This window comes from Mesorhizobium wenxiniae, from assembly GCF_002284535.1.
In the GTDB taxonomy this organism is placed as follows: domain Bacteria; phylum Pseudomonadota; class Alphaproteobacteria; order Rhizobiales; family Rhizobiaceae; genus Mesorhizobium; species Mesorhizobium wenxiniae.
On the sequence record NZ_NPKH01000035.1, the window covers coordinates 115,344 to 173,014 of the forward strand.

The 57,671-nt window shown below is 58.4% G+C and carries 40 protein-coding genes and 17 pseudogenes (2 of these 57 cut by a window edge); 44 read left to right on the forward strand and 13 right to left on the reverse strand.

Going from position 1 to position 57,671, the window contains the following annotated elements:
• Window positions 1–119, forward strand: the 3' end of a protein-coding gene (locus CIT31_RS27895; protein ID WP_029354753.1) for a hypothetical protein. Its footprint begins 382 nt before the window's first position; only the last 119 of its 501 coding nucleotides appear in the window; its start codon lies off the left edge, out of view; the stop codon is at window positions 117–119.
• A gap of 485 nt (window positions 120–604) precedes the next feature.
• Here CIT31_RS27895 and CIT31_RS27900 read toward each other — a convergent pair.
• Window positions 605–817 (reverse strand): annotated as a pseudogene (locus tag CIT31_RS27900) (twin-arginine translocation signal domain-containing protein); the annotation flags it as partial.
• 218 nt (window positions 818–1,035) lie between these two features.
• Between CIT31_RS27900 and CIT31_RS27905 the strand changes: the two are divergent.
• The 6 genes and pseudogenes from CIT31_RS27905 to CIT31_RS27935 form a co-directional block, all read left to right on the forward strand.
• A pseudogene (locus tag CIT31_RS27905) lies at window positions 1,036–1,317 on the forward strand (DDE-type integrase/transposase/recombinase); the annotation flags it as partial.
• A gap of 225 nt (window positions 1,318–1,542) precedes the next feature.
• Window positions 1,543–1,902 (forward strand): annotated as a pseudogene (locus CIT31_RS36180) (M48 metallopeptidase family protein); the annotation flags it as partial.
• Window positions 1,903–2,119: 217 nt separating this feature from the next.
• Window positions 2,120–2,760 (forward strand): annotated as a pseudogene (locus CIT31_RS27915) (restriction endonuclease); the annotation flags it as partial.
• A 93-nt stretch (window positions 2,761–2,853) separates the two neighbouring features.
• Window positions 2,854–3,584, forward strand: a pseudogene (locus tag CIT31_RS35445) (IS110 family RNA-guided transposase); the annotation flags it as partial.
• A gap of 224 nt (window positions 3,585–3,808) precedes the next feature.
• Window positions 3,809–4,079: pseudogene (locus CIT31_RS27930) on the forward strand (transposase); the annotation flags it as partial.
• Window positions 4,080–4,564: 485 nt separating this feature from the next.
• Window positions 4,565–5,782, forward strand: coding sequence for a D-arabinono-1,4-lactone oxidase (locus tag CIT31_RS27935; RefSeq protein WP_164747223.1), 1,218 nt, complete (start codon window positions 4,565–4,567; stop codon window positions 5,780–5,782).
• On the opposite strand, the gene CIT31_RS27940 is transcribed toward CIT31_RS27935, so the two are convergent.
• Window positions 5,779–6,606 (reverse strand): MurR/RpiR family transcriptional regulator, encoded by an 828-nt coding sequence (locus CIT31_RS27940; RefSeq protein WP_029354755.1) that lies wholly within the window; start codon window positions 6,604–6,606, stop codon window positions 5,779–5,781. The genes CIT31_RS27935 and CIT31_RS27940 overlap by 4 nt on opposite strands.
• Window positions 6,607–6,896: 290 nt before the next feature.
• Between CIT31_RS27940 and CIT31_RS27945 the strand changes: the two genes are divergently transcribed.
• The 23 genes and pseudogenes from CIT31_RS27945 to CIT31_RS28055 all read left to right on the forward strand — a co-directional run bounded on the left by CIT31_RS27945 (window position 6,897) and on the right by CIT31_RS28055 (window position 31,576).
• Window positions 6,897–7,841, forward strand: a complete 945-nt coding sequence (locus CIT31_RS27945) for an N-acetylglucosamine kinase (protein WP_095521231.1) — start codon at window positions 6,897–6,899, stop codon at window positions 7,839–7,841.
• Entirely contained in the window at window positions 7,838–8,851 is a 1,014-nt protein-coding gene (locus tag CIT31_RS27950) for an SIS domain-containing protein (protein WP_095521232.1), read from the forward strand. Before CIT31_RS27945 ends, CIT31_RS27950 begins: the two co-directional genes overlap by 4 nt.
• A 377-nt stretch (window positions 8,852–9,228) precedes the next feature.
• Entirely contained in the window at window positions 9,229–10,107 is an 879-nt protein-coding gene (locus CIT31_RS27955) for a carbohydrate ABC transporter permease (RefSeq protein ID WP_095521233.1), read from the forward strand.
• An 85-nt stretch (window positions 10,108–10,192) separates the two neighbouring features.
• Window positions 10,193–11,026, forward strand: a complete 834-nt coding sequence (locus CIT31_RS27960; RefSeq protein ID WP_165778578.1) for a carbohydrate ABC transporter permease — start codon at window positions 10,193–10,195, stop codon at window positions 11,024–11,026.
• A 16-nt stretch (window positions 11,027–11,042) separates the two neighbouring features.
• A complete protein-coding gene (locus CIT31_RS27965; protein WP_095521235.1) occupies window positions 11,043–12,344 on the forward strand; it encodes an ABC transporter substrate-binding protein in 1,302 nt (433 codons plus the stop codon).
• A 79-nt stretch (window positions 12,345–12,423) separates the two neighbouring features.
• Entirely contained in the window at window positions 12,424–13,902 is a 1,479-nt protein-coding gene (locus tag CIT31_RS27970; protein ID WP_095521236.1) for a sulfatase family protein, read from the forward strand.
• A 149-nt stretch (window positions 13,903–14,051) separates the two neighbouring features.
• Complete coding sequence (locus CIT31_RS27975) at window positions 14,052–14,876, forward strand: MurR/RpiR family transcriptional regulator (RefSeq protein WP_051695325.1); 825 nt, start codon at window positions 14,052–14,054, stop codon at window positions 14,874–14,876.
• Between the two features lie 72 nt (window positions 14,877–14,948).
• Window positions 14,949–16,097, forward strand: a complete 1,149-nt coding sequence (locus tag CIT31_RS27980; protein WP_095521237.1) for an ABC transporter ATP-binding protein — start codon at window positions 14,949–14,951, stop codon at window positions 16,095–16,097.
• 1 nt (window position 16,098) lies between these two features.
• On the forward strand, window positions 16,099–17,049 hold the full coding sequence (locus CIT31_RS27985) for a carbohydrate ABC transporter permease (RefSeq protein ID WP_095521238.1): 951 nt from the start codon (window positions 16,099–16,101) through the stop codon (window positions 17,047–17,049).
• Entirely contained in the window at window positions 17,049–17,882 is an 834-nt protein-coding gene (locus tag CIT31_RS27990) for a carbohydrate ABC transporter permease (protein WP_029354774.1), read from the forward strand. Before CIT31_RS27985 ends, CIT31_RS27990 begins: the two co-directional genes overlap by 1 nt.
• A gap of 43 nt (window positions 17,883–17,925) precedes the next feature.
• Window positions 17,926–19,176 (forward strand): ABC transporter substrate-binding protein, encoded by a 1,251-nt coding sequence (locus tag CIT31_RS27995; protein WP_029354776.1) that lies wholly within the window; start codon window positions 17,926–17,928, stop codon window positions 19,174–19,176.
• 61 nt (window positions 19,177–19,237) lie between these two features.
• Window positions 19,238–20,047: a phosphodiesterase gene (locus CIT31_RS28000; RefSeq protein WP_091597850.1), complete on the forward strand. Its 810-nt coding sequence runs from the start codon at window positions 19,238–19,240 to the stop codon at window positions 20,045–20,047.
• Complete coding sequence (locus CIT31_RS28005; protein ID WP_051695327.1) at window positions 20,044–20,775, forward strand: HAD family hydrolase; 732 nt, start codon at window positions 20,044–20,046, stop codon at window positions 20,773–20,775. The genes CIT31_RS28000 and CIT31_RS28005 overlap by 4 nt, the downstream gene beginning before the upstream one ends.
• A gap of 577 nt (window positions 20,776–21,352) precedes the next feature.
• Window positions 21,353–22,135 carry a metallophosphoesterase gene (locus tag CIT31_RS28010; RefSeq protein WP_029354781.1) on the forward strand — a complete coding sequence of 261 codons (783 nt, stop codon included), beginning with the start codon at window positions 21,353–21,355 and terminating at the stop codon, window positions 22,133–22,135.
• A complete protein-coding gene (locus tag CIT31_RS28015; protein ID WP_091597848.1) occupies window positions 22,132–22,827 on the forward strand; it encodes an HAD family hydrolase in 696 nt (231 codons plus the stop codon). Before CIT31_RS28010 ends, CIT31_RS28015 begins: the two co-directional genes overlap by 4 nt.
• 184 nt (window positions 22,828–23,011) lie before the next feature.
• Window positions 23,012–23,161, forward strand: a pseudogene (locus CIT31_RS36185) (hypothetical protein); the annotation flags it as partial.
• A gap of 1,153 nt (window positions 23,162–24,314) precedes the next feature.
• Window positions 24,315–25,505, forward strand: a pseudogene (locus CIT31_RS28025) (IS256 family transposase); the annotation flags it as partial.
• A gap of 225 nt (window positions 25,506–25,730) precedes the next feature.
• Window positions 25,731–26,450, forward strand: a complete 720-nt coding sequence (locus CIT31_RS28030) for a GntR family transcriptional regulator (protein ID WP_029354792.1) — start codon at window positions 25,731–25,733, stop codon at window positions 26,448–26,450.
• A gap of 1,025 nt (window positions 26,451–27,475) precedes the next feature.
• A complete protein-coding gene (locus CIT31_RS28035; protein WP_095521241.1) occupies window positions 27,476–28,762 on the forward strand; it encodes a DegT/DnrJ/EryC1/StrS family aminotransferase in 1,287 nt (428 codons plus the stop codon).
• An 87-nt stretch (window positions 28,763–28,849) separates the two neighbouring features.
• A complete protein-coding gene (locus tag CIT31_RS28040) occupies window positions 28,850–29,536 on the forward strand; it encodes an amino acid kinase family protein (protein WP_236370662.1) in 687 nt (228 codons plus the stop codon).
• Window positions 29,533–30,363: a nucleoside-diphosphate kinase gene (locus tag CIT31_RS28045; protein WP_236370659.1), complete on the forward strand. Its 831-nt coding sequence runs from the start codon at window positions 29,533–29,535 to the stop codon at window positions 30,361–30,363. The genes CIT31_RS28040 and CIT31_RS28045 overlap by 4 nt, the downstream gene beginning before the upstream one ends.
• Window positions 30,360–31,040 carry a methyltransferase gene (locus CIT31_RS28050; protein ID WP_029354798.1) on the forward strand — a complete coding sequence of 227 codons (681 nt, stop codon included), beginning with the start codon at window positions 30,360–30,362 and terminating at the stop codon, window positions 31,038–31,040. The genes CIT31_RS28045 and CIT31_RS28050 overlap by 4 nt, the downstream gene beginning before the upstream one ends.
• Window positions 31,037–31,576 (forward strand): hypothetical protein, encoded by a 540-nt coding sequence (locus CIT31_RS28055; protein WP_051695334.1) that lies wholly within the window; start codon window positions 31,037–31,039, stop codon window positions 31,574–31,576. The genes CIT31_RS28050 and CIT31_RS28055 overlap by 4 nt, the downstream gene beginning before the upstream one ends.
• A 578-nt stretch (window positions 31,577–32,154) precedes the next feature.
• On the opposite strand, the gene CIT31_RS28060 is transcribed toward CIT31_RS28055, so the two are convergent.
• Window positions 32,155–32,943, reverse strand: coding sequence for a MurR/RpiR family transcriptional regulator (locus tag CIT31_RS28060; protein WP_164746656.1), 789 nt, complete (start codon window positions 32,941–32,943; stop codon window positions 32,155–32,157).
• Window positions 32,944–33,671: 728 nt separating this feature from the next.
• Here CIT31_RS28060 and CIT31_RS33700 point away from each other — a divergent pair.
• Both CIT31_RS33700 and CIT31_RS28070 read left to right on the forward strand, forming a co-directional pair.
• Complete coding sequence (locus tag CIT31_RS33700) at window positions 33,672–34,538, forward strand: sulfotransferase domain-containing protein (RefSeq protein ID WP_108722861.1); 867 nt, start codon at window positions 33,672–33,674, stop codon at window positions 34,536–34,538.
• Between the two features lie 699 nt (window positions 34,539–35,237).
• Window positions 35,238–36,128, forward strand: coding sequence for a DsbA family protein (locus tag CIT31_RS28070; RefSeq protein WP_236370657.1), 891 nt, complete (start codon window positions 35,238–35,240; stop codon window positions 36,126–36,128).
• Between the two features lie 743 nt (window positions 36,129–36,871).
• On the opposite strand, the gene CIT31_RS28075 is transcribed toward CIT31_RS28070, so the two are convergent.
• Window positions 36,872–38,065, reverse strand: coding sequence for a TlpA disulfide reductase family protein (locus tag CIT31_RS28075; protein ID WP_236370655.1), 1,194 nt, complete (start codon window positions 38,063–38,065; stop codon window positions 36,872–36,874).
• A 715-nt stretch (window positions 38,066–38,780) separates the two neighbouring features.
• On the opposite strand from CIT31_RS28075, the pseudogene CIT31_RS28085 reads away from it, so the two are divergent.
• Window positions 38,781–39,102 (forward strand): annotated as a pseudogene (locus CIT31_RS28085) (hypothetical protein); the annotation flags it as partial.
• On the opposite strand, the pseudogene CIT31_RS28090 reads toward CIT31_RS28085, so the two are convergent.
• The 8 genes and pseudogenes from CIT31_RS28090 to CIT31_RS28120 form a co-directional block, all read right to left on the reverse strand.
• Window positions 39,099–40,507: pseudogene (locus CIT31_RS28090) on the reverse strand (NAD-dependent succinate-semialdehyde dehydrogenase). The pseudogenes CIT31_RS28085 and CIT31_RS28090 overlap by 4 nt on opposite strands.
• A 758-nt stretch (window positions 40,508–41,265) precedes the next feature.
• Window positions 41,266–41,763: a Fic family protein gene (locus tag CIT31_RS28095; protein WP_245316494.1), complete on the reverse strand. Its 498-nt coding sequence runs from the start codon at window positions 41,761–41,763 to the stop codon at window positions 41,266–41,268.
• Between the two features lie 19 nt (window positions 41,764–41,782).
• Window positions 41,783–41,839: pseudogene (locus tag CIT31_RS35935) on the reverse strand (hypothetical protein); the annotation flags it as partial.
• A 202-nt stretch (window positions 41,840–42,041) separates the two neighbouring features.
• Complete coding sequence (locus CIT31_RS28100) at window positions 42,042–43,880, reverse strand: type II toxin-antitoxin system HipA family toxin (protein WP_095521242.1); 1,839 nt, start codon at window positions 43,878–43,880, stop codon at window positions 42,042–42,044.
• A gap of 268 nt (window positions 43,881–44,148) precedes the next feature.
• Window positions 44,149–44,943 carry a M16 family metallopeptidase gene (locus CIT31_RS28105; protein ID WP_342586963.1) on the reverse strand — a complete coding sequence of 265 codons (795 nt, stop codon included), beginning with the start codon at window positions 44,941–44,943 and terminating at the stop codon, window positions 44,149–44,151.
• A gap of 82 nt (window positions 44,944–45,025) precedes the next feature.
• Window positions 45,026–45,357, reverse strand: a pseudogene (locus tag CIT31_RS28110) (M16 family metallopeptidase); the annotation flags it as partial.
• 60 nt (window positions 45,358–45,417) lie between these two features.
• Window positions 45,418–46,671 (reverse strand): annotated as a pseudogene (locus CIT31_RS28115) (IS256 family transposase).
• A 108-nt stretch (window positions 46,672–46,779) separates the two neighbouring features.
• Window positions 46,780–47,512 (reverse strand): annotated as a pseudogene (locus tag CIT31_RS28120) (KUP/HAK/KT family potassium transporter); the annotation flags it as partial.
• 40 nt (window positions 47,513–47,552) lie between these two features.
• On the opposite strand from CIT31_RS28120, the gene CIT31_RS28125 reads away from it, so the two are divergent.
• The 10 genes and pseudogenes from CIT31_RS28125 to CIT31_RS28170 all read left to right on the forward strand — a co-directional run bounded on the left by CIT31_RS28125 (window position 47,553) and on the right by CIT31_RS28170 (window position 55,881).
• On the forward strand, window positions 47,553–48,557 hold the full coding sequence (locus CIT31_RS28125; RefSeq protein ID WP_029354811.1) for a magnesium transporter CorA family protein: 1,005 nt from the start codon (window positions 47,553–47,555) through the stop codon (window positions 48,555–48,557).
• Between the two features lie 79 nt (window positions 48,558–48,636).
• Window positions 48,637–48,888, forward strand: coding sequence for a DsbA family protein (locus tag CIT31_RS28130; RefSeq protein WP_236370651.1), 252 nt, complete (start codon window positions 48,637–48,639; stop codon window positions 48,886–48,888).
• A gap of 136 nt (window positions 48,889–49,024) precedes the next feature.
• Window positions 49,025–49,555: a hypothetical protein gene (locus CIT31_RS35455; RefSeq protein WP_236370649.1), complete on the forward strand. Its 531-nt coding sequence runs from the start codon at window positions 49,025–49,027 to the stop codon at window positions 49,553–49,555.
• 102 nt (window positions 49,556–49,657) lie between these two features.
• Window positions 49,658–49,972: pseudogene (locus CIT31_RS35460) on the forward strand (omptin family outer membrane protease); the annotation flags it as partial.
• Between the two features lie 1,305 nt (window positions 49,973–51,277).
• Window positions 51,278–51,616, forward strand: a complete 339-nt coding sequence (locus CIT31_RS28145) for a helix-turn-helix transcriptional regulator (protein WP_029354813.1) — start codon at window positions 51,278–51,280, stop codon at window positions 51,614–51,616.
• Complete coding sequence (locus tag CIT31_RS28150; protein WP_095521246.1) at window positions 51,606–52,922, forward strand: type II toxin-antitoxin system HipA family toxin; 1,317 nt, start codon at window positions 51,606–51,608, stop codon at window positions 52,920–52,922. Before CIT31_RS28145 ends, CIT31_RS28150 begins: the two co-directional genes overlap by 11 nt.
• A gap of 237 nt (window positions 52,923–53,159) precedes the next feature.
• Window positions 53,160–53,555 (forward strand): IS66-like element accessory protein TnpA, encoded by a 396-nt coding sequence (gene tnpA, locus CIT31_RS28155; protein WP_164891872.1) that lies wholly within the window; start codon window positions 53,160–53,162, stop codon window positions 53,553–53,555.
• An 80-nt stretch (window positions 53,556–53,635) separates the two neighbouring features.
• Window positions 53,636–53,895: pseudogene (gene tnpB, locus CIT31_RS28160) on the forward strand (IS66 family insertion sequence element accessory protein TnpB).
• 45 nt (window positions 53,896–53,940) lie between these two features.
• Window positions 53,941–55,575, forward strand: coding sequence for an IS66 family transposase (gene tnpC, locus CIT31_RS28165; protein WP_095521248.1), 1,635 nt, complete (start codon window positions 53,941–53,943; stop codon window positions 55,573–55,575).
• 30 nt (window positions 55,576–55,605) lie between these two features.
• Entirely contained in the window at window positions 55,606–55,881 is a 276-nt protein-coding gene (locus CIT31_RS28170; protein ID WP_095521249.1) for a hypothetical protein, read from the forward strand.
• 218 nt (window positions 55,882–56,099) lie between these two features.
• On the opposite strand, the gene CIT31_RS28175 is transcribed toward CIT31_RS28170, so the two are convergent.
• Complete coding sequence (locus CIT31_RS28175) at window positions 56,100–56,702, reverse strand: site-specific integrase (RefSeq protein ID WP_164892053.1); 603 nt, start codon at window positions 56,700–56,702, stop codon at window positions 56,100–56,102.
• Between the two features lie 194 nt (window positions 56,703–56,896).
• On the opposite strand from CIT31_RS28175, the pseudogene istA reads away from it, so the two are divergent.
• Window positions 56,897–57,671 (forward strand): annotated as a pseudogene (istA, locus tag CIT31_RS28180) (IS21 family transposase) (it continues 778 nt past the right edge of the window).

Below are 57,671 nucleotides of genomic sequence, written 5' to 3' on the forward strand. Positions count from 1 at the left end.
CCATTGTGCATTTCGTTCCCCTCCCATTGGCTATTCTAATCCTCTACGCCAGAGCCCATTTTGTCTATAAAGACGTTTGGCAAAAGTGCAATTTGCTTAAGCAAGATGCACTCGCATAACAATTGGCTGCTCTAACACAGCGTCTCGCAAGGCGATCGGCCAAGGAAGCTTGCGAACCGCCCGACATCGCGGACGTAGTTGCGCTGCGCCTCCTGGCTGAACCGGCGCATGGTCATGTCGTCAATCAACCATTGGCGCGGCGGGCTGATCGGTGCATCGAGAACAGGGTGGGGGTGGTCAGGCTTCTTGTTGACGAAGCCTGTGATGCTCTGCCCCGCCGAACGACGCTCAATGCGGGCGCGGCAACCGGATCGTGACCTCTACCTTACCACGCGCGTCCATCCCGCGCAGCGGGTTGTTCTCCGACCTATTGCGGTGATTGTCGCTGTTCGGCCACAGCTCCGGTTCTTCCACTTAGGTGATGATCACGTTTCGCAGGAGCTAGTGTCGTTACGACGCGCTTGAAGTTCCTTCACTAACGTTCCTCGCAATAACGCTAAGCGCCTGATCATATCCACGATCTTGATATAATCTTCGAGGACGTCGCCGGATCGAGACTGTCGGTTGCCCCAGCACCACTAAGGCCGCCCCTGGTGATACCGCCGCGGACAGGCCCCTGCGCGCGCGCAGCGCTGGCGAGGATCGAATTGGCGAACGTCGCTGAAACGCCGAGCGCCGTCGCACGGCCGAGAAATTCACGTCGGCTCAGGCGGCCCGCAGCGACGTAACGGCTAAGATATTCGAGTTCTTGCGACATGAAATGTTCCTCCTCCCATTCATTGTTTCGTGCTAATGTCAGCGCTTTATCAAGCTCAGCGGAAGCGAGCGGCCAAAGAATCTCTATTTAAATGGTAGTGGTCAAATACCGATTGTCGTCCCACATCATCTCGTTTCAAGATCGTTCACACGCAGGGCGGATCTGGTTCCGAGATGCGCGACAATCGATACTGACGAAATGACGTGTGATCGAACTACCTGATCGAAATTGTGGCCCGTGCTATCTGGCTACTTCCGCTCCAATCTGAGTCTGCGCGATGTCAGGGAAATGCTGCTCGATCGCGGGATTGTCGTTCCCCACGAGACCATCCTCCGATGGTGCCGATGCACTGCCTGATTATGCCCGCCGCATACGCCGAAGGCGCAAACGAAAACGATATCTGGCACCTCGATGAAGTCGTGGTGCGCATCAACGGTCAGAAATCCTGGGTGTGGAGAGCGGTTGATCAGGACGGATATGTGCTCGACGAGATCGTCCAACGCGCCGCAACGCTGCGAAGTCGGTAGCTTCGGCCGAGATAGAAGATACTTTCGTTGCACTGCGCCTGAGCTCAAACCACTCACCGTCAAATCGTAACGGCGCACGCGCTTGTCCACGATCTCCGAAGGCTGCTCTACATTTTCAGCGATGGTTCATGGACGAAGGGGCTGCATGGCTCCGATCACGATCGGCCGAGCTTGAACGACTAAGCGGGCAGACAATCATCTAAGGTGATTGTGAGGGACCTTGGATTCCGCTGGGGTTCGTGCGGCAAGCATAGGACACTCTACTTTAACTGGCGACTTCTACAGCTGCCGGTACAGGTTATCGACTACGTGGTGCTACACGAACAGGTTCACCTGCTGCATCACAACCACTCCAAGCAATTCTGGAAAGCGATGGACAGCGTGCTTCCAGACTGGCTTGTTCGTAAGCAAGAATTGGAACGCGATTGGGTAGGTTTGCGCGTTTCGCTTTGGCGACTCCGTCGGAGGCCCCCGCTGGCGAAGGGATTGCCTCCACGAGTAAGGTGTCGCGGCGATGAGTTGCCGCAGGTCAAGCTCAGCGAAGCCGATCGACAGTAATGCCCCCGACAGTCGGGGATATTCCCACGTGTCAGCGCTCGCCGCCTCAACTGCATTCCGTGTATTCGAAGGCTGAAAGCACGATGCCGATCCCTGACTACCAATCGCTCATGCTCCCGGTTCTTGAGGTCTCTTCGAAGGACGAAACCTCCGCCCACTAGCCGAGGCCGAGATTGCTGCACGGTTTGGTCTCACCGCTGAAGAGCGTGAGCAGCTGTTGCCGAGCGGCAAGCAGCACGTGCTACACAACCGTATCCACTGGGCGAAATTCTACATGAGCAAAGCGGGACTGCTCGCCTCTCCCGCACGAGGGCGGTTCGTTGCCACCGAAGCAGGTCTGTCATTGCTCACCAGCGGCCCTGACCGCATCGACGTGAAGCTGCTATTGAAACACCCAGAGTTTAGGAAGTTTTACAAGGGCAACGGCTCCGATGATAGTGCAGGGGAGACGCCATCCGACGTCGCGACGGAGGCGACGCCGGAAGAGCAGATCGAAAGTGCCTATCAGGCGGTACTAACCGCTTTGCGGGCAGACATTTTGGACAGGATAGGCCAAAACAGCCCGGCCTTCTTTGAGCGGCTCATTGTCGATCTACTTGTCGCCATGGGTTATGGCGGATCGCATAAGAACGCAGCCGCCCAGCTTGGGCGCTCGGGCGACGGCGGGGTTGATGGCGTAATCAACGAGGATCGGCTCGGTCTCGATCGGTGTATGTTCAAGCGAAGCGTTATGCTGTCGCAAACGCTATTGGGCGACCTGATGTTCAAGGATTCGTCGGCAGTCTGGTAGGGCTAGGAGCGACGAAGGGTGTTTTCGTGACCACCTCGACATTCAGCCCACATGCCCACGAATTCGTGAAGCACCTGTCTCAACGCGTCATTCTGCTCGATGGGCGCCAACTTGCCGACTTGATGTTCGAGCATGGCGTCGGAGTGTCCGTCGAGCCATTGAGCTACCGGACGCGCCTTTTGCTGACGCACCGGCGCAATCTGAAGGCCGAAGTTCCTCGACCTGGAGAACGCCATCCGCCACTCGCTGAAGTCGTTCGGCATCCGCCTTAGGCAAGGTCGGACGTGGCGCCTTCGAACGCGCGGTACGCCAGGCGGTGGCGGACAATCCGTTGTCGGCCGAGCTGATGGACGCCATGCTGACGGCGCGCGCGGCGCTGTGGCGACAGTACTGCCGGCTGCATGATCTCGTCGTGAGGATCGTCGCGCACAGCGAGCCGTGCCGGCGCTTCATGGCTATTCCCGACGTGGTCGGGTGACGGCGCTCTCCTTCATGACGGCGATCGACGATCCCACGCGCTTTCACCGCTCGCGCGACGTCGCCGCTTACTTCGGGCTGACGTCGCGGCGCTGGCAGTCCGGTTCAACGATCGACATTCAGGGACGGATCTCCAAGGCCGGCGACGCGGACGTGCGGCGCGCGCTCTACGAGGCGGCGTCAGGACTGATGACGCGCTTCAAGGGCAGGGACAAGGTCAAGAGCTGGGGCCGGGACATCGCCAAACGCTCCTGCCACCGCAAGGCCTGCGTTGCGGTGGCGCGCAAGCTGGCGGTGATCATACACGCCATGTGGAGCGATGGACGTTTACGTCGGCGATGCGGCCGCGAGCGAGGCCGATGCCACGCGGCGCGCCCATGTCAAGGACCGCAAGCTGCTGGGAGCGCATCGATGAGCGGTGCGGCGGCAGATAAAACGCATGGCGCCGGCGCGCTGACGGACCCCATCTGAGCAAGGAGATCCGCTCCGGCGGATGAGCACCGATGCAAACCAGGAACGACTGAACCACGTTATCCTGCCTGCCGCCGCGCCGACAATGAGACAGCCGGACCGCGCTCGATTTCGATGCTCCGTCCGTCCGATGGAAGAGTGCGTCACGACGGTTCGAGCGCTGCGTTCCTCCCCGGCGTCGGTCCGGTGACGGCGCTTTCGTTCATGAACGGCGATGGACGATCCCACGCGGTTCCGCCGCTCGCGCGACGTCGCGGCCTACTTCGGGCTGAGGTCGCGACGCCGGCAGTCGGGCACCTCGATCGACGTTCAGGGCCGCATCTCGAAGGCAGGCGACGTCGACGTGCGGCGCGCGCTCTATGAGGCGGCGTCTGATGATGCGCTTCAAGGGCAAGGACAAGGTCAAGAGCTGGGGCCAGGACTCGCCAAACGCTCCTGCACTGCAAGGCCGCCGGGCCAAGAGCCAGAACTGTCCAACAGGCTGATTGACGTGCACAAGACAGCATACGCGTCCTTCGGCGAAAGCCTCGCACGAAATACGTGGTGAGGCCCGACGCAACCGGCCGGTGCCAGTCGTCGGCTCTTGTGGGGTGAAGGCTCTGAAACGATAATTTTCCGTTCGCATCGACGGGAGAAGCGAGTGTGGACCACCAGCGGTCACCGCTGCCCCGCGCCAATGGTCGGTCTGCCGGGGCACCGAGTTATAATGGAGATAATCTTCTTTTGTATCTAGGTCGATGATGATATCCGTCATGCCTGCCAAAATGAGTCGGCGCTGGGCACAGCGTGACGACCCTATTCTGGCGGGCCGAGGCGGCTGCCCCAGCACCTAGCAGCGAGAAAACACACGCAAGGAGAACTCCATTGCCTTCTTCAGAGACCAGAGCGCAGACACTCGGCCCTAGCATGATTTGGCGGAACTGGGTGAGCAATCAGGTTTGTCGGGTGAAGCATTTCGAAATGCCAAGTTCGGACGATGACGTCTGCAGAACGATCAAGACAGCAGCTTCAACCAATCTGCGCGTCCGCGTAGTGGGTACGGGGCACTCTTATACGCCGATTGTCCCCACGGACGGAGTTCTAATCTCCGCGGAGCGTCTAACAGGGATCGAAAATATCGACCCAACCAACGGCAGCGTAACCCTCCGCGGCGGAACGCGGATTTGTGACGTTGGCCTTGAACTGCGTTCTGCTGGTTGGGCATTGCCCAACCAGGGCGATATCGATCTGCAGACGATGAGCGGGGCCGTATCGACGGGTACGCATGGCAGCGGCGATAGTTTGCAATGCTTAGCGGGCCCGATAATTGGAATGCGGATAGCGATGGGCGATGGATCCATCGCCAATTTCGATGCTTCGCAAGACATCGATGTCCTCAACGCTGCGAAAGTTTGTCTCGGAATGCTTGGCGTGGTGCTTTCCGTCACGATGAAGCTTGTTCCTGCTTTTGATCTTCATGACAAAATATGGCGTGAGGATTTTGAAGAATGCATGAATCATTTGGATCAGCTATGTCAGGAAAACCGGAGCCTCCGCGTGTTCTGGTGCCCGACCGAACACTCGGCATCGTTATACAGCCTGCCCGACACGTCTGGCATTGGTCGTACGCGCAGTAAAGCTGATGTCTGCGAAATCAGAACGCTGAACGTCACAACTCAGCCGTCAGCAGCTGTCGAAGCACAGGCCGGCGAGAGAATAGGGCCCAGCTATCGGATATTTCCGGGTTCAATTCCGATGCCGAACCATAACGAATGCGAATACTCGGTGCCCTACGAGGACGGTCCGGCGGTATTGCGTGAAATACGCAAGCTGATCCAGATGAAGCATCCGTCGCAGATATTCCCGGTTGAGTATAGAACCGTGGCGGCTGACGATATTTGGTTGAGTCCATACTTTGAGCGGAAGACCGCAATGATATCGGTGTCCGGCGCAGCAGGAGAGGACTACTGGGATTTCATCCGCGATTGCGAGACAATCTTTTCCTGGGTAAAAGGTCGTCCGCACTGGGGCAAACTTCACAGCCTGGGCCGGTCCGAGATCGAAGCCTTGTACCCAAGATACGGGGATTTTATTTCTCAAAGGGCTCGCTTCGACCCGGACGGTCGCTTCCTGAACGACTACCTGCGCGAACGTTTCGGCTAAAAGCTTTTATCTATGGTGGCTTCTGCGGTTCGCTGCATAGCCGCCTGGAACTTGCTGCCATCTTTAGCGATCATGTTGGCGAGGATGTCGATGATCAAATATTGTCCAGCGACCCTGGAGAAAGCTCCTCGCGTGATGGGCGTGTCTGTTGAGGATGCTCCCAGTACAGCGTCCGCGTTGGCAGCGATCGGACTGCGTATATGACAGGTGATTGCGATGGTAAATGCGCCAGCCGCCTTGGCCGCCATAAGTGAGTTGATTGTATCCTTGCTCGAGCCAGATTCCGAAATTGCCAGTGCGACTTGCTTCGGCCCGAGATTCACTGCACTCATGACGGCGAGATGTGGGTCGTCCAGCACGCGCGACACCAGTCCGAATCGAACAAACAAGTAATGCGCGTATCGGGCCACATTCGCAGAGCCGCCGAACCCGTACAGATCTATGCTTTTTGCTCGTATGATCTGTTTTGCCGCCAATTCGAGAGCGGCGTGGTTCAACAGGTCCTTTGTCTGCTTGAGCGCGGTGATGGCCGTCGACAACGTGTCGTCGATGACGTCACCAGACGGGCTGGCGTGTCTGATTGTCTGGTGAGTGGAGAGTTCGATCCCCAATGCCAGTTTGAAACGCTGGAAGCTCGAAAACTTGATGTCTCTACAGAACCTCAAGACGCTCGCTTCGCTCGATCCGGATCCGTCAGCAACCTCCGTGATAGTTTGGTTCACGACCTTCGCGGGATCGTTAAGGACGTACTCACTGATGCGAAGGAGCGCCGGACTGAGGCTGGGCTGAGACGAACGCAAGCGCGCCAAGATCTTTTCCTGCATTTACGATTCCCTTGATGTCGCCGAGCTCCAGCTCCCTAGGCTTGATTGACACGGGCAGTGAAAGCAATAGGAATTTTTCAGCAGATTGCCAAGCCGTGAACATTGTTTTCGTTAGAGCCCCCAGCCGCCTGCCAGCCTTTTTGCACGGCATTTGACCATCATCGCCGCGCGGGGAGAGAGTCGCGCATGATGAAAAAAACCATCTTCCGCAGACGAAAAAAAAGTGGTATTCCTTCAGCGAGAGACTGGGACCGCGGCCGCTGGGCGCGAATGCGAACAGAGATGACGAGATGGGTTCTATATCGATTGGTGTCGACATCGGAGGCACCAAAACGCATTTGAGAAGCTGCCTGGAACAGGGCATGGGCCGCGACTTGGTGGTGAGGACCAGTGAATGGCGTTGTGGAGCCTATGACCACGATATTCCTGGACTAATCGCGCTAATCAGCGGATTTGCGGATGGCGCCACTCCCAACGGCATCGCGATTGGCTCTCATGGATGTGATGCTGAGGCCGAGTGTGCCATCCTGCAAAAACCACTTTCTAATCATTTTGCCTGCCCGTTGAGGGTCGTCAACGATGCAGAGCTATTTCCCCTAGCCATGGGGCTTTCCAGCGGAATTGGTGTCGTCGCGGGAACTGGCTCAATCGCTGTTGCTCGGGACCAGAAAGGCAGGATGCATGTCGCAGGCGGTTGGGGCTGGGCAATCGGAGACGAAGGGAGCGCTCCCGGTTTAGTACGTGAGGCTGGTCGAGCAGTGCGACGGCACATTGACCTCGGAGGGGCAAGGTCAGAGCCGCTTGTCGAAGCGCTTTGTGAGGCATTTGGACTGAATAGCCCCACGAACATCGGCACCGCTATCGCGAAGGAAGGCGGTGCCTCGGCTCTGGGGCGACACGCACCCGTTATCTTCTACGCAGCCAATGAAGGCTCGTCGTTGGCTAAGCGCGTTATTGACGAGGGCGCAGCGGCCCTGACCCAATTAGTTCACCACCTGAAGTTGGCGGGCGTGTCCGACAAAGACGTGGTGGTAGGCGGAGGGGTCATCCTCGCCCAGCCACTTTTAGCCAATGCGTTCTCCCATCAAATTTCCGATCGTTTCGGGGCGACAGTGGCGGTCACCTTCCTCGACAAGCCGCCGGTCTTAGGCGCCTGCGTCTTGGCGCGGCAACTTTGCAGTGCCGGGGATGGCCCAGAGACCTCAATTGTCTCTCAACATATGGATATCCAATGATTTACAGGTCAACGATCGCCCGTCAACCCAATCAGTTTCGCCATACCTTGGAAGTGGTCGGAACGCAGCTTCGCGACCTTGATCTCGCGCCATTTGAAAAGGGGACTGTCGTCGTTACAGGAATAGGCGCGAGTTACGAGGCAGCGGGGGTAGTGGCCGGTGAGCTGCAACGCCGCGGCAGACGAGCAAATACTTGGCGCGCAGTCGATCTCATGGAGCCGGGGGACCCTGGCGACGCGATCATAGTCTTTTCTGTCGGAGGAAGAAGCATCGAGCCAATCGCTGCACTCACCATCCACAGCACGTTACCATCCCTCGCGATTACAAGCGGAGGCAACGACCCGCTGTCACGCACCGCTTCGGCAGCACTTCGCTTCGAGTCCGGTCCGGATTCACTGCCGTCGAGCACCGGCTACACAGGCTCGCTGCTGGCAGGCGGGCTGCTGATAGATGCGCTCTGCGGTGAAGACAGCTTCAATTGGAACGACATTCCTCTGATAGCAAGCGAGGTCTTGGAAACCTCTGCGAAAAAGATGGCACGCATTGGAGAAATGTTTCATGACCAGCGGGCGATCGATTGCGTTGGCGCGATATCGGCTTTGGGTACGGCGGGCGAGGCTTGTTTGCTCATTCGCGAGGCTGCGAGGGTGCCCACCGGCGTCGCAGACACGCTGCACTACTTGCACGGCCCGATGGAATCGATGGATCAGGCAACCGGGATTTTGATATTTGGTGACGGCCGCGAAGTGCGATTGGCGCAGGAATTGGCTGAAATCGGCTGTGCAGTTCTTCTGGTAACCGCAAGCGAGTCGCCTCAGGACGCCAAAAACCTAGCAGTTGTGAAGGTGCCATCTTTGCAGAACCGTGTGGGACGATCAATCGTGGACATCCTGCCCGCTCAGCTGCTAGCCGCAGAACTGTCCGACGCGGCCGGACTTACTGATGCCCAGTTTCGTTATAGCCAAAATGACACAAAGGTGACCGTGAATGAATCGGAGCCCCGGGTCTGAGCACGCGCGTCACGAGATGACACGTTCCGGGCATCCTTCTTGGCCCTGATCAAGACAGCAATGGCGAGCCAGTGGCAGTGATCCCGCTGTCTCGAGCCCGTTGACGGGCAAGAATGCGTCGTGCTTCGCCTGCCGATTGAATGCTGCGCAGCATTCTGTTTCCAAAGGCGTATGAAACTTGGAAAGGTAACCCTACAATAAAACTATACACCGTGGAATTGTCTCGGCACTTCATCACGTCGACGGCCGCGAATAGCTCACCACGGGGAACACTGCATCGTGACGCCCTCTGCTTACTGAAGCTCGCTTTAGCATTGCTGGCAGCAGCTTGGGGACCCATTCAGGGCGAGAATAAATAACTCCAGGACTAACGGACGATGGCATCTTCCCGGCCTAAAGTGTCTTCGGCGCTCATTACACCCGCGATCGGGTTCCTATGTCTCGCGACGCTCGTCCCGATTGCAGCTGTCGTTGCCCTCTCGTTCGGGGACTTCAACATAGCCTTCCCGGAAAAGACGCGCTTTATCGGGCTTTACAATTACGCGCGGTTCTTGTCCGACGGTCGGTTTATCAACGCCGCGCTGGTTACGTTCATTTTGGTCGTCGTCCCCGTCGTCCTCCAATTACTGTGTGGATTAGCGTTGGCAATAGCGCTTAAGGAAAAGCTCGTTGGCACACGGTGGATGCGAGCAGCTTTCCTGCTTCCGTCCGTAGTTCCGCCAGCGGTAGGCGGAATTGTGTGGAAGCTGTTCCTCATTCCTGGTGTCGGCGGCTTGTCTTATCTCGCAAGCTTGTTCGGTCACAATTTCGAAGCTGACTTACTTGGAAGCAAAACGTCAGCGCTGATCTCGGTGATCATCGTATCGATTTGGTTTGGCGTTCCCATCGTTGCTTTGCTGCTTCTCTCGTCTTTGGACTCGATCCCAGACGAGATTTATGAGGCGGCAAACCTCGACGGAGCAAGTTGGGCCCAGGCGCAATGGCATATTTCCATACCGCTTGTCTTACCTGCGATGGGAGCCGTCGCCGTGTTTCAAGCTTTAGAGGTCCTTGGGATTTTCCCCGTGATCTTCGTGTTGACAGGTGGCGGGCCGGCTGGGGCGACTGAACCCCTAAACTTCTACGCTTTTCTGACCGCATTTACATATCTCGATCTAGATTATTCCGCCGCAATTCTCGTGGCATTCACAACAACGATCGTCGGCGTGTGTTTTTGGTCTATTAGCCAAATCTCGGCCACTCGCGTTGGGAGGTAAGCCCATGCATCGATACTTTGGACGTCACATCTCCGAATATCATCCACTCGCCAAATCTCGGCCCCTCGCGTTGGGAGGTGAGCCCATGCGTCGGGACCTCGGACGTCGCATCTACGGATACCTTGTCTCCGCTGCCTTTGCGCTATTCCTGTTCTCGCCGATATTGTGGACCCTATCGACATCTCTCAAGCAGCCGACCGAGATGTTTCAATGGCCGCCCGTGATCGTGAGGGAGCCATCCGCTCAGCACTATACCGCGATAATCGCTGACAAGGACTTCTCTTCCGCGCTCATCAATTCAATTGTGGTCTCATGCAGCACCATCATATTGACCATGGCGCTTTCGATCCCGGCAGCCTTTGGCATCTCTCATTTGCAGAAAACTGCGATGCGAAGGCTATTGACGCTGGTGTTGGCACTCCGGGCGGCGCCAGCGATGATCTACATCATCCCCTACTTTCTCTTTTTTCGCCAAGTACACCTCGTCGACACGAAGATTGCGCTGATCATCGTCAACACAATGTTCGCGGTTCCGCTTGCGATATGGTATTTGTCGGCGTTTTTTGACCAAGTGCCGCGTGAAATTGAAGAAGCCGCGATGATAGACGGCGCGTCAACGCTGCAGACGATGACGCTCATCTCGATACCCATCGCCAAATCTGGTATCATTGCAACAGCAATACTGATATTTATTGGTTCGTGGAATGAGTTTCTTTTCGCGCTGACACTGACACGCGATGACGCGAAAACTGCCGCCGTCGCAATACTGAATTTCATCCCATTTGAGGGGACCGATTGGGGCAAGGCGGCAGCCGCATGCGTGCTTATGCTGGTCCCGATCGTGGTGTTCGTGCCGTTCGTAAAAAAAATACGTCGCCGGCCCAACAACGACCGGTTCCGTGAAAGGGTGAAACGCTAGCTCAAGGAGAAAAGCAATGAGATGTCTTGGAATTCTTGCTGTTGCATTAGGTGTTGCCGTCGGCGGCGGAGCGTCGGCTCAGCAGCGCTATGACGGCGTGAAAATAAAGGTCCTATCGACAAACTCGGCATACGATTTGGAGCTCAAAAAATTCCCGCACGAATTCACAGAGAAGACTGGCGCTGAAGTGCAGTTTGATCTCTTCGGTTATGCGCCGACCGTTCAAAAAGTGTCGGTCGAGCTCCTAACGCGTTCAGATAGTTACGACGTGGTATATTTAGGGAGCGAGGAGTTCGGGCGATACGCATCTGGCGATATCCTGGAGCCGCTCGATAATTACATAGACATGAAGAGTGCGGACGTACAGGATTTCATCGCTCCCGTGCTGCGCCTCTACAATAAGGACGGCAAACAGCTGGCATTTCCGCATTTCGCGGCGACACAGCTCCTGTATTATCGTGCCGACTTGTTCGAGAAAGCCGGAATCAAACAGCCACCGCAAACGTGGGAAGAGTTCCGTAATGATTGTGATCTGCTGAGAAAGGCAGACATTCAGTGCACGGCGCTACGGGGTCAACCGGATACTGGCGAGAATATATGGTTTTGGGGCCAGGTTCTTTATGGTTTTGGCGGTAAATATTTTGCGAACGAACCAGCGGATCTGACGCCCACGGTAAATTCGCCCGCTGCGGTGGAGGCGCTGAAATGGTACACGGATGTGATGACCAATTTCACTGTGCCTGGGAGCATCTCAGCAACCTTCGATGATGTTGTCATCGCGATGCAGCAGGGCCGCATTGCTATGACTGTCGAAGGCGCTCCCACCGCAGGTCGCATTCTCGATCCCAAGCTGTCGAAGGTCGTCGGCAAGCTTGGGTTTGCTTTGCCCCCTGGCGGCGTAAGTGGGAGGTTCCCGCCCTTTGCGGGACAGGCGTATGTCATTCCAGCTGCATCAGAAAACAAGGCAGCTGCAGCGGCCTTCCTTCAATGGGCGACGAGTAAAGATCTCATGAAGCGGATTTCGCTCGACAGCACCTTTGTCGCCATCACCAGGACATCGCTGTGGGACGATCCGGAAATCCGTGCGAAACATGACTATGATTATGGCCATGGATCGTTTGCGGCAACGTATGCAGAAACGCTTCGCGGGGCGCCCGAGTGGTATTATCCTCGCATTCCAGAATTCAAGGAGATCGGCGATCGCCTTGGCCGTGCCCTGCAAGAAGCGGTTGTCAGGAGCAAGAGCCCAGAGGCTGCCTTGGACGATGCTCAAGGTGATGCGGTCGAAATCGTGAAGCGCGCTGGATACCTGAAATAGCCGTTACACGTCGCCACCGGCGCGGTTTTGCGCGCCGGTGCGCGCGCGAACTGAACCTTCATAGCGCGTGGGATGAGAGTTGAGGAACTTTAGTATAGTCTGGATTTGCAGCGATCAGCAGCGTTGGGACACCTTGCAGTGCCTAGGGTTCAAAGGCACGCAGACTCCCAATATTGACCGCCTGGCGGCGAGGGGCACGGCATTCGCCCGTGCGTATTGTCAAAGCCCTATCTGCACGCCGAGCCGAACGAGCTTTCTGACAGGCTTGTATCCGATCGCACACCAAGTGCATCAGAACGGCGCCGGCACATTTCCTTCGCATCTCGTTTTGCTCCCAAAACTGATGGCGAACGCCGGATACTATACAGGGCACATAGGAAAGCTGCACCTGTCTGCCACACGTGGCATGATAGAAAAGCGCCCCGATGATGGATTTGCCGAGTTCTACTGGAGCCCTGAGCCATTTCCGGAGTGGTCAGGCAACCACGACTATCATGCGTGGATGTGGTCAAAAGGGGTCAATCCCGAAGCCTACTTCAAACCCTATCTTGACCAACACTATGGTCCGGGACCAGCCGCAGAATATCGGCAGGCGCGTTGGGCAGGCGATCGGGCTGAGCGCTTCATCAAGATGCATTCTGATCGTAGTTGGTATTTAGGCGTTAACATCGACGCGCCTCATCCGCCCCTCAATCCCCCGCCAGACTACCTCAGGCGGTTCAATCCAAATGATATGCCTGATCCTGCGTTCAAGCCGATTGATCTCGAGCACCAGAAGAAATTTGAACGAGTCGATCAGCAAGCGAAATTCGCGGTGGATCCTTGGCACGCAGCAACAGACGCGGGTGAGGCGCACAACGACGAATTGGCAGGACCTACGCATGAAGCGCCACCAACGAAGTTCAATATTTGGGAGATGAGAGCGGCCTATCACGCCGAGGTGGCACAGGTGGACGATCTGGTCGGCCGGATAATAGACACTTTGACGGAAACCGGCCAGCTGGATCGCACGATCATCGTCTTCATGAGCGATCATGGTGATATGATGGGCGACCACGGCCTGCTCTACAAAGGCTGCCGGTTCTATGAGGGTGTGGTGCATGTCCCACTTGTGATTTCCGTGCCTGGCAGCCCAGCCCAAGGATCGGTGTCGAATGCACTTGTCGAACTGGTCGATATTGCGCCCACATTGCTCTCGTTATCGGGGCTTGAGGTCCCAAAGGCCATGCAGGGGCTGTCACTCGACCAGATGCTGCTTGGGAACACTTCATTGGATTGCCATAAGCCATACGTTGTCAGTGAGTATCACAACTCCCTCAGGTTCCGCGGCAGCCGAGGGTCTCGCGCATCGATGTACTATGATGGACGTCACAAACTAAATGTATATCACGATGTTGGAATAGGAGAGCTGTTCGATCATAAAGAGGACCCCAATGAGCATTATGACGTATGGGATAGCCACCATCACAGGGGGTTGAAATACGACCTATTAGGCCGCAGCTTTTCCGCAATGATGCTTAGAAGTGGATCCGGCCCGGAGAGAATTGAGGACTATTGACCTTGGCGGACCGACGCCAGGAAGGTCGCGAGCGAGGCATTGTTCTCGCGACCTTGGGGCCGCCCTCGGTCGATTGTCCAGAAATTGTTCGATAATTTATGGTATCTCGCTGCTCTTTCCTTCATTCATAAGGGGTGAGGATTGTGGAAATGAGCGTCAACTCACCTGCAATGAAAGCGGCATCGCACGAGAGCATCTTGGCTCGCCTGCAGGACGACATTGATCGATTGCCCAATGCGCTCGCTCGCATTGCCAAATACATTCTGGAAAACCCGGAAAAGGTGCTGCACCAATCGGTCGCGGAGCTAGGTGAATTCGCGGCCAGTGGTGAAGCGAGCATATTGCGGCTTTGCCGGCAGATAGGCTTTTCCGGCTTCCGCGACTTCAAGCTGGCATTGGCGGCCGAGATTGGCCGCCCGGGACTGCCTCCTACTGCTGCTGGAACTGCGGATAGCGCTCTGCAATCCTTGCACGACACCATGGCGCAAAACCTCAGCATCGCACACAACAATGCCGATTCCGAAACTCTCGCGAAGGTCGCCGCCGCGCTTGCGGCAAGCAGACGGATCGACCTCTACGGCGCCGGAATGTCCGGTATAACGGCAGAACTGCTTGCCTATCGGCTTTTGCGTGTCGGGCTAACGGCCTTTGCGTTCAGGAATTCCAACATGGCTCACGAAGTCGCCAGCGGGCTTAGTCCCGGATGCGTTGCGATCGGCCTTTCGATCTCCGGCCTCACGGTTGACACCGTCCAGTTCCTCAAGGGCGCCCGTTCTGCGGGGGCACTGACCGTCGCCATCACCAACCGCGCCCGCAGCCCGCTCGAGAAAGCGGCTGACTTCACCCTGCAGGCCTCCGGCCTTCAAGACCACCCGATCGGCGGCACCCTAACATCGACGATCGGCAAGATCTTTGTGATCGAAAGCCTCATGCTGGCGCTCGGAAAGGCGATGGATAAACCGGTTGCCAAATGAAATTAAACTCCATATTGTCACGAAAATGAAATAAAGCACCGATAGAAAACGCCCACCGAAAGGGAACTCGGAATGGCAGCGTTAGACCTTCACATCGACGACATCGGCAAGCGGTTTGGCGCGATTGATGTCCTGCGCGGCATCTGTCTAAGGGTTGCTGCGGGGGAGTTTGTGACACTGCTGGGGCCGTCCGGGTGTGGTAAATCAACGCTTCTTCGGATCATCGCGGGGCTGGAGCGTGCCGACCAGGGCCATGTGCGTGCAGGAGGCAGGGGGCTGGACGCGGTGGCGCCGAAGGACCGCGACCTAGCCTTCGTGTTCCAGAGCTACGCCCTTTATCCGCATCTGAGCGTGCACGACAACATTGCAGCCCCGCTGGTCATGCGTGAGCTAAGCAGCTTGGAACGGCTTCCTGTGATTGGCGCGCTGCTGCCCGGAGCCATCCAACGCAAACGCTCGATCCAGGAGCGGGTCCGGCAGACATCAGGGCTTCTCAAGCTCGACGCGCTGCTCGAGCGTCGACCGTCGGCGCTGTCGGGCGGGCAGCGCCAGCGCGTGGCTTTGGGACGCGCCATGGTGCGCAAGCCGAAGATCTTCCTGATGGACGAACCCTTGGCAAACTTGGACGCAGCGCTGCGCATCCATACGCGTGGCGAGATCGCACGGCTTCACAAGGAAATGGAAACGACGACTATCTTCGTTACCCATGACCAGGCCGAGGCGGCAGCGCTTTCAGACCGCGTCGCAGTCATCTTTGGCGGCGAACTCCGTCAGGTCGCAGCCCCTGCCGATCTCTATCGCGAACCCGTCGATCTAGACGTAGCGCGCTTCCTGGCGCAGCCATTCCTGAACGAGCTGGCAGTGGCCGCACCTATAGGCGGCGGGCTCATGATCGGCGGCAGCAGGATCATCATTCGCGACGCGCTCGGATCCGGGCTGGCCGGAACGCTGGCCTTCCGCCCCGAGCATGCGACCCTGGCTGAGAAGGATCATCCAGGAGCCCTGCCGGTTCGCGTCACGCGCATTGAGCACGCAGGGATCGACGCTCACGTCTTTGTCGATGCCGAGGCCGGCGCTCAGTTCGTCGCCCGCATTTCCGCCGAGCGCGCGCGATCACTGCGTGACGGCGACAATCTGGGACTGACCATCGACGCTGAAAGGGCATGGTTCTTTCCTTCCAACGGCTCGCGCCAGCGTGGCGATCACAGCGGGACAGTCTGACATGGCCTTAGCCAACGACATTCCGCTCAGTTCCTTAGCTCCGAACACTGCAGGCAGGTACCGGCCGGCTCGGGCCCAGGCGCAAGCTGGCATAATTCTGTCCGTGCCGGCGACGCTGTTGCTTGTTGCCCTTGTCATCGGGCCCGCCATTCTTGTCTTCTTTCTGTCCTTCACGAATGCGTCGCTCGGCTTGGCCGGAATCCAATTCATCGGGGTTGCTAATTATACGCGCATGTTGACCGACCCTGGCTTTGCTCAGAGTCTGCGCAACACCGCGCTCTATGTGGCTGTGGTCGTGCCGACGGCAATCGGGTGGGGGCTGCTCGTCGCCGTTTTGATCGCTAGATCACGGTTCGCAGTTCTCTATCGAACCGCTTACTTTCTGCCCGTGGCTGCAAGCTTGGTTGCTCTCGCGACCGCGTGGGAAGCAATCCTGCATCCAAGTCTGGGTTTTGCCAACACGCTGCTGCAGCTCCTGGGCGCATCGCCCGTCAGGTTCCTGTCCGACCCGGCGACGGCCATATATGCGCTCGCGGCGATCGGCGTCTGGCAGTTGGTTGGCTTCAACATGATCCTTTTCCTGGCTGGCCTTTCGACCATTCCAGAGGAGCTCTACGAAGCTGCGACTATCGACGGGGCGGACAGGGGACTGAAGCGCTTCCTTCTGGTCACCTGGCCGATGCTGGCGCCAGTTACGGTGTTCGTCACCGTGATGACAATTATCCGCGCCTTTTCGGTTTTCGAAACGGTCGCGGTCCTCACACAGGGAGGGCCGATGAAATCTACCTCCGTCGTTCTTTACACTTTTTATGAAGAAGGTTTCCGCTTCTTCCGCGTCGGATATGCTTCTGCGATCTCCGTTTCCTTTTTTGTCTTCGTGACTTTCCTGTCGCTCGTCCAGATGCGCGTCTCCGAGCGTCGGGCGCGCTGGAAAGCAAATGGAGGCCAGTGATGATCCTGGGGCAATCTTCCTCTTCCCGCATTGTCTCGCATGCTGTGCTTGTCACCGGCGCGATCATCATGGTCTTTCCGTTTCTGTGGATGATCCTTGCCTCGCTGACGCCACAGAGCGAGATCTTTGACGGCAGCCTGCTTCCAACGCCGACCCTTCACGGCGCAATCGACAATTACGGCACTGCGCTCTCGGCAATTCCGCTGCTTCGGTTCATGGCAAATGGCTTTGTCGTGTGTCTGGCAATTCTTGTGTTGCAGATCGCGATCGCCATCCCATGCGGCTATGCGCTGGCCAAGCTGTCCTTCCCGGGCCGCCCTATTCTGCTTGTCGGCGTCCTGCTCGGCCTTCTGGTGCCGGTGCAGATACCAACCATCCCGATCTACATAGCCCTCGCAAAATCCGGACTGCTCGACAGCTATGCCGCTCTGGTTCTGCCCTGGATCATTTCGGTGTTTGCCATCTTCCTGTTCCGGCAGTTCTTCGTGACCTTTCCGGATGAGGTGCTCGACGCGGCGCGGCTCGACGGTTTCAGCGAGCTATCGATCGCCTGGCGGATCATGCTGCCAGCAGCTTGGCCGGCCGTCGTCTCCTTCTCGATCTTCTCTATCGTGGCCCATTGGAACGATCTTTATTGGCCAATGGTGGTGATAACCAATCCCGACATGATGACGGCTTCGCTCGGCATTGCCTATTTCCGGCAGGCCGGCGAGGGCGCCGGAAATGTCGGTGCGCTGATGGCGGGGGGCGTTCTCGTAACTGCTCCCTTGGTCTCTTTTTTCCTTCTCATGCAGAAACACTTCATCCGAGGTCTGGTGCTCGGCCGACACTAGCTCCGTCTCTAAAAACCCCCATCTCAAAACTCAGGAGAGCAATGTGAAAACAGTTGCAATGATCCTTGCTGCCGGTGTCGCAGCGGCAGCCATGCCAGCGCAAGCCGAGACGAAACTCAATGTCTATTACGCCTGGCCCGAACACGAAGTGATCCACAAGCCGATTGCAGACCGCTTCATGGCGGACCACCCGGAAATCAAGATCAGCTTCCGCGCTGCTGCGCCGAGTTATGACGAAGCTGTCCAGACGTTGATTCGTCAGAGCATGGCAGGCGAGTTGCCGGACGTTCACTATGTCGGCTTTAACGTGCTCCGTCCGCTCGTCACGCGCGGGCTCGTAAAGCCCATCGACGATCTCGTTGCCGCCGATCACCTGGCCGATAAGGGCTACACGGAACAAATCCTGTCTCTGGCAAGAATCGAGGGCCATCTGTACGGACTTCCCTTCGCCATGTCGACGCCGGTCGTTTATTACAATGCCGATCTCGTGAAGCAGGCGGGCGGCGACCCCGACAAGGTTCCGACCGATTGGGACAGCTTCGTCGCACTGGCCGGCAAGGTCGGTGCGCTCGGCAATGGAACGTCCGGCATGTATTACCAGCTCGGCTCGGACGACTGGGCCACGCAGAACCTGGTACGCAACTTCGGCGGCCAGATGATGAACGACAAGGAGAGCGACATCGCTTTTGACGGTCCTGCAGGCCAGGCTGCCGTCAAGCTGTTCAAGCGGTTCCACACCGACGGCGCTCAGCCGGCGATCGACTCCCATGCCGCCCGGCAGCTCTTCACCTCTGGCAAGCTCGGCTTCTTCTTCGCCTCTGCCGGCAGTGTGAGCGGTTTCGAAGGTGAAATTGGAGATCGGTTCAAGCTCCGCACAGCCAAGCAGCCGCTCGGCGCTGAAGATGCGACGATGCCGACGGGCGGCATGGTTGCGATAATCCTTACCGACGATCCCGCCAAGCGCGCCGCCGCCTGGGACTACGTCAAGTTCACCACAAGTCCTGAAGGCCAGAGCATTGTCGTGCCGAATACTGGTTATATGCCGACCAACACGCTTGCCCTCGACAAGGATCATCTCGCCGGCTTCTACGATAAGCACCCGAACTGGTACACCAGCGTGCTTCAGACGCCCCGCGCCCGCCCGTGGTTCTCCTGGCCTGGTGATAACGGCGTGCAGATCGGGGAGGTCCTCCGCGACGAGATGACGGCTATTGCGCTTGGATCCAAGGAACCGGAAGCCGCTCTCGCAGACATGGTGTCCGAGGTTCGCGCACTCCTGCCGAAAACGAACTGATCGCCTCGTCCGAGACGCTGCACGCTCCTGTGCGGCATCCCTCCCTTTTTCGGGATTATCCATGAAACTCATTCATCTGACCGACCCCCATCTTGTGCCGTTAGGCGCCATGCTCTTCGGCTTCGATCCTGCCCAACGGCTTCGCAAGACCATTGAGCGCATCAACCGCGATCACGCCGACGCCGAGCTTTGCGTCGTGACTGGCGATCTCACTGACGAGGGAGATTTCGCTTCCTATGTCCTACTTCGCGAGGTGCTGCAGGAACTGCGCGTGCCCGCCCGCCTTCTGCTCGGCAATCACGACAGCCGCGAGAATTTTGTTCGGGCGTTTCCTGGAGAGCCGCGCGATGAGAACGGCTTTATCCAGTCGGTTCACGACGGATCTGCCGGGCGCCTCATTTTTCTCGACACATTGGTGGAAGGTTTCGGTCATGGCTCCTTGGACGATGGTCGGCTCGAGTGGCTGCTGGCCCGGGTGGCCGAGGCGTCGGATGTGCGGGCCTACCTCTTCGTCCATCATCCGCTGCAGCCGATCGGCCTGCCGCATTTCGAACCCTGGAGCACCGAGAATTGGCGCCCGATCATGCAGGCGATTGTCAGCGCCGGCAATGTGCGGCACATTTTCCACGGCCATGTGCATGTCGATGTTGGCGGCACCTGGAGCGGCATCCCTTTCAGTGCAAACCGCGGCGTGGCGCATCAGATCATTCCACATTTCACGCGGAGAGACGCGGACTTCGTCGAGGATGCGCCCGCTTTTGACATCGCGATAATCGACGTTGATGGGGTCCTGGTGCATCGCTTCGAAGTTAGCGACCGACATGTGGTCGAGGTCTCCGCAGAAGGTTGGGTTCCCGAGGGCATGCAATGAATCAACAGGCCTCTTATGAACTGGTCATCTTCGATTGCGACGGCGTTCTGATCGATAGCGAGACGCTGGCAAGTCGAATCGATGCCGAAGAACTTACCCGCATTGGCTATCCCATGTCGTATTCTGATGTGATTCTGCGGTTTACCGGCCTTTCCTCAGCCACCATGCGGAAAATGATCGAAGAAGACTGGGGCCGCCCTCTACCCAGCGACTTCGACGTCATCGTGCAATCCCGGATAAAGGAAAGCTACCAGACGGAACTGCAAGCGATCAGCGGCATTGACCAACTCCTGCATCAGTTGCGATTGCCGCGCTGCGTCGCATCGAGCAGCGCCCCCGACAAGCTGCGGCTTGGTCTTGAACTGACGGAACTTTGGGCATACTTCCATCCCCACGTGTTCAGCTCCGCCATGGTAAAGGCCGGTAAGCCTGCACCGGACCTCTTCCTGTTCGCTGCCGCCCAGATGGGCACTAAGGCAGCGCGCTGCGTCGTTGTCGAGGACAGCATTGCAGGCGTTCGAGCCGGTGTGGCCGCGGGGATGATGGTGATCGGTTTCACCGCGGGCGGCCACTGCCACGACGACCACGGTCAACGATTGCTGTCAGCCGGCGCTGCGGTGGTCGCGCGATCAGCCGAAGAACTTAGCGTCCTGCTGATGACGAGCGAAGTCCAGCCCAATACAAAATGGCAGGAGGCGGACCCGGTGGCAGCAGGTGCCGTAAGGTGAACTGCAGCAGCTTCCCATCCACTCAACCCCACAAAAATGTCTTCCTATACCGACTGTCCCGGCGATTCCGTCCACTTGACATAAATCCGAACAAAGCTCCCTTGCATTCGATATCGGCGAAGTCTGACAGGCGGATGCGGCATGGGGCGGGCGCGCGCAAGCGACACTCAACGGTGTTCGACCGAGCTGCTCACAAATTACAATTGAGGGTCAAGAAGGAGCATTCGTGTCTGCGTGGGGGAACTCACCGGAGCTCGAAGCACAGGCCCGTGGCACCGTTTCGATGATGGACGAGTTACTTCATGATCAACCGAAAGCGATAGCGACCGAGGTCCCTTATGCGGCCCGAGCATTTACAACTCGCGACATTTATTGGCCGTTCGTCGGTCAACTGTTTGCTTGGAATCGAACACCTCGATCCGGGCGGCAGAGAGGGTCGACCCCTCACTGCTCACGGTTCGCTGTCAGACGCCTGGAATAGATGGTCACCACAACGACGACAATCAAGTGGCCTGACGCAGCAGCGGTCTCTTGTCCCACTTCCTCCCAGGGTCGGGCCCAATCTGAGTGTGGAGCAATGCAGAAAATCATTCATATCACGGATCCTCATTTTGTTGCCCCTGGCAAGACGCTTTACGGCATCGATCCGGCGCAGAGATTGCGCGACACCTTGGACCATGTCTCGCGCGTACACGCAGATGCCAAGCTCATCCTTATTACTGGCGATCTTGCTGATACAGGCGATCCAGCCGCTTACGCACTCTTGCGCGAGATCTTGTCGGAGGTCCGGCTCCCGGTCCATTTGACGATCGGCAACCACGATGACCGCGGCGCATTTCGAGGCGTATTCGGCGGGGAAGGATTCGTTCAGGCGGCTGTCGACTTGCACGACTGGCTCGTCGTCTTGCTCGACACAAAGGACGACATCAGCCATTTCGGTTGTCTTGACGGTGGCCGGTTTGAATGGCTGCAGGACCAGCTTTTCCGTGCCGCCGGCCGACCAGTCGTGGTTGCTATGCACCATACGCCGGCGGATTTGCATGTGCCTTGTTTTAAGACGAGCGATATGAAGGAGTCCGATCGGCTCCTTTCCATCCTTCGGAAAAACGCATCGGTCCGCCACATGCTCTTTGGTCACCGGCATGTTGCTGCAGCAGGCAGTTTGTCGGGCATATCGTTTACTGCCAGCCGTGGCACGGCGCAGCATATCGTTCTGGACTGGGAACAATATGGCAAGCCCATATTTGTGGCGGCTGCGCCATCATACGATGTCGTCATGTTGGACGGATCGGATGTCGTTGTCCATCGTCACGAGGGACTTGATCAGCTGCCTGTCATTCGTCCCGGTGATCCGAAATGATGGCTTCACCATCGATCAAAACGTCCGATCGGTCGCGGCCTCGACTGATCATCTTCGATTTTGACGGCACCCTTGCGGAGACGGAAATCGTAGCATCGGAGGTGATTTCGGCAAAACTTGCCGCGGAAGGTTTCCAGGTGCATCCAGATGAAATAACGGCAACGCTCTCCGGCGTTGAGCGAGACGATCAACAACGGCATCTGGAAAGACTTGTCGGTGTAAGCCTGCCGAAGAACTTCATGGAAACGGCCGCGGCTGAGATCCAGCTGGCCGCCTCTGGGATCCTGTCGGCGACACCTGGCGCGGTTGAACTGCTCCAGTGGCTTTCCATTCCCTTTTGTGTCGCATCGAACACATCTCGTTTCGAACTCATCCACCGCATGAGAGCCGCCAATCTCTTGGGGCTTGTAGGCTCACGGTTCTTCTCCTCCGATGACATCGGTGTCCGGAAGCCTGACCCTTCTGTGCTGCTATTGGCGGCGGAAATCATGGGCGTGTCTGCCAGAGAGTGCCTTGTCATTGAGGACAGCGTCATCGGTCTTAGTGCCGCGCGAAATGCAAATATGCGCTACTGCGCATTCGGGGGCGCCCGCCACCATACGAGTCGACTGAGGAATGACCTCCGGACCTTTGAGCCGGAGGCATTGTTGCTGAACTTGGCGGAACTTAAAGGTTTGCTTTGCCCAATGTAGAAAGAGGGCAGCGGCGTGGACGGTCCGCCCGCGCCTGCATCCGGAACACCATACCCCGGCGGGCAGTGCAATGGCGGACAGGTCATCAAGCTTGGTGCGGGATCCGGTATGCGGTCTGGTCGCCAGCGGGCCTAGCTCACAATCCAGAATCGCGCATTTTGTTGCCTAAAACCCCGAGCTTCTTGGGGACTTATCTATCTCCAAACTCGTAAGTCAAACAAACAGCGGAGAAGCGTCGGTTTTGCGTTTTTGCCGTACTCTTGGCCTCTCTGGGTTTCGCGAGTTCAGGGTGGCGTTACCGGGGAGATTGAGCGCGATAAAGCCCGGCGACTGACACAGCACCTCGCCACTGAACTCGCATGTAAGACCGGAAATTGCGAACCTGAGCGCGGCCTTCCTACATTCGGTTGAGGCCTCAGCTCGCCTTCTCGACTACGCCCAGATCGAGCGCCTGACGGAGCGACTACAGAGTGCTACGCGTGTCGAAGCTCTTGGTATGGGCGTCTCCGCAATCTGCGCAGAGCTACTGTCACAGCCGCCTGATCTGGCTGGGGACCCCGGATTGTGAACATCGCTCGCGGTCTGGCTCATGGGCTGGACGCTTCGGCTTATGCTATCGGCATCTCCTATGAAAGATATGAGCGAGAGGCCGTCGCCTTTCTCAGAACTGGCCGCGACCGAGGAGCGCATACGCTTGCAATAACGACGCGTGACAAATCGCCAGTCTCTGGGGTGGCGCATGAGGTGCTCCTACTCAGCTCCGGCGCGGGCCCTGGCCGAACCTGGACCGGCAACGCTTATGCCTTCAATGGCTCTTCTGAGTGAGTGCATCGCCGAGTGTCTGAAGGGGCACAGAAATCCCAATGCCTCGCGAACCAAAGCATAGCTGTGCGAACGCTTGGTAAGATCTCTGTTGGTGCCAACACCGCCTTCAGCGAAGCCTTCCTTTCGCTCTTCAGATCGCCAAGTGTAGTTTTAGTCGGAGCCGGGCCTCTCCGAGGGCAATGACAAGAGATGCCACCCCGGGAAGTTCCGTCAGAACGGTCGCTCCGTTAGTGACGACGGCCGTCGTGCGGCGACCACCGAAGTATGGTCTACGAACAAAGCGAGGGCCAAGCGCAAACTGGTGAAACGACAGATGTACGGCCGCGGCAAGTTGGATCTGCTAAGGGCCGTTAGTCGGCGCTGTAAAGAAATGTCACCGAGAGTGGGTCAAAGCCCCCGTGGTAAGCGCTCGCCGGGCGGAACTGGTCAGGGTTGCGCAGTCCGCTAGTCTAGCGTGGCGAAGCGACGAGCGCAGGAAATGGTTTGCGCGCAGCTCAGGTGCGTCGAGCGCCTAACGCCTCCTAGATCTTTCCGCGTCCGGTCCTCTGAGGCTTCCCGGTAGTGTGCTGAGAGTTCTGCAAATTCGCTGAGAGGGGGCGGTCATGGCAGGCTGGTGATGTTCAACGTCACCTGATTCCCGCGAAGGAACGCCACCATGACCCAAGACTGAAAGTAAGACCGCCAGCGCCGCCGTCAAAGACATTCTGCTTTCGGACCCGCAAGGTCTGCACGAAGTGATCCGGGCGGTGATGCAGGAGGTGCTCGAGGCCGAGATGGACGAGGCTCTGGGTGCTTCGAAAGGCGAGCGCACACCGGAGCGGCTCGGCTATCGCTCGGGTTATTATGGCCGCACTCTTGTCACCCGTGTCGGCAAGCTTGAGCTGCGAGTTCCGCAGGACCGGGCCGGCCGCTTCTCCACCGAGCTTTTCGAGCGTTACCAGCGTTCGGAGCGGGCCTTGGTGGCCACGCTTGCGGAGATGTATGTGCAGGGCGTGTCGACCCGCAAGGTCAAGGCGATAACGGAAGAGCTGTGCGGCCATGCCTTCTCGGCCTCGTCCATCTCGGCCATCAACAAACGCCTGGACGAGAGCCTGAAAGCGTTTGCCGAGCGCCCGCTTCAAGAGCCTTTTGCCTACCTCATCCTCGATGCTCGCTACGAGAAGGTGCGCGAGGCCGGCATCGTCATGAGCCAGGCGGTGCTGATCGCTGTCGGCATAGACTGGGACGGCCGGCGTCAGATCCTGGCCGTGGAGATGGCCAATCGTGAGAGCCGCTCGGCCTGGAGGGACTTTCTCGTTGGCTTGAAGGCGCGCGGCCTCAAGGGCGTCGAGCTGGTCGTGTCAGACGATCATGCCGGCCTGGTCGCGGCGATCGGCGAGGTGATCCCGGAAGCGGCATGGCAGCGCTGCTACGTGCACTTCCTCAGGAACGCGCTCGATCACCTGCCGAGAAAGCATGGCGACGATTGCCTGCAGGAACTGCGCTGGCTCTACGACCGGCGCGATCTCGCCGAGGCCAAGGCCGATCTCGCCGCATGGCTTTCCAAATGGTCGGCCCGCTACCCACGACTGACGACATGGGTGGAGGAGACCATCGAGTACACGCTGACCTTCTTTCGTCTGCCACGCCAGCACCACAAGCATCTCAAGAGCACCAACATGCTTGAACGGCTCAACGAGGAAATCCGGCGCCGCACCTATATCGTGCGCATCTTTCCAAACTCACAGAGCTGCCTACGCCTCGTCAGGGCGCTGGCCGTCGAAACCAACGAAAACTGGATGGAGGCCAACCGCTACATCAACATGGACGACCTGCGCGAGCACAAGAAGCTCACTCTGCGCCAAGCCGCATGACCAGCACCATGGCCGCCCCTTTTTGCAGAACTTGACGCACACAACCGGCTTCCGCATCCGAGCGCCGCGGCTGGCCATGGTCACACCTCATACGCATGGTGTATGCAGCTGAGGCGGCGCGCGGTGCATGCGTCATGTCCGGATGTCGAGAAATAGCACGCCGCAGAAACTCAAATTCTGCTAATCGAACGTTCAAAGGACGTCGAAAAAAGGGGAAGCGTAGAGATGTGGTTCTGCAAAAATGCGGCCCAATGTCGTCGGACAGAAATGCCCAGTTTGGCTATTGAAGCCAAGAAGAACGCAAAAGCCGATGCAGCCTACGACGCGGTACTTCAATTGCTCTACAGCAAATCCCACATGCCGGGGCAGCATCTCAGCGATAAAGAGCTAGCGTCCGACCTCAACATCGGCCGGACTCCTATACGCGAAGCACTTATCCGACTTGCAGCGGAAGGGAAGATCGTGTCCTTTCCTCAAAGGGGCTACTTTACGAGACCTCTGGTCGAGTGGGTTCTATTGGACTCGTATGTGGTGGCGCGCGAAACACTTACCTTCGCCCTAACTCGTACACGGACTCACCCTCTCGACCGAACCGCCCCCTCTGGTGAGTTATCTCCAACGGAGCTCGCTCTTCGAGCGGAAGAAATATTCACTGACATAGCTCTGGGGGCATGTAATTGCGAAATCTGCCATATCATCGACAAGTTCTGTTTCTGCTCTCATGCCCTTCGCATGGAAATAACCGCGTCTGAGCTTTCCCCGGCTTTTCGAACCAGTCTTGCAAGGCTAACTGACGCAATGCCTCAGCTCGGCAAGACTACGAGCGCAGTGGCATCCGCATTGACTAACCACCTTGATGTAGAACAGCGCGCAGTGTCGCGCGCTTTGCAAAATATGAGCAGGAGACAGCTGGCAAACTTCACGTTTACAAAGAAGTATTGGTGAGCGATTTTCGCCGACATCAGCCGAGTAGCTGAGCCATTCGGCTTGGGCCGTCGCAGGAGGGCTGCGGGTCCCGTGCGATATGATGCTGGAGGCGGTCAAGACACGCTTCGGATCGACGAGGGTGCCTCATCCGATCGAGACCTGTCGGAAAATGGCACCCCTACACCGGCAAGGAACACGCGCCTTCGCCTCTGCGCTGACCGCGTTACTTGCTCCACGCCCGTGAAGCGCCCCACTCCAGCGACGTGTCGGAAGCCTGGGTCAAAACCTTCAGCGTGATTGCGTTCGCATCACTCCTTGCATGATCACCCATGGTTCTCCGCCAGATCGCCCGGTGGGATGACTACAACGAGATACATCCTCACTGAGCGCTCAGAATACGATCCCGGGAGAGGTCATTCTGACACAAACCCACTAGCCGGAGTGTTCGCGAAAGGGGCTACTAACATTGGACGCCGGCCCTCGGTCCGGCGAGTGCTTCAACCAATTACGGAAGCTCGGGGTGCTCCCAGCTCGCCAAGGTTGGCTGATTATCTGGCCCGCGGCTTTGGCGGGATGATATTCCTGCGCATCCGCGCTGCGCTTTTTATCTTTTAAATGGTGCCGGTACGAGAGGCTGAAAAAGCAACCTCGCGTTGTCACTTCCGATACTAAAATATCTCAGATAGGGGGCTAAAGGTAGGCGGAGAATAAATAATATATCCATAAATATATTTCAGAGGACCACTTCCCATTCTTGTCAGGGGCTATTAGGTGTTGATTTACGAAGGAGGGACTGAATCGTTCAGCGAGTTCATTTCCGACGAGGTTGACGCCTCATACGCCGGTTGCGAGCTTGAAAGCTCTTTCCTGAACTCAACGTAGCGAGGGCGCTACGGCGCCCAGCCTGTTCTCAGGAGCGACTCTGCTCTTGTGGGTTAGCCGAGCCTCGTTGCAAGACGCAAAAGTATGCGAGAGACGGTTCGGTTCGGCTCGTGACTTCGCGAGTGGCCGATGGCCGATGTAACACAACCAGGCTTGATCATATGACCAAGGATGTAAGCTTAGCCACGGCAGCAAGCACACGATGCGTCCACCAGAAGGACACTTCTCTTGCGCTCTTTGGAGGAGATCCCACGGTGCCGGCTGGGCGAGTTGTTCTTTGGCCAGCTGCGAAACGTAAACATTTGAAGGCGCTCGCAAATGTTGTCGAAAGCGGCAAATATCATCGCGTCAATCACCCTATGGTGATTGAGCTCGAAAAGCGGCTAGCGGATTGGTCGGGTAACTGGTCTGTGCGCGCCGTTGGAAGCGGCACAGCCGCTATTCACGTGGCTCTCGACTACTACCGGAACCGAGGTCGCCGAGTCGTTACGTCGGCTTTGAACTGGCCGGGAGCCGTCGGCCCAATCGCGATCAGTGGACTCGAACCGGTCTTTGTCGATGTTGAGCCAGACCTTGCCGGAGTTGATGAGAAGATGGCGGCCTCCCTCATCAAGCCAGGTGACGCGGCGACGCTCATAACTCATCTGTTCGGAAATAACCTCTTGGTTCCCAGCTTGAGATTCGCGGCGCGAGCGCGAGGCGTGGCGATTATCGATGATGTTTGCCAATCAATTGGCGCTGCGAAAGATATTGTCAATGGAGCTTACTTGGAGAGCGATGCACTCTCTCTCTCCGGCAACGGAGCTAAACACCTCGGGGCAGGTGAGCTTGGATTTGTCCTGACGAGGGACCCTGCTCTGATCCACCATGTAGATAATGTTTCGCTGACAAGCTCGTCGCGATGTGGAGCTAGGATATTCTCCCCGAACTCCAAAGGCTACAATTACCGACCCAATGTATTCTCTGCTGCCATTGCTAATCACAGGCTCAAGCAGCTTGACCGGCAGCTTAAAAAAAGGCGAAGGAATGCTAGGTTCCTTTGGCAGGAGATTGGCCACCTCTCAGGGCTTCTGCCTCTTTTCGATCCAGCAGATCATCAACAATCGATGCTGAATCTCCCGTTGCGTCTTGAGCCGGAAAAGCTCGGTTTTCTACCTGGCCCTACGGCCAGGGATTTCATCATTAAGCTTCTTCAAGCCGAGGGAGTTCCCGTTGCGGTCTGGCTGACGAAGCCCGTCTTTGAATATCTGCCGGATATCTGCGGCCAATGGTCAAGGACCGATTTTCCAAACGCCATGAAGATATTGAACACCATGTTTTACGTGTCGGAGATCGCTCCACCAAACGACGTTGAAGTGATGAAATTGTACGCGGCCGCGTTTCAAAAGGTCTGGGCAGCGCTTCCAAACCTAGCTTCAAAAATTCCTGAGATCGTATCTGTTGCCTGAGGGCGGGATGGCAAGCCGATGGACTGCTCAATAAAAGGTTTTCCACCATATGGCTTTTCGATTGTTCTCAAATTCGGCGGGAGCATCATGCGTGATCTTGCCGTGTGTAAGCTCGCACTGGCTGAACTTGAGCGTCTCGCCGATAAGGGCCATCGAATCCTACTTGTTCCAGGCGGCGGCATCCCGGACAAAGCAATTGAGGCGATTGATGCAGCCGAGCGATTAGATCCGTGTACCGCGCATCATGCGTGTGCTCTAGCACAGGACCAAACGGGGTATTTGCTTGCGGATGCCGCCTTCTCTTCCAAACTAGTTCCATCGGCCAGCCTAGGCGAATGCCGAACTCTCGCGAGACTTGGGAAGATTCCAGTGCTGCTGCCTTCCCGTTTGCTGTTTGCGGCTGACCCAGTGGAATGGAGTTGGGACGTCACATCCGACGCCGTTGCCGCGTGGATCGCTTGGTTAACTGGGGCACCACAGCTGGTGATTTTGACAGATGTCGATGGCGTGCATCGCGGTGGAGCAACCGACGATCCCGCTGCACTTATAGAGCAGATCGCTGCTCAAGATCTTGTCCTTCTCGGCCACACCTCGATTGACGCCTGCGCGGTCGAATTCATGGCGAAGAAAAGCCTTCCCGGCGTTGTGATTAATGCCCGTCATCCCGCTCGTCTCGCCGATTGGCTGGAAGGGAGACGCGTTAGAGCGACTAGGATCACCGTCGCGAGCAGGAAGGCCCATATCACAAGCGACCCTTTGGGGGGGGCGGCATGATGTCATCCACGGCGCTGATAGTGTATGGCCCGGAAGTCGCGCGCTCTGGCCTAACCTCGCTGCTCGACGAATTTATTCGCCGGCGAACCGGTTTGGAACTCTCGGAACGGTTCTTTTCGATTCATAGTCGCAAATCCATTGATGCGTTTTATACCCTTACCTGTTCCACCGGCGGGAAGCATTGGCCATTGGTGCTGGACTTATTCGACATGCGTCCGGTTTGCGCCACGATCTGGAGCGGACCTAATGCGCTGCACTTGTCGCAAAAACTGAAGGGTAACACACAGCCGGCCCAGGCTTTATCCGGCACCGTACGTAGTCTCTTTTTCTGCGATAATCCCGTGACGAACCTCCTTCATGTGAGCGATAGTCATCAAGTAATGGATGCTGAGCTGAGAATACTTAGGTGCCGGTCGTTGGGCGACGAAGCGACTGCTTGGATTTCTCTCGATTCCGGCTACATTGCCCATTCATCTTTCCAAATGTTGCTAAACGTTCTCGGCGACAGGGGAGCTGCGCCGATGCCGGACAATCGGAGTGATGGTAGCGCGTTTGCCCACGCAAGATTCTGTTACGACAGAGCACTCCTAACCGCAGCAAAGTCGGGCCTAACGACAGCCGTCCAGCGGTATTTCCAGGGGGATCGAGCCGGTCTAGAAGGCCTCTTCCGGTATGCACCCCTCCGCTCATCTTGGGACCGCCTCATTCTTGAGGCCGGTCTGTTTTCAATGCCTCTTTGGAATTGCTTACTGAAGCGAACCGTTGATGCCGTCGAGCCGGGAAAACAACCAGGCATGGCACCGCGCCGGAAGGCCGGAGAACAATGAGCGAACTTGATCGTATCAGGACAACGCTCCGGACAAGTCAACAAGCCACTTTCCCGCGTCAGATGCAGGCATTCGGACTGGATCTGGTCGTACAGGAAGGGGTTTTTCCTCCAGAGCACTTCCAGAGTTGGCGTTGGATTAGCGAGAATTTTCCCCCATTCGACGGAAAGACCGTCTTAGAAATCGGCTGCGGTTTCGGTCTTCCCGGCCTTCTGTTGGCAAAGACTGGCGCGCTGTCGTTGCTGACTTGTGACATCAATCCGAGGGCCGTCGCGAACACGTTGGAGAATGCTGCAAGAAACGGCATTAGTAACGTCGAGGTCATCGCAAGCGATATATTTAACAATGTTCCACCTGGCAGAAGGTTCGACATCATATTTTGGAACTACCCGTCGAGCTACGCTCCAGAAGATTACGAGTTTGTCCACGACCTGGAAGGTGGTGCGATCGATCCAGGGTACAACTTGCTCGAGAGATTTCTTTCAGATGGCCCAAGGTTCCTTACGGAATCAGGTCGTATCGTTCTTGGGTTCGGCACTAATGCCCGTGACGACCTTCTTGAAAAGATTGCGGGTTCAAATGATCTCACATCTGTGCTTCTGCGAGCCGGGACCTATCCCGACGTCAACGTAACTTACAGGCTGTTCTCAATATCAAAGAAGGCCACAAGCGCATGATGCCCGAGCTGATGCGCATTGCGTTGGTCGCCATTTCGCGCAATCGGAGCAAAGATAGCTGGGTAGCGGGCAGTAGCGTCCTTTCGCAGTTCATCCAGCGTGCGCCGAACGACATTGACATTCATCATGTCAATTTGGCCGCATTCAATCAGGCTGTGGATAAGGATACCAGGGCTCTGGCGGACGCGGGGTTCTCCATTGCCACATCGCGACCTGCCGACGCGGAGCTGGAGATCGTATTCTTGAGATCGAACGGGACCCTGGCGATAAATTGGGTTCTCGAACAGGAACGACCGACGGCGTTAATCAACGATCCGCTTTTTGGGACAAGGGCGAGTTTCGCGGACGTCATCGCGCGAAAGGTCGAGATGCACCTGGAGAACCACCATTCGAAGCACAGGGATGATCTCCTTGCACTCCTGGAGCATTCCGCCTCAATCTCGGCCGAAATGAGTCTGGACCAATTGGTTGGTAGCATCTCCGCGCTAGACCTCGCGAAATACGTCAATACCAACCTTCGTGGCAGCACGCGATAGATGTCAGCCCCCAATCTCCCAGGAATTCCCGAACACCGTGGCAAACGTAGAAGTGGACATGGAAGAAGCTCGACCTGGTCCACCGATCTGTCGACCGGCAAAAGGAGCCGCTGACTTGCTGTCGGTGAAGAAGGAAGCTAGGATCTTGCCTGCCTTCCTGCGTCCCACGCTGCTGCGGCCGACCCATGCCCTCTCGAGGCCCTCCAGCGCCACTCAGTCGGCGAGCGCGCCGTCGAACCTTGCGCATGGACCGCCTAGGTCACGGAGTCGACCTGGTGCTGCAGCCTTGCCCAACGACGAGGAACCTGCCTTGTCCTCCGGTTTGATCCCGGTGTAGTAGTTCGTCAGCTTCTCAATTGTTGAAGCTTCCCCTATGATCACCAAACACCCGCGCGCCGTGGCAAGAGGGTTGCTCGGTGAGTTCGTCGTTTCCATGTAACAAGCACGCAGTACGCACAGTCGAAAGTGCGGTTCAAGTTTATCGCTTCAATGGCTCGTGCACGCGAGCACGCGCGACGAAGACCGAGGTGGGATCCGGAAATAACCTCGGAACTGCCCGAATTGGCCTTGGTGGGGATTCAGACTTCCGCCATCTGCAGACACTGGCAAAGATATTCGCTCAGCAACACCAGAGGCGGCACGTGCATCGCCGACCCGGCCTGTGGCCAAGCCTCAGCCGAGGTAAACAATACCACCTCGTCCGCAGTCCGGGCGATCGGGCAGTCAACGCGGGTCGTAATGGCAATCGTGTATGCTCCGGTTTCGCGCGCAATAGCCAGAAAATCCTTGGTTTCCACAGTGTGGCCACGCGACGAAATGCCAATGGCGAGGCTCAACGAGCCAAGCCCTCGCGCGAGAGCGTGAGACACGGTGGCGGACCCCGAGCAATGTGCGGGGAAACCTAGGCAGATCAGTCGCATGGCCAGAATATCAGCGCAGACGGATGACGGCCCCGTGCCGAACAGTTCGACGCGTCGGGCCGCTCGGATGCGGTTGGCAAACCCACTAATTTGAAGGTCGTCAAAACCACGAGCGGACGCGGAAATTGAGTTTTGTAAAGCAGAACTGAGGATGGCGATCCGAGGAGCTGTGTCTACAGCTTCTGATGGCGCGCGTTCAGCCAGTTCGCCGCTCAACTTCCGCCGCTCAATTTCGCCGCTGAGCGCAATCTTAAACTCGCGAAATCCCGAGAGTCCCAAGGTTCGGCAAAATCTTACAATTGAAGCAGAACCGGTAGCGGTGTTGCGCGCAAGGTCGGCAATGGACAGCGCCAGAACAGCCTCGGGGTCTTGTGCAACATACAGAGCTATACGTGCGAGCGCATTCGGAGCCGTGTTAATTGCATCATAGATGATGTCTAGCAGCAATTTCTGTGTATGTCGGGGCTTCCGCATGTGTCTTAGTGTTCGTTCCAAGCTGGCAGTCGACCCGCGAAGGCCTAGCAAAGCCCTGCATATTCGAGTCTCGCTGACGGTTCACTGACGCAGATCATAGACAAGGTCGATATCGGATTCCGGCTGCCGCTCCGTTCGCGCCCATGTCTCGGCAGTCGGGGCAATGGACGCGAGGGCATGCGCTCGGCCGCTCGCGAGGCGGTCTTGCGAGTGGCCTCGTTTAACGACGTCTCCTGGCCCGATGCTGTCAATGGAGCTTACTTTACTGGCTGCGCATGCGCCGCGCAAACCGTGGTGTCCTCGTCGTCAGGGCAGTGGGGACGACTGCACGGCAACGCAAGCGGTGCCGTCTGGGAAAATATATTCATTAGTATATTGGCGACATAACCAATCTTACTTGCGTTCTTCTATGATTAGGTTCATCGTCCGATCGAAAACGGGGGCATGACAAGGTGACTACATCTCTAGGGAACGCCGACGTGGCGTTTGGTAAATAGCTCATCTCAGCAAGTTGGCCACGAGCTTGCCGATGCCACCCGTACTAGCGGTTCGTCTCGCGGCTAGCGCATGCGACGGGCTTTACTTCTCTGGTACGGCAACAGAGGGCGCGACTGCTTGGGGTCAAGCTGGTCAGGAACTTGTCCTGTCGCGCATTGGCTCCGGCTGTTTAAAAAAGCCGCTGCAACAGTGAGGAAACCACAATGTTTCACCCGCTTCCAGAAGAGCTGCGCGATATCGCGGGTCAACCCTTTCCACTTTATCCCTGCTCGAATGAATCTTGGTCAATCAAGCCGACGGCCGGCCGCTCAAGCTCGCGGGTTATGATATGTTCCATTCCGAAGGCGGGCACCCACCTATATGCCCGTCTGCTTGGACTGCTCGGGCTTGTACAGTCCGATGTGTTCTTTAATAAAGACTATCTTGGAGACTTCCGCTTTGTGGATGTCGAGCGAGCTCGCTTCACTCATTCCGAAAATATTCTATGGATACCGATCGAGATATCCTCGCGCTTTATTCAGCCCGGTCAGTTTGGCTATGGGCATCTACCGTGCGACATCGGCACTCGCCATTGTTTAGCGGATTTCAAGATCGTCTTTCTTTCGCGCGAAATGCGTGCGGCAATTGTGTCGCAGATGCGATATGTAGGTGACAGCGATTGGTGCCCGCCTGAGAGGGCTGAGATTACGTGGCGCAATGAGCCGGACGGACCTGACAAAATGCTGAAGTACTTCGATGAGATCGCGCCTTTCATTTTCAATGATCGCTGCCATCCAGTGGCACCGTGGGCGGATCAGGAGAATGTTCTTGGATTGAGCTATGAGCAGATCATAGGCGACCAAGGACGCGAAGTTCAGCTCGAGACCATTCGCAGAATTGTAGAGTTTTGCGAGATCGAGCGGCCGCCGCAGCCTGAGCTGATCTTGAACCAGCTAATCGGACAGCAGACCTTCACCCTGTCCAGCGGGCGAACTTCGTGGGAGGCTTGCTGGAATGCCGAGATCGAGGCGCGGTTTACCGCGCTGGGAGGGACGAGACTCAACGAGCGATTCGGATTTGGTTCGAGATAGATTTCAGGCTGTCGCAGAGCCCGGCGATGGCAGGTACGCTCGGAGCCGCTCGCCGGACGTTTATGCGAGCGATATTCTGGAAAGGCGCGCTGACCACTGCCCACCTGCCGCCCGCGCAATCACTTCCTGAAGTGCCGACATCGCGATTGGCGCGGGGCTTGCAAGGACCCTTGGTGCAACGTTCGACCGGAGCGCAGCGACGGGAGATGCCCGGGAGGGAGGAACCTGCCTCGATCCGGTTAGGAGACAAGAATTGTTGAATATAATCCCGCACACCGCAGCGCGAGTCCCGCGCGCCCTAAGCCCTCTTATCCCAGCTTTACGTGCAGGTGTTTGCTGCAGTCACGCTCAGCCATCGCACTCGGCCGCCTGAAGTCGCTCGGCGAACGGCGACCGCGGGGGCAGTTCGCACGCACACAGCGCCGCTCACGGATGGGTCGGCTGTTGGGCCCAGCCATCCCACCGCATCTCTTCGAATAGCACGAGCCCCTTGACCTCCCGTCATCCGCGAACAGCGGGTGAGGCATTAAAGCGGTGCCCCCTTTGACGTCAAAAGGCCAGCCGTTGCCGCCCTGCCGTTCACTGTTAATTGGAGCCTAACCATGCCTTACGCCAAAAGCCGGCCTTATCGCTCTTTCAGCCCTAGCCCTGCTTTTTTTCGGGCTGGCGACGCAATATGGTCCAGTTGCCAAAGACTACGTGCGCCAGCATGAAAACCATAGCCGGCTCGTCGCGTTTTGGCGGAAGCTCATTCCAGAGCGGCGCGACGCACTCTTAAACGACGCCGCTGCGCCAACTGCTGGCAACCCGAATGGCGACGTCCCTCTCGTCTTATTTTTGGACTACAACTGCCCGCGGTGCCGGGCGGAAGACCGTACAATCCAGCAAGCCCTCAAGCATGATCCCATGCTGAAGGTTGTCTACAAACATTGTCCGGGCAAGAGACCGGGTTCCAAATTTGCCGCACTGGCGGCGCTCGCCTCCAGCAAACAGGGAAAATATGAGGCGTTCCATCACGCCCTTATGGCTGCTCGCGGCCAGCTCAGCCAATTCGACATCTTGACTATCGCACGACACGTTGGCCTTGAGGTTGAGCAGCTCAAGCGGGACATGGAAGACCGCGCCATCGAAAACGTCCTCGAGCGCAATTGCGCGCTCGCCAAGGAGCTGTACATCAACGTCACGCCGGCGTTGGTTCTCGGCGACGAAGTGATTTCAGGTGTGCTCAAGATTCACACGCTGGAACGCTTCATCGCCAAAGAGCGGGAAGAAGCTAAGCGTCGTGCCGGATCACAACTTCGGCATTTTGACAGCGTGGCGGCCGGTGCGATCCCGTTCTTTGGCCACGAGTGCCGCTTCTCGCGCCGGGCCAAATCTCTTATATGGCCCGGCAACGCGGTGCTAGCGTGCAAAGTCCTGCATTCAGCTCGCTTTCCTCAACTTGGCCGAACGCGATCGCACAGCTCGGGATCTATTCAGCCGGTCCTGGTGTTTCCGTTCCGCCATCGGCGTCTTTCACCGAAGCCTCGCCAGAAGATAGGCGGGAGGCGCGCCGACGCCTGCTTCAGATCGCGGCCGGCGCGACGATGATCGTCATGGGCTCTCGCCCCCCTGGGGTGATCGTACAAGTCCCGATTGTCAGAAGAATCTGTTGACGTGGACGCCTCGGCGCCAAGCTCGCGCCACCTGTCGACAGCGCGGCCCTTGGCGTGTTGGATAAAACCGCAAAGCGGTTGCAAGAAATCCCGTTCGGATTGACGAAAATGACGGTGGCCGCACCCATGCACCTCGATCATGCCATTCAAGGCCGAGGCTGGTCGAGGTCACCTCATTGAGGATGACGGCGGCCGGAATTGCCTGGATCAAGCAGCCAATCGTGGTGCGCGACACCTCATTTATTGAATTGAGGGTGGCGCCGGTGTTCCGGCATTGAAGTCCTGATATCAATTGTGCGACAGGCTGCCTCATCGAACCGCTGGCGGAGGCAAGCGTGGGCTGCAGCACCAGATCACAGGCATGCCGCCAGCGAGGCCATCCCATGTGCTTAATGGCCATGCCGCCAAGATCGAATTCGCTACCCGCATGAAACCTCGGTGTGGTGGAGGTGTTGAGAGGCACCTGCGCCAGGCTGGCGAACGGTTAGAAGCGGGCAAAACCCGTAGCTCAGCTCATAGCCCGCCTAAACAAAGGCGGGCATCTTAGAAGGCCGCAGTCCTTCGGACTTAGGTCCAAAAGAGCGGCCCAGGTGATTTCGCAAGCCGGGCGGGGGTTTGCGCCGTTCGCATCAAGAGCTGTCCGCCCGGCCAATTCTGTCCCTTACATAAACCTGACAATCAGCCGCAAACGGTATACCAGCTGTCGAATCGGCCATTGTTTGGAACCGCACACAGAGCGCCGTAACAAACCTTCTCACCCTTGAAGTAGGCCAGGAACTGCAGTAAATGCGATATTTCGCCCTGTTCATCTTCGTCCCGGATAAGCTCCGGACCGCCCTGCGACTTCAGTGCCAGCTCGATCAACTCGATCGCCCGATCTTTGTTGCCGCTCTCGTGATAGTACAGGGCTGCCAAACGATAAGGCAGGAGCTTACGTTTGTCGCTTTCCGGGGGATTCAGTGCCAGGATGTGTTCGGACAGCTGTTTTCCCATCGCCAAGCGCTCAGCAGACGGAAAGTGCGAATGGTCAAGGTTCGGAAAGAAGAGCTCGTCTAACGCCGCAACCATCCAATTCTCGGAGTTTCTGTTGATCGCGTCGCGAACGAATTGGCGCATGACGGGCAAGCCGACCTGCATGTCCTTCATTTTGTGAAGCAACAGATTCACATGAGAACGGCGGAAACCGAGGTTGTCCGGCATCAAGGCGATGCCTTCTTCGATCGCCGAGAGCGCCGTCTTCCAATCCTTTTTCTCCACCGCCGCCCGATATCTGTCCTTGATCGGCTTCTTCAGCGCTTGTTCGCGCGCTATGGGTTCGCCTTCTGCGATCCGCTCCGCATCGGCGGATTTTGCCTGATCGCTGGTGCGCCAGCTGCCGTTAAGCACCTTCGGCAAGACCTCATCGAGTTCCGTCGGTTCACCAATAAAGGCGATGCAGCCGTCTCGGTCGACCACGAAACTGGTGGGAATCCAGAAAGAAAAGCTGGGCTCCATCCAAAGCTTGTCCATTTCGCCTGTGGAGTCGAATGCGATCCGATAGTTCAGATTCGGGAACTTTTCCGTCAACCAAGCGTCCAACGTGCTTCGGGCCTCATCGGCCGTTGGAGCGCGTTCACTAGCCGCGACTCCTACGATCTCAACGCCGCTTTCCCTGTATTTCTCCTGCAGCTGCATCAGATGGGGCATCCCGTCCACACACGAACCGCACCAAGTTGCCCAAAATTCGACGATGTACACTTTGCCGGGCTCGAAGCTGGTGAGGGGCTCGCCACGCAGCCAGGTTTCCGCTTGAATCGAAGGAGCCGGGGACTCGATCTGCAACACCACGTTGTTCTCCAAAGCCGTTGTCAAAGGTTGTGAGATTTTCTGCACGAGCTTATTTCCCTCTCAGAGACGGCACACGGTTCAGGGGAGAGAACATCCTCGTCTGCTCCATTGCATACCGTCCTGCTGCAAGCGTTGCAAGGTCCATGCCAGCGGGCTCAGCGCGCAAGTGCATGAATATGCTTTGAAAACCCTCCGCAGTGCCCGGATGGCGGTTGGATTGAACCTGACAAGTTTCTGCCTTTGTCAGGTTTTGAACGCGCATTGCCCGTGTTTCGCGCCGCCAGAAAAGCGTGGCCCATCCGCACGATCCTGAAGCCCAAACCGTCGAACACGTGCGACACCGCCGCAATATGTCGTGCCATGCATCGATGCCAAGCGCCTCGGCGTTGAGCTCGCAGCACGCCAGAACATCATCGACGAGACGTTCAAGCTCGACCCGGGAACGGGAAAACGGCCCGAGGTTTGGCCTTGGTCGGGACGGCCGAACGGCAATATCGCCGAGAGGGAAAGACGCAGAAGAAGATCATCACACCCGGCGAGCCGAAAGTGTCGGCAAGCCATCGCAGAAGGCAGCAAACATGCAGGCCCAGACGTATCGCTGGGCGATCTGAGGGAGTGGCATACGTTGCGCGCCTGGTGCAGAAATTGCTCGCATCATGCCGAAGTAAGGTCGGCCGCGCTAATCCGCCGGTATGGCAAAGGCGCACTATTCAGCACGGTCGAGGGCACTTGGTTGCCCGGGAATTGAACCGGCTCATCACTGGTCAGTGATAATGCCAGCCAGTTCATCTCGAACGCCATCCTCTCCTGCGCGGATCAGAACCGGTCGAATGGCATTCCATGCGCATGGCAAGCATCGCTATCGCCTGTGGCGCGCCGACTGCAACACCGCGCGGCCGCACTCCCAAATCGCCTGGCAGACACCGGCCAAGTTCGCCACCACCTTCAATCCGCGACGGTCGCTCGCCCTGCGCTATGCGAAAGGCTCCGCGCCAGCCCCCGTCGCTTCACCCGCCCAGCAGCGCACAACCCACGCCGGAAACGAACCCAAAACTGGAGAAACTCGGGGCGACGTCATTTAGATTCCACCCATGCAGAGGTACTTCATTTCGAGGTAGTCTTCGAGCCCGTGGCGGGAACCCTCCCGCCCGATGCCGGACTGCTTCATGCCGCCAAAGGGCGCCGCTTCCGAAGACATACGCCCCGTATTGATGCCAATCATGCCATATTCCAATGCCTCGGCCACGCGCCAGACACGCCTCAGGTTCGAGGCATGGAAATAGGCGGCGAGCCCGTAAATCGTGTCGTTTGCCTCACAGACAACCTGATCCGCATCGTGGAAGCGGATGATCGGCGCCAACGGCCCGAAAGTCTCCTCTTGCGCAACCGCCATGATGCTGGAGATCTCGGTGAAGGCTGTGGGTTGAAAACGTTCGGCCCCGCATCGAATTATCCCACCCTTAGCAACGGCATCTGCGATGTGGGACTCGATCTTGGCCAAAGCATGCATGTCGATGAGTGGTCAGACGTCCACTCCCGGAGCGAAGCCGTCGCCAACCGATAAGTGCCGGACTTTCTCCACGAACTTCTCGACGAACTCATCGTGAACGCTCGATTGGACGTAAAGCCGGTTCGATGAAACGCAAGTCTGGCCGGCATTGCGGAACTTCGCCTGGATCGCCCCGTCAACGGCAGCGTCAATATCCGCGTCGTCGAAGACGATGAAGGGCGCATTGCCGCCGAGCTCGAGGCTGACCTTCTTGATCTAGTCCGAGCACTGGCGCATGAGCAGTCGGCCAACCTCGGTGGAGCCTGTAAAGCTGATGTTTCGGACCTTGGCATTGGAGCAGAGTTCGCGGCCCCACGCGATCACCTTCGGACGCATAGACCAGGTTGACAACGCCGTCAGGAAAGCCGGCTTGCTGCGCGAGGGCAAACATTGCACCTGCCACGAGCGGCGTCTGTTCAGCAGGTTTGAGCACGATCGCGCAGCCCGCCGCCAGGGCCGGCGAGATCTTGCGCGCCACCATCGACGCTGGGAAATTCCATGGCGTAATCGTGCCGACGACACCGATCTGCTGATTGATCACCATCATCCGACGGTCTGTAGACGGTGCGGAGATCGTCTCGCCATAGATGCGATTGGCTTCTTCGGCGTACCATTGCAGATACGCGGCCGCATGCGAAACCTCCGACTTGGCTTCGGCAAACGGCTTGCCCATTTCCGCAGTCAGAATCGCGGCGAGATCGCCTGCATGGCGATGATCAGCTGATGCCATCGCCAAAGAAGGTCGCTGCGCTCTCGGGCGGTCAGCGCCGCCCATCCAGGCTGCGCGACATAGGCCTCGTCTACCGCAGCCCGTGTCTCCTCCACGCCCATGTCGGACGTCCTGCCAGCACTTCGCCGCTCGACGGGTTGAGGACCACAAATGACCGCTCGCGAACTGACGTGCCAAGTGCCGGCAGGCGATGGACGGCGCCAAACAGGTCCGGGGATTTCAGTGGCGGATCATCGGCAGGCACAGGGGCAAACCGGGTTCCTCTCAAAGGCAGCTGATATGTATAATCGGCAGAGCCTCGGCGTGTACTCCGCACCTGCGGGTCCTTATAGGGCCTCGGCCATACGGCTGGTAGACCATCCACTCAACTTGAAAGGGAGAATTCTTGAACGCTTCTGGTCGATGGCTTGCGGTTCTCATCAGGTGCAAACTGAACAATGGACATCGGCTTCCCGACCGCGCGTACCGGCCATCGGTCCGAATAGCAGCAGTGCAGCCAAATGCCTTTTTTGAGCATCATCGGATTGAAATTGCTTTCAAAAGTCCTCGATCTTGCCGCCCCCCATCGCGAGCGCCACAAACGGGCGTGGAAAATCAAAAGGGACCACAATCGAGAATCAGCACGGTGATGCCTTCTTTGCGACCGTAGGCACGCAGATCATCTGCCAGCTGGGCTCGGGACCGTGCAGGTCGCGCCCCAAAAAACGAGAAGGGGGGTCGTTGTGGTGGAAGAGGTCGGGGATTTTCGAAAGAGCGTCGTTTACGGCGGGTCGTCCCTGTAGAGCATTCCCCTCGAATGCGACCGCCTTCAAAGGAGGACTTGCCATCGACGCCACGCTGATAACCGCTGCTGGCAAGCTGGAACTCAATACCGGTTAATTGCACTGAGGGCGGCGGCAACCACCCCTCGAAAACTTTTTGCCCGGGGGCTTAAGCTCGGAAAGAGTGTTCCTTATCATATTGTGTTCAAAGTAAATGGACGTGGTGCGTTTCGTGGGTTGAATCACATAAAGTAGTCTGTGTTAACGTCTGCCAAACCACGTTCCCTTGCCGGTTCCATGTTGGGGCTAGATGGTTTATTTCGACCAGGGTTGCCACATGTTTTTTGACGGTGTTCCGGTTTGCACCGGTCAGGTTGACGATCTCGCCAATGGTCATTCGCCCGCGCTCCTTGATGGCTTCAACTATTTGAAGGGAGAGTTCCGGAAGCGTACCGAGTACGAGACGCTCGCGCTCGATTTTCTTCTCAAGCCGCTGCTTTTGCTGCTGAAGAGCGCGCAGGAAATAAACAGCCCAGGGCTGCCAATTAGGCCTCGGACTGCGGATCGTTTTTTGAGTTTGCCGAAGCGCCAGATAGTAGCCCTCCTTGCTGTTCTCGATCACGCTTTCGAGCGAAGAGTAAGGCACATAAGCATAGCCACTGCGCATCAGCAGAAGCGTCGTCAGAACGCGATAGCCTTCCATTGCCGTCCTGGAATGGATGGATCTCCAAAAAGACCACCGTGAACATTGCCACGACGAGCAGAGATCTCGACCGCATCGACTGCGCCAGGCCGACGCCCGAAGGGATTGTGCAGACGATCGAGCGGTTACGTCGCCGGCGCTAGAAAATAGGCCCTCCACTGAGCATCTATCATTAGCCTGAACTTTCGAGCCCTTGCCAAGCTTTGTCGGGGCGGTCTCGCCCATCACGGCTGGGAAGTGCGGTCCATGGAAACCGGCGTATCAGTTAGATCGATCATCTATGCAAACCCTTCGATGCGTTCGTGGACAATCGCGCGCATTTGCTCCGCCATCTTCGCGCCTTGAGAGCCGTCTGATAGAGGCGGCGGCAATTCGAGGTGGTTGAGCGCGCGTGAGAGGGCTGCAACAAGATCGTCGATGCTGGTATCCGCATCGGCTGCCTTGAGGCCAGCCGTGCTCGCGAAAGCCTTGAAGTCGGCGCGCCGCAGACGATCGTCCTTGCCGTTCAGCTTGAGGGCCATCCGGTCTTTTTCGAGGCGTGGAAACACGCGAGTCGTGACCGCGTCGTAGAGCGGAGCCATGCGAACTGAGCTGAATTGCGTGCTGCCGGGCTCTGCGATTTCCAGCAGTGCCATGTTCTTCAGGTGCATGTCGCCATCGGCGATCAGCCAGGCGAATAAGGATCGCTTCAGGACAAGCAGGACGTCTTCTTCGGGAGAGGTCGATAGCGGCCTTAGTGCCCGCGCGATGCGCTCCATCGTGCCGTCGTATTTTGCTTCGGTGGGCACGCCAAGTACCGAGCAGAAGTCCTCAAGCGCGAGCAGGTGTTTGTCCTCGAGGCTCGTTCTGATATCGAACCGCTCCACGAGTAGCGCCGGAGGCATCCCGTCAGGCATCGGGACGAGCGCTGTCGCGGGCGTCTTGAAACCGGCCGCGCTGCCCAAAGCGAGCGACTGCCATTCGATAACTGGCAGGGCCTCAAATCCGCCCGTACCCGCAGGTTTGAGAATGTGGGTAAAAGGCCGGCCGATACTGGGAGAGAGGGTGCCATCCGCACTGAGGAACATAGGCGCTTTGATCTGAACACCCGAAAGGCGAGGCGTATCAGTACGCTCGAATATCTGTGCGAAATTGCGTTCGAAACTCTGCTCCAGGTCGCCGCGACCCGGCCCTGCATACTGGCCAGTGAAGACAGTGTTTCTAGTGAAGCCATTGAGCCGGGTTAACAGGATGTCGGGCGGCAGGGCGGAGAGATCGCTCGCACGCTCGACGATGGTGATGTTGGACATGTAGCGTTTGCCCGAGCGTAGCGTCGCGCGCTCGTCGCGGTCGTTCAACACTGACTCAAGCCAGCCTTCAGGCAGCAGCGACAGAATGAAAGGAGGGAGCTTGCCCGGCGTGGTCTGGCGAACAAGTGGCGGGCCCTGATCGTCTGCATTCCAGCGCCACTCAAAACCATCATGTGTGAGATTTCCGAGCGGAGCGCCGTGCCACGCCACGATCAGATCGAGCGCGGCTCCGTTGCGTGCCGGTTCTGTGGTCAGTGGAGGGCGGAGGAAAAAGCGCTCGGCGTGCTCGCCCTCGCGATACCACTGGTTCGCGCGGGCAAGCGCCCATGTCGCGTCGGCAGCGCCCTGGGCGCTGCCGTATTGTTCTATGAGGCGGTTCGCGATTGCCTCGCGCATCGTCTCGTCGATGGATGCCGCGTGTTCGCTGCGCAGGCGGAAAGCTTCGAGGAAGCGCTGGCGCATCGAGGAGACGTCGATCCGGATTTCTCCCATTCCATCATCGACAATCGCTTGAGCGACTGATGGGTGGTCGGGAGCTGCGTTCTGAATGATTTCCAGCAAGCGCAAGCGCCTGCGCTGTATTCGTCGCCCGCTCAGGAACAGGCGGCCATCCCGGGTCGGGCCGAGAAGCACAGCGCTCGCCGCCGAGAGGTAAGCGTTGGGATACAGGTATTTGGCGATGCGGACGGCGTGCTTGAGTATCGTGGCCTCGATATCCTCCCCGGCATCGACATAGATGCCGCGCATTAGCTGGACGAGCTTGCCCGTTTCAGCCTGATAGTGGCTGCGGGTTTTATCGATGTTTTCCCCAACGAGGTGAAGGGCCATTTTCTAACTTTCCCGTATCTGATATACGGGAAAGCTAGCATAATCGGCTTCATATTCAAGAGTTTCTAACTTTCCCGTATTTGGTATACGCAAAAGTTAGAATACTTTCTCGGAACGACGGCGTTCTTCGGGTCGGGAATCGAACCACGGGAGAGAACCTGGTCTGCGAAGGCGAGCAGGCAGAACTCAAGGCGTTCATTCTGCCACACCATAGTCGGATCAGCCACACGTAGGTCGGCGAGTCCTTCAGCTATTGTAGAGCGTGGGATTATTCGCTGTCACGGGCCAACGCCCATAATCGCGGGCTCGGCCGAAAGCAGCTTCTTCGCCGCCGCCCTGCCTGCTCGAGGATCACCTGCTCGATGAGGGCCGGGCGGCGCTGGATGTAGTCTATGCCGAGTTTGTCGAGCTGCAACCCGACAAGCGTGGCGGAAATCGGCCTGGAGGAACCCAGATTGTCGATAGCATAGGCGCCGATCAGACACTTCTTGCTCGCTTCGAGTTCGGCCGCTGTTGGGCCTGTGTCCACCAGCTCCTTGATTAGTTGTCTTATCAGGTCGAGCGTCTCGGCCGCCCTGTCGGCGCGCGTCGACGTCGTCACGACAAGCATGTTGGGCTGGTAGTCTTCCAAGCTGGACGAGACACCGTAGGCAAGGCCGCGCTTTTCGCGCACTTCCTGGAACAGACGTGAGGTAAATCGTGAGCCTCCGACTATATCGTTCATCAGCTGTCCCGCGTAGAATTCCGGGTCGTTGCGTCCCATGGCGGGAAAAGCCAGCTGGAGCGAAGTCTGGGGGAGGGCGTTGCGACCTGCGTCCGCTCGCCGCTTCGGGGTGACATCAGGTACGGGGGCGAGCGCCTGTTTCTGAGGCAAATCGCCGAACAGCTGGTCGAGCCTTGCTCTCAGGGCTTTGGCATCTATGTCGCCTACGACCGCCACATGCAGCCCGTCGCGGGCGAAAGCGGCTTTGTGGAAGGCGCTTAGATCGGCGGGCGTTACGCTGGTCAGGCTCCCTTGGGCGGTCTCGAATACGGATGCGTGCCGTAGAGTCCGCGCCGCCAGGCCAGCTCGGGGATCGCGTGAGGTTCGCGCTCATCGGCAATGATTTCGGAGAGAAGCTGGGCGCGTATGCGGTCGAAAACTGCTGGTATAGCCGGCTGCGGGTCCCGCCGCCGAGGATGTCGGCCAGCAGTCGAGCGCCTCGGCCTCGCCGGGTGCGGCCGTATGATAGGACGGCACCATCCATTGCGTGGAAAAGCGCGGCACCGAAATGCGCACGCCGGTCAGCGTCACCGTGCGCTTGGCGTTTTGCTCCGGCTCGACTGGGCGGATGCGGGTTAGACCAGGAGCCGTCGGCACGGTTCCCTACGTCTTATCGGCCAGCGCCTTGACCGTTTCCGGCTCGACATCGCCGGCCACCACCAGGACGGCGTTGCTGGGCGTGTAATATTTGTCATAGAAGGCTCTGGAGTCGGTGCCGTAGCGGATCGTGTTGGAATTTGGCGGAGCAGCCTCCGGTAAATTGAGGTTATCGGTTCATGCGGCGAGGTCAATCTGCTGATCGAGTGGCTTGGCGGGGAGCGTGTGCCATCCGTCGATTTTTCGCATCGAGATTTCGCCGGACGCAATCAACGCCCAGAACAACATTGCCGCGGTTTCGGCCGAAGGCAGCACGGTCTGGGTCTTGATGCGCCGCTTGAACTCTTCATGCAGACGCTCATCGCGTTTGTAGTTCTGGTGCGCTTTTCCACTGGCTCGGCGGCAGGCGCGTGAAGGCGAAGAGGCGCTCACCGGCCTCCTCCAGGCTGTCGGCCACCGCCCGGCACTTGAGCCGCCATTTGCGCAGGAACGCCTTGCGGCGGCTCTCGATCTCCTCCGGCGTGGCCGCGTAGATCATGTCGGTGTAATCGGCGCTGATCTCCTCGTGCAGGCGCTCGGGAGCGTGGGCGAGCAGGTTGCGGTGCTTGTGAACCGTGCATCTTTGAACCGGCACCCCGTCCCACAGCCCAGCGATCGCCCCGTCCAAGCCGGGTGCGCCGTCGACGATGAGGAACTCAGGGCGGCGGAGGCCGCGTGCGACGAGATCGTCGAGGATAGCCCGCCAGGCCTCGGTCGTCTCGCCGCCCATGTTCTTGACCGCGAGCAGGATCTTGTGGCCGTCCGCGCGCACGCCGATGACAACGAGCAGCGGGATCGAGGTCGCCTTGCGGTCGAGCCTGACACGAACCACCGTCCCGTCGAGGATCAGGCGCACGATCGGGCTCGTCGGCCAGCGAGCGACCCTTCCAGGCGTCCCAGTCCGTCTTCACCTTGCGCCAGGTGCGGCTGACGACGTCCTTGCCGATCGCGCCGCCGAACAAGGCGGCAAGCGCACGACGGACGCGTCGCGTGTTCGTGCCCGCCAGGTAGCTCGACGCGATCAGTGCGTCGGCGGCCTTCGTGCGCCGCTGATAGGCGCGCAGAGCCTTGCTCCTCCATTCCACCGTCTTGTCCTCGTCGACATCGAGGCGCGCCCGCGTAACCGTGATCTCAGTGGTGCCGAAGGTCCCCGTCAGCGTGCGCGTCCGGCTGCCGTGGCGGTGGCCGGCGACACCGGTGGTCTCATCACTGGCGCGCCGCCGGCTGCCGGCCATAACGGGGACGGGCAAGCACCGCTTCCAACTCGGTCTCGAGCATCGTCTCGATGAAGCCGCGCACCCGCTCGCGCAGGCCAGCTTCGATCGGATCAAACCAGTTGTCGAAAAGATAGCTCGTCGCCTCATCCCCCGGATGAACGGCTTCGGCTTTCATGGTAGTCCTTGTCATGGCGTAGTCTCCTGTCCGGCACCGCAAGGCCGGATGATTCGAGGTTGACACCCCGGAGACTACGCCAACTCACAATTCCAACCACTCCCGCGACGGCACCTTGGCAGTCATCTGCTCGGCAACCAAATCGAGCGGGAATTCGCTCTTGCGGGACTTCTCGAAGAGGAGGCGGGTTCCGCGAACCCAAGTCATCACGACCACACGCCGGCGACAAGGATTGAGACCCAGCCGCCGTCGAGCACTTTCATGATGTTCGCCGAGAAGAAGCCGACATCGACCACCCCGAAGACGAGCGCAAGGCGAGCGCCGGGAGGAGCGTCCACCTCCAGATACGCCTCATCACGACGTGGAGCAGGATTGTCGTCACAACCATTTCGCCCGTGACCGATATGCCATAGGCTGACGGGAGGGCGCTGGACTCACCAAAGCCGATGACCGCAACATGACCGACCATGCGAGCAGCAGGTTGACGCGCGGCAGGTATATCTGCCCGAATTGCATTTCGGATGTATGCCGGATTTCGAAGCGCGGAAGCATGTTGAGCTGGACGGCCTGTCGCACAAGTGAATAAGCGCCGGAATCACGACCTGGCTGGCGATCACAGTTGCCGCCGTAGCCATCACCACCGTCGGCACCAACGTCCAGCCGTGGTCATCTCGAAGAATGGATGTCAGATCGTCCCGCCTCGGGAAAGAACGAACGCGCCCTGCCCGAAATTGTTAAGCAGCAGGCACGGAAATGCGATCGCCAGCCAAGCCAGCACAATCGGCCGGCGGCCAAAATGACCGAGATCAGTGTAGAGCGCTTCAGCCCCGGTTACGGAAAGGCTCCGCGGGCGGCATACTGCCTTGCCGAAGGGGCCATAAATGCTGCGCATCTACACGGGCCAGAACGGCCATCTGACAGCAATTGACGGCTTGCCGGAGGCCGAAGCTCTCGGTGCTCTCTGGCTCGACCTCCTCAACCCGACTGTTGAGGAAGTGAAGCTTGTTAAGGCGCATCTGGCCATTGATATCCCGACGCGCGACGAGATGGCGGAAATCGAGTTGTCGGACCGTCTTTATCATGAAGACGGCGCCGAGTTCATGACGATCACCGCGGTCGCGAATATCGAGGGCGAGGACCCTGTCAAAGCGCCGGTTACCTTCGTTATCAAGGGCCAGACGCTCGTCACTGTCCGCCACGCCGAACCGAAGCCGTTCTTGATCTATGCGGCGAAAGCACAGCGTACTAGCGGCCCTCCCTGCACGTCCGGCGAATTGGTGATGCTGGGTCTGATCGAAGCGATCATCGACCGCGCGGCCGACACGCTTGAGCGCATCGGCGACGAGATTGATGCACTCTCACGCGAAATTTTTCGCAACACGTCTCCGAGCGCCTCGAAGAAAACACGCAACCTTCAATCCCTTGTCGAGCGAATCGGCCGGAAGGGTGAGCTGCTGACGAAAATTCAGGAGAGTCTCGTGAGCATCGCGCGGCTCGTCGCCTACCATAGCGCGAGTGACTCGACCAGCTGGGCAGTCGCGTCGTCCGGTCGCAAGTTGCAGAAGGAAATCCGGCAACGTATCAAGCTCGTCCAGCGCGATGCCACGTTCCTCAGCGACCATGCGACCTTCCTGTCCAACAAGATCAACTTCCTGCTGGACGCGACGCTGGGTCTCATCAATCTGGAGCAGAACCAGATCATCAAGATTTTCTCGGTCGCTGCCGTCGTGTTTTTGCCGCCGACGCTGGTTGCCTCGATCTACGGCATGAACTTCGATGCCATGCCCGAGCTAAAATGGCTTCTGGGCTATCCTTTTGCGCTGGGTCTGATGGTGCTCTCCGCCGTGGTTCCGTATCTCTTTTTCAAGCGGCGCGGTTGGCTGTGAAAGGAAATAGGCTGGTTCGGGGCGCTTACTGAAAGTCCCACTTCCCGGAGCGGTCGCGCAGCTCAGCGAATTCGACATCTTGACTATCGCACGACACGTTGGCCTCGAGGTTGAGCAGCTCAAGCGGGACATGGAAGACCGCGCCATCGAAAACGTCCTCGAGCGCAATTGCGCGCTCGCCAAGGAGCTGTACATCAACGTCACGCCGGCGTTGGTTCTCGGCGACGAAGTGATTTCAGGTGTGCTCAAGATTCACACGCTGGAACGCTTCATCGCCAAAGAGCGGGAAGAAGCTAAGCGTCGTGCCGGATCACCAACTTCGGCATTTTGACAGCGTGGCGGCCGGTGCGATCCCGTTCTCTGGCCACGAGTGCCGCCTCTCGCGTCGGGCCAAATCTCTTATATGGCCCGGCAACGCGGTAGTGGGCGGACCAAGCCGTTCTATGCAGCGCACCAGACAAAGGGCAATGACCAAAGCCGTCCCGGACATCGCATCGGAGTTCAACGTCTTTGCACCAATGCCCAGCAATGGTCGCCGCGACAAACAACGCCTGCAAACGGGCGCTGTGAGCCGCCGTCGTTCAACGAAAGATCACCAACGGAGGTCCCGAGGAGGCCCCATGAATCGCTGCACATCAGCATTTGCAATTCTTGCTTTCGGCACGTTCTGCACATCGTCGACCATCGCCATGGCGGCGCATTCGACCACCTATTCAGCGCCCGACAAGAGCGTCGTGTTTCTTGGTGGCGTTGGCTACACCTGGCTAAAGGGCAACGAGCTTTTCTACGACGAAGTGGGCAATCGTATCAGCAAATTGATCTGGGAAACCGGCGCGCCGGTTCTGACCACCGGGCTAAAGGCCGAGGTCTGGAAGAACTGGACCATCTCAGCCAACGGCGTATTGCCGGACAGGATTGGTCGGATCAGTCAATCCACCCCGACACCCGCCTTGACCGCTACATCAACCTTGACATGGCAGCAGGCCCAGACTTCGTGATCAACGATGCCACGGTTATCAACCTTCATGGTGGCTTCAAATACACCAACATGATGCGGTTCGTACATATAGAGTGGGGACGGCTTCGGCTTTCGCGAGGATCGCGGCAAGTTCCCGGACGGCGAACCGGTCATCGATTACGAACAGCGCTATTTCGGCCTGTTCCTTGGCGCGAAAGCGACCACGACGCTCGGGAACTTGACGCTCTCGGGTCTGCTCCGCAGCGGCTTCACCGTTGATGCAAGCGCTGTTGACCATCACTGGCTGCGCGAGGAGGGGCGCGGCCTGCGATTTGAGGACGACTTCTTCACGGTGCCGTTCATCTCGGCCGGCGCCAAGATCGATTATCAGATGACCGACCGCGCCAGCGTCTTCCTGGCCGGCAATGTCGACAAATATTTTCGCAACAAAGGCTAGAAAACGGCCTACAGCATCGCGACCGGCGAACAAGGAACCCACAAGGATACCGCTGGCATGGACTTCTATGCCTTGACCCTGTCGGCCGGCTTCAAGCTGACGTTGCAAGCGCAGTCATTTCTGACGCTGAGCACGTAAGACCATGCGTGCATTAAGGACGCACAATGCCTCTGCGCGCAATCCATTCAATCGCGGATATCCAAGCGGCGCCGACGTCGGCCAGAATCTCAGGATTGTCCGGGCGGTCCGCCAGGCCTGGTATGGCCGGCGTGGAGGTGTTGTCCGCCGGTCATCCCGTCGATTTTAAGGTCCCGACGGCCGTCTGGCACCGGTGCGCGAGCCGCCAGAAAAGCGTGGCCTTCCGCGCGATCCCGAAGCCACAAACCGTGAGAACCCGTGCGACACCGCCGCATCACGTCGTGTCGTGCATCGATGCCAAGCGGCTCGGCGTTGAGCTCGCCGCACGCCAGAATAAACTTGGCGCTCCTCAAGATTGCAGAGTCAGGCTAGTGGGTTGCGTCCCGCGGCGTCGTCTCCCAGCGTCAACCGGATCGTCTCGGCAATCTCCTCATCGGGCGCGCCGGGACGCGGTTCATCGTAAAGGCTATCGAGCCGCTGTTCGGCAAAGCGCCGACGCAATGTGCCCACTGTGTTGGGCGTTGCACCAAGGCGTAAGGCAATTTCCTTGTTCTACATCCTCTCGCTGGCCAGCAGCACTATCCGCGCCCGTCGCGGCAGGCCTTGCGCCGTGCCTCGACGCCGGACCAGACCCTCCAGTTCACTCGGCTCTGCTGCGGAGCCAGCGCCTTGAGCAGCGGCCAACCTGGACTCGTCCCGTCCTCGAAAAGCAAATTGTTACGCAGATGCTTGTCCACCCTGACCCGAGCCATCCTCCTGCACGCTTTCGCCGTTGCGCGCGACGAAGACCGCAACGCTTCATCGCGCTTGGCGTAGCGGCACCAGGGACCGCCCATCGAATGACTCATGCGAGGCATCTCAAGGCTGTCCGCGGTCCAGCGCCAGATCTCCGCCTCGCCCGAGGCGCGCAGAGCTGGCCGGTTGTGCAGGAGCCGTAGGCAATATTCGCCGTCCTTGTTCGGATGGGTAACGCTTGCGTCTCCCGTCGCATTCTACCTCGCTTTCCGAACGTAGCCGTGATGCGAACTCTTGCTGCATATAAAGTCGAATCAGGGGGATTTGGATCATACGATACGGAGGCTTGACTTTGGCAGTCGCTCTGCGACGTTACCTATATAAAGGTCGAAATGAGGTGATATGGCTCATGGATAGGCCACGGAGACCCGAATGACGGCAACGCATAAACGCACCTATTCGCGCTACGCGATGGAAGCGCTTGGCCTTTTCGGTAAGACCATCCGGCTGGGCCGGATGCAGCACCGGTTAACCGCACAGGAGTTAGCCGAGAGAATCGGTGTTTCACGCAGCACCCTGCAGCGCATCGAGAAGGGCGATCCCAAAGTCGAAATCGGACTGATGTTCGAAGCTGCTGCCATTGTCGGTGTGAAGCTGTTCGATGCGGACGGCAAGGGCATCACAGCCCTCACAGGCCGCATGGACGATCGCATCGCGCTGCTGCCGAAGCACGTCTACAAGGCCGGCAAGCAGATCGTCGATGAGTTCTAAGGTCCCCAAGTACGACGAAGCCTATGTCTGGGTCTGGCTGCCGGGCGAGACCGCGCCGGTTGTCGCCGGGCGGCTATATGCCCATGACGGACTCGTCAGCTTCAACTATGGCAGGAGCTTTCGTGAACTGGGCAGCGCGATCCCGCTTTATCTCCCGGAACTGCCCCTGAAGGCAGGCGAATTGCCTTTGCTTCCTGGCCTAACCATGCCGGGATGCATCCGCGATGCTGCCCCCGATGCCTGGGGACGACGGGTTATCCTAAACCGCAAATTCGGTGTGAAGGGCGATGAAATCGCGCGGCTCGATATTTCAGAACTGACGTTCCTGCTGGAATCAGGCTCGGACCGCATCGGCGCGCTCGATTTTCAGTTTTCGCCCACGAATTACGAGCCGCGCGCACTGGCCAATGCCACTCTCGAAGAGCTTGTCCAATCGGCGGAGCGGGTAGAGAAAGGTATTCCGCTCACCCCCGAATTAGATCAGGCGCTGCATCACGGCAGCTCGATCGGCGGCGCAAGGCCAAAGGCGCTGATCGAGGACGACGCCATCAAGCATGTCGCGAAATTTTCCTCGTCTGCCGACCTTTACAGCGTCGTCAAAGGAGAATTCATAGCCATGCGGCTTGCCGCCTTGTGCGGCATCAGAGCGGCATCCGTCTCGCTTGTTCGCGCCGCAGGCAAGGACGTGTTGCTCGTCGAGCGATTCGACCGGATCAAGGTCACGGGCGGCTGGCAACGCAAATCCATGGTCTCAGCGCTGACGATGCTCGCGCTCGATGAGATGATGGCGCGTTACGCCAGCTACCAGGATTTGGCGGAGATCATTCGCCACCGATTCACCGCGCCGTCGGAAACTCTGCGCGAGTTGTTCAGCCGCATTGTCTTCAACATACTTTGCGGCAACACCGACGATCATGCCCGCAACCATGCGGCATTCTGGGACGGGGCTAAGCTCACCCTCACGCCTGCTTACGATATTTGTCCGCAGGCCCGCAGTGGCCAGGAGGCCAGCCAGGCCATGCTCATCAGCGGCAATAACCGCATGAGCCGGATCGCGTCCTGCCTTGAAGCCGCGCATCACTTCCTGCTCAGCGCGCCGGAAGCTCTTGCGATTGTTGAAGGCCAGCTCCGATGCATTGCGAAGAATTGGCCGCGTGTCAGCGAGGAAGCTACGCTATCCGGCACAGATCGCAATCTGTTCTGGGGCCGACAGTTCCTCAATCCCTACGCTTTTACGGCGCTGGAAGGGAGCGCCGACGTTCTCCGCGCTCTGGCTGACGAACTACGCAACAGTGTTCACGCCTGATCCGGCGCTGGATTTCGGACAAGCTCGGCAAGCGCAAGACGCCCACAATATGGACAATCCTTGCCGTGCCAGCACGAAGTCATGAACACACGGCTCTTCGACAGCGACAACGTGCACTGCGGAGAGATGTGGAGCTGACACCGCAAGAGCCCACAGACGGTATCCCCGCGGTCACGGCCGTCTTGCTGAGGTAGGCTGAAGGCTGCAAGTCCTAGTGCAAGCACTAGGAGTAGCCCTGTGACGAAGCATCAGATTGAAGTGATCACGTCGGTCGAGCGGCGCCGGCGCTGGTCTCGGGAGGATAAGGAGCGGCTGGTCGCGGCGACGTTTGAGCCTGGGGCTAGTGTTTCCGAGACCGCGCGATCGGCTGGCATTCATGTGAGCCAGCTTTTCCGGTGGCGCAAGGAACTCTGCCAGATCTCCGCGCCGTCCGTGCCGCAACTCGTTGCCGTGGAAGTCGTCGAGGCGCTGCCAGCGCCGCAATCGCCAGCGCAGCCACCGCCGATCTCCAGACCGCGCAAGAAGAGCAGCATGGTGTCGATCGAGCTTGGCGGCGCCCGCCGCCTGCGGGTCGAGAGTGATATCGATAGCGAGGCGCTCGGCCGGATCCTGGATGTGCTGGAGCGGCGATGATCTCGATCCCGAGCGGCGTTAAGGTGTGGCTCGCCACTGGCTATACCGATATGCGCAAGGGCTTCCCGGGCCTGTCGCTGATGGTGCAGGAGACATTGAGCGCGATCCGCACACCGGTTACCTGTTCTGTTTCCGCGGGCGGCAGGGTGACTTGATCAAGGTGATCTGGCATGACGGCCAGGGTGCCTGCCTGTTCACGAAGAAGCTCGAGCGTGGCCGGTTCATCTGGCCATCGGCCGATGGCACGGTGGTGATCACGCCCGCGCAGCTCGGCTATTTGCTAGAAGGCATCGACTGGCGGATGCCGCAAAAAACCTGGCGTCCGAGCTCGGCGGGATGAGCAAAACCGCTGGCTTGGCGGGAGCGAATATGATTCCATCGCGCCATGACCGATGTGGCCGATCAGCTTCCCGGTGACCTTGCCAGTGCGCACGCGATGATCCTCGCCGAGCGTGCGGCCCGCCGTGAGGCGCAAGCGCTCGCCGCTCGCGCGCAAGCCTTGAACTCGCACTCCGATGTGCTGATCGCGCGGCTCAGGCTGGAGATAGAGAAGCTGAAGCGCGAGATCCATGGCAGCCGCTCCGAACGCAAGGCCAGGCTTCTCCAACAGATGGAATTGCAACTTGAGGAGTTGGAAGCCGACGCCAGCCAGGACGAATTGGCGGCGGAACTGACAGCGCGGTCATCGACAGTCCGAGCTTTCGAGCGCAAGCGCCCGTCGCGCAAGCCCTTTCCCGACCATCTGCCACGTGAGCGCGTGGTCATCGCCGCACCCCGGAACTGCCCGTGCTGCGGCTCGGGCAGGCTGGCCAAGCTTGGCGAGGACATTACCGAGACGCTGGAGGTGATCCCGCGCCAGTGGAAGGTGATCCAGACCGTGCGCGAGAAGTTCACCTGCCGTGAATGCGAGAAGATCTCGCAGCCGCCGGCGTCCTTCCATGTGACGCCGCGCGGCTTTGCCGGACCGAACCTTTTGGCGATGGTCCTGTTCGAGAAGTTCGCCCAGCATCAACCGCTGAACCGGCAGAGCGAGCGCTATGCCCGCGAGGGCGTCGACCTCAGCCTGTCGACGCTTGCGGACCAGGTCGGCGCTTGTGCCGTGGCGCTGAAGCCGGTGCACGCGCTAATCGAGGCGCATGTGCTTGCCGCTGATCGTCTCCATGCCGACGACACGACCGTGCCGATCCTGGCGAAGGGCAAGACCGATACAGGCCGCATCTGGACCTATGTCAGGGATGACCGGCCGTTCGGCGGGCAATCGCCACCGGCGGCGCTCTACTATGCTTCGCGCGATCGGCGGCAGGAGCATCCCGAGCGTCATTTGAGGAACTTCACCGGCATTCTGCAGGCCGATGCCTATGGCAGTTACAATCCGCTGTTCAAGGTGGACCGCGATCCCAGTCCGCTGACCCAGGCGCTGTGCTGGGCGCATGCGCGCCGCAAGTTCTTCGTACTTGCCGACATCGCCGCCAATGCCAAGCGTGGCAAGAACGCCGCGCCGATCTCACCGATCGCGCTCGAGGCGGTCAAACGCATCGACGCCCTGTTTGGTATCGAGCGCGACATCAACGGACTCGTCTCCGACGAACGTCTGCAACGACGGCAGGAAAGCCGTCTTATCGCCACCGAACTTGAGGCCTGGATGCGGGCAGAGCGGGCAAGACTGTCGCGCAGCTCTCCGGTCGCCGAGCCAATCGACTATATGCTGAAGCGCTGGGAAGGATTCACGACCTTCCTCGGCGATGGCCGGATTTGCCTCACCAACAACGCGGCCGAACGCGCGCTGCGTGGTTTTGCTCTGGGCAGGAAAGCTTGGCTATTTGCAGGCTCCGATCGAGGTGCCGATCGGGCCGCCTTCATGGCGACGCTGATCAACACCGCCAAGCTCAACGGCATCGATCCGCAGGCATGGCTTGCCGACGTCCTCGCCTGCATCGCCGACACGCCGATCACGCAGATCGAGGACTTGCTCCCGTGGAATTGGAGCCTTCTTACGGCCGCAGCGGATAAGGCTGCCTGATCTGGGCCTACAAATAAACGAGGCCGTCAGATGAGATATCGCAACTCCGCTCTTTACACCCTCAAATATGTGGCCGAGATGCTCGAAGAAGACGAAGACTTTTTGCGCGATTGCTCGATCGAGATGTTCTCGGAAGACGGTTGCCTGAGCGCCTACGACGGCTATCCCGCATCCGAATTAAGCGAACCTATCGTTGTCTTCACCGAAGACGGCATCGACAACCTTCGGCATATCGTCGACGAGCGCAGGGCTGCGGGTCACGCACCGCCGAAACCTAGCGCAGAAAACCGTCGCCCGAAATCATAGTCACCGCGGCCCTGGCCGAATGGTTACCACAGACGCGCGACTTCCCACGATACAACTCCACATAACTGAGCGTCTACAAGCGCTGCAGCCAGCGTAACATCCCGCCATCATAGCGATGATTGTCTGATCTTTTGCCGATGACATCACGTCGGGGAAAGACTTGTTCGAGCGCTTGCCGCTTCATATCGATACCGGCCCGGGCGTAGCGCACGTTACGTTCAGCCCCGAGTGGCTAGCCATTGACTGATGGTGGCTATGTCAACACCCGCCTTGACAAGGTGGATGGCCGTCGTGTGCCGCAAAGAGCGGTGATGGATGCTTTTTTCCGCCAGGGTGGTTCCTTCCCCCGCAGCCATATCAACATGTTTGCGCAGCAAGTATCGAACACCGAACCGGGTCAGCGGTGTGCCGCGGTCGTTGAGAAAGCCCCTTTGCTCGGCGGGACAGGGCGATACCAGACGAAGGTCACAAATTCGAAGATTCAGGATTTCCTGAACTCGTGCATCCGTATTGAACATCAGCGAGAACAGTGCGTAATCCCGCTCCAGAAGGCGTGCGGCGGTCGATACGCGCCAGGACGCTCTTGATTTCGGGCTCTTCGAGATATTCGACAAGTGCCACCCGCGCGCCCTCTTGAAGGGAAGTGTCACCACCAGTTGCAGCGTATCCATATATTCGGGGTGCTCCGAGATCAGGAACCGCGCAAGGTATGCATCGCCGCCAGCCTTGCATTGCGGGTCGCAACTGCCACGCTCGACCTCAAGTGACGTGAGAAAGCTGCCGATCCTGTCGGTATTGATGTCGGAGACCGCTTCTTTCAAGAATATCTTCCCGCTCTCCGCGGCATGAGCCCGTGGCATGCTTCGGCCCAATGCTGTGGATTGACGTCAGGTAGTGCATTGATTTTTCGTGGAATGAGGACTCTGTTTAAGGGGTTCTTTTCGTCCAAACGGGACCCCTTAACGATGGGGTCATCAAGATGCCTCCGGCTTGATCGGAGGCATTTGTGTTTTGGATGTTGGTTTTGGAGACGATTGCAAAGATACGTCGGCTGTCGCTGGTCCAGGGGAAGTCGAGCAAGGCGAGCTGAAGATCTCGCGCAAGGTGGTGCGCAAGGTCCTGCGTTCTGAGGAGACGGAGTTCCGCTACGAGCGCAAGCACCAGCCCTATCCCCGCATGGGAGCCTGGCGTGAGACGCTGGACCGGCTGCTGTCGGCGAATGCGGCCAAGCCGCAGCGGGAGCGGCTGACGCTGATCCGTATTTTCGAGGAGCTTCGCGGCCTCGGCTATGACGGCAGCTACAGTTCGGGGTGGCGGCATGCTCAGAGCTGGGCGGCGGATCGCGGCAGCGCCGTGGCCGAGGCCTACATTCCGCTGAGTTTTGCACCTGGCGAGGCCTACCAGTTCGACTGGAGTCACCGAGATCGTCCTGCTCGACGGCGTGACGGTGACAGTGAAGGTCGCGCACATGCGGCTCTGCCACAGCCGCATGTTCTTCGTGAGGGCCTATCCGCGCGAGACGCAGGAGATGGTGTTCGACGCGCATGACCGGGCGTTCGCCTTCTTCCGTGGCGCCTGCACGCGCGGCATCTACGACAACATGAAGACGGCGGTGGACGCGATCTTCATCGGCAGGGATCGCCGCTACAACCGCCGCTTTGCGCAGATGTGCGGGCATTACCTTGTCGAGCCGGAGGCCTGCACACCGGCGGCCGGCTGGGAGAAGGGGCAAGTCGAGAACCAGGTCGGGCTGGTGCGCGAGCGCTTCTTCACACCGAGGCTGCGCTTCA

Excerpts from the sequence above, each read along its gene's own strand:
- CIT31_RS28170 (WP_095521249.1), top strand. The coding sequence starts at position 55,606 with ATGAGATATCGCAACTCCGCTCTTTACACCCTCAAATATGTGGCCGAG.
- CIT31_RS28015 (WP_091597848.1), top strand. The coding sequence starts at position 22,132 with ATGATGGCTTCACCATCGATCAAAACGTCCGATCGGTCGCGGCCTCGA.
- CIT31_RS35455 (WP_236370649.1), top strand. The coding sequence starts at position 49,025 with ATGACCAAAGCCGTCCCGGACATCGCATCGGAGTTCAACGTCTTTGCA.
- CIT31_RS28050 (WP_029354798.1), top strand. The coding sequence starts at position 30,360 with ATGAGCGAACTTGATCGTATCAGGACAACGCTCCGGACAAGTCAACAA.
- CIT31_RS28150 (WP_095521246.1), top strand. The coding sequence starts at position 51,606 with ATGAGTTCTAAGGTCCCCAAGTACGACGAAGCCTATGTCTGGGTCTGG.
- CIT31_RS27985 (WP_095521238.1), top strand. The coding sequence starts at position 16,099 with ATGGCCTTAGCCAACGACATTCCGCTCAGTTCCTTAGCTCCGAACACT.
- CIT31_RS28005 (WP_051695327.1), top strand. The coding sequence starts at position 20,044 with ATGAATCAACAGGCCTCTTATGAACTGGTCATCTTCGATTGCGACGGC.
- CIT31_RS27975 (WP_051695325.1), top strand. The coding sequence starts at position 14,052 with ATGAGCGTCAACTCACCTGCAATGAAAGCGGCATCGCACGAGAGCATC.
- CIT31_RS28040 (WP_236370662.1), top strand. The coding sequence starts at position 28,850 with ATGCGTGATCTTGCCGTGTGTAAGCTCGCACTGGCTGAACTTGAGCGT.
- CIT31_RS28095 (WP_245316494.1), bottom strand. The coding sequence starts at position 41,763 with ATGGAAGGCTATCGCGTTCTGACGACGCTTCTGCTGATGCGCAGTGGC.
- CIT31_RS28010 (WP_029354781.1), top strand. The coding sequence starts at position 21,353 with ATGCAGAAAATCATTCATATCACGGATCCTCATTTTGTTGCCCCTGGC.
- CIT31_RS28035 (WP_095521241.1), top strand. The coding sequence starts at position 27,476 with ATGACCAAGGATGTAAGCTTAGCCACGGCAGCAAGCACACGATGCGTC.
- CIT31_RS27965 (WP_095521235.1), top strand. The coding sequence starts at position 11,043 with ATGAGATGTCTTGGAATTCTTGCTGTTGCATTAGGTGTTGCCGTCGGC.
- CIT31_RS27960 (WP_165778578.1), top strand. The coding sequence starts at position 10,193 with ATGCGTCGGGACCTCGGACGTCGCATCTACGGATACCTTGTCTCCGCT.
- CIT31_RS28030 (WP_029354792.1), top strand. The coding sequence starts at position 25,731 with ATGTGGTTCTGCAAAAATGCGGCCCAATGTCGTCGGACAGAAATGCCC.
- CIT31_RS27940 (WP_029354755.1), bottom strand. The coding sequence starts at position 6,606 with ATGCAGGAAAAGATCTTGGCGCGCTTGCGTTCGTCTCAGCCCAGCCTC.
- tnpC (WP_095521248.1), top strand. The coding sequence starts at position 53,941 with ATGACCGATGTGGCCGATCAGCTTCCCGGTGACCTTGCCAGTGCGCAC.
- CIT31_RS28045 (WP_236370659.1), top strand. The coding sequence starts at position 29,533 with ATGATGTCATCCACGGCGCTGATAGTGTATGGCCCGGAAGTCGCGCGC.
- CIT31_RS28100 (WP_095521242.1), bottom strand. The coding sequence starts at position 43,880 with ATGGCCCTTCACCTCGTTGGGGAAAACATCGATAAAACCCGCAGCCAC.
- CIT31_RS27950 (WP_095521232.1), top strand. The coding sequence starts at position 7,838 with ATGATTTACAGGTCAACGATCGCCCGTCAACCCAATCAGTTTCGCCAT.
- CIT31_RS27980 (WP_095521237.1), top strand. The coding sequence starts at position 14,949 with ATGGCAGCGTTAGACCTTCACATCGACGACATCGGCAAGCGGTTTGGC.
- CIT31_RS27990 (WP_029354774.1), top strand. The coding sequence starts at position 17,049 with ATGATCCTGGGGCAATCTTCCTCTTCCCGCATTGTCTCGCATGCTGTG.
- CIT31_RS28125 (WP_029354811.1), top strand. The coding sequence starts at position 47,553 with ATGCTGCGCATCTACACGGGCCAGAACGGCCATCTGACAGCAATTGAC.
- CIT31_RS27945 (WP_095521231.1), top strand. The coding sequence starts at position 6,897 with ATGGGTTCTATATCGATTGGTGTCGACATCGGAGGCACCAAAACGCAT.
- CIT31_RS28000 (WP_091597850.1), top strand. The coding sequence starts at position 19,238 with ATGAAACTCATTCATCTGACCGACCCCCATCTTGTGCCGTTAGGCGCC.
- CIT31_RS33700 (WP_108722861.1), top strand. The coding sequence starts at position 33,672 with ATGTTTCACCCGCTTCCAGAAGAGCTGCGCGATATCGCGGGTCAACCC.
- CIT31_RS27955 (WP_095521233.1), top strand. The coding sequence starts at position 9,229 with ATGGCATCTTCCCGGCCTAAAGTGTCTTCGGCGCTCATTACACCCGCG.
- CIT31_RS28145 (WP_029354813.1), top strand. The coding sequence starts at position 51,278 with ATGACGGCAACGCATAAACGCACCTATTCGCGCTACGCGATGGAAGCG.
- CIT31_RS28055 (WP_051695334.1), top strand. The coding sequence starts at position 31,037 with ATGATGCCCGAGCTGATGCGCATTGCGTTGGTCGCCATTTCGCGCAAT.